The sequence below is a fragment of the Verrucomicrobiota bacterium genome (assembly GCA_019247695.1).
Classification (GTDB): domain Bacteria; phylum Verrucomicrobiota; class Verrucomicrobiia; order Chthoniobacterales; family JAFAMB01; genus JAFBAP01.
In genome coordinates, this window is record JAFBAP010000053.1 from 1 (window position 1) to 57,671 (window position 57,671).

The 57,671-nt window shown below is 61.0% G+C and carries 50 protein-coding genes and 1 rRNA gene (1 of these 51 running past the window's edge); 27 read left to right on the top strand and 24 right to left on the bottom strand.

The genetic code is table 11. From position 1 onward, the window contains the following. Positions 1 to 87: 87 nt before the first annotated feature. A 5S ribosomal RNA gene (gene rrf / locus JO015_05535) occupies positions 88 to 203 on the top strand. A gap of 596 nt (positions 204 to 799) precedes the next feature. On the opposite strand, the gene JO015_05540 is transcribed toward rrf, so the two are convergent. Together JO015_05540 and JO015_05545 are read right to left on the bottom strand one after the other, a co-directional pair. After that, the gene (locus JO015_05540; GenBank protein MBV9998560.1) at positions 800 to 4,576 is read right to left on the bottom strand and encodes a response regulator; all 3,777 of its coding nucleotides are present in this window, start codon (positions 4,574 to 4,576) and stop codon (positions 800 to 802) included. 624 nt (positions 4,577 to 5,200) lie between these two features. Continuing rightward, positions 5,201 to 7,609, bottom strand: a complete 2,409-nt coding sequence (locus JO015_05545) for a mechanosensitive ion channel (GenBank protein ID MBV9998561.1) — start codon at positions 7,607 to 7,609, stop codon at positions 5,201 to 5,203. A gap of 137 nt (positions 7,610 to 7,746) precedes the next feature. On the opposite strand from JO015_05545, the gene JO015_05550 reads away from it, so the two are divergent. The 6 genes from JO015_05550 (at position 7,747) to JO015_05575 (ending at position 12,977) form a co-directional block, all read left to right on the top strand. Then, positions 7,747 to 8,430 (top strand): GNAT family N-acetyltransferase, encoded by a 684-nt coding sequence (locus JO015_05550; GenBank protein ID MBV9998562.1) that lies wholly within the window; start codon positions 7,747 to 7,749, stop codon positions 8,428 to 8,430. 463 nt (positions 8,431 to 8,893) lie between these two features. Continuing rightward, positions 8,894 to 10,714, top strand: a complete 1,821-nt coding sequence (locus JO015_05555) for a sodium:solute symporter family protein (GenBank protein ID MBV9998563.1) — start codon at positions 8,894 to 8,896, stop codon at positions 10,712 to 10,714. 30 nt (positions 10,715 to 10,744) lie between these two features. Beyond that, positions 10,745 to 11,005 carry a hypothetical protein gene (locus JO015_05560; GenBank protein MBV9998564.1) on the top strand — a complete coding sequence of 87 codons (261 nt, stop codon included), beginning with the start codon at positions 10,745 to 10,747 and terminating at the stop codon, positions 11,003 to 11,005. A 120-nt stretch (positions 11,006 to 11,125) separates the two neighbouring features. Continuing rightward, the gene (locus JO015_05565; protein ID MBV9998565.1) at positions 11,126 to 12,118 is read left to right on the top strand and encodes an aldo/keto reductase; all 993 of its coding nucleotides are present in this window, start codon (positions 11,126 to 11,128) and stop codon (positions 12,116 to 12,118) included. Positions 12,119 to 12,129: 11 nt separating this feature from the next. Next, positions 12,130 to 12,381, top strand: coding sequence for a hypothetical protein (locus tag JO015_05570; GenBank protein ID MBV9998566.1), 252 nt, complete (start codon positions 12,130 to 12,132; stop codon positions 12,379 to 12,381). 71 nt (positions 12,382 to 12,452) lie between these two features. After that, complete coding sequence (locus JO015_05575; protein ID MBV9998567.1) at positions 12,453 to 12,977, top strand: hypothetical protein; 525 nt, start codon at positions 12,453 to 12,455, stop codon at positions 12,975 to 12,977. Positions 12,978 to 13,034: 57 nt separating this feature from the next. Here the strand turns inward: JO015_05575 and JO015_05580 are convergent, their stop codons facing one another. From JO015_05580 to JO015_05590, 3 genes are read right to left on the bottom strand one after another with little or no spacing between them, the layout of a single operon-like run. Continuing rightward, positions 13,035 to 13,316 (bottom strand): heavy-metal-associated domain-containing protein, encoded by a 282-nt coding sequence (locus JO015_05580; protein MBV9998568.1) that lies wholly within the window; start codon positions 13,314 to 13,316, stop codon positions 13,035 to 13,037. Positions 13,317 to 13,343: 27 nt separating this feature from the next. Beyond that, a complete protein-coding gene (locus JO015_05585; GenBank protein ID MBV9998569.1) occupies positions 13,344 to 13,874 on the bottom strand; it encodes a peroxiredoxin in 531 nt (176 codons plus the stop codon). A 57-nt stretch (positions 13,875 to 13,931) separates the two neighbouring features. Then, on the bottom strand, positions 13,932 to 14,096 hold the full coding sequence (locus JO015_05590) for a DUF3096 domain-containing protein (GenBank protein MBV9998570.1): 165 nt from the start codon (positions 14,094 to 14,096) through the stop codon (positions 13,932 to 13,934). Positions 14,097 to 14,288: 192 nt separating this feature from the next. Between JO015_05590 and JO015_05595 the strand changes: the two genes are divergently transcribed. Then, positions 14,289 to 15,563 carry an MFS transporter gene (locus JO015_05595; GenBank protein MBV9998571.1) on the top strand — a complete coding sequence of 425 codons (1,275 nt, stop codon included), beginning with the start codon at positions 14,289 to 14,291 and terminating at the stop codon, positions 15,561 to 15,563. Between the two features lie 169 nt (positions 15,564 to 15,732). Then, positions 15,733 to 16,431 (top strand): hypothetical protein, encoded by a 699-nt coding sequence (locus JO015_05600; protein ID MBV9998572.1) that lies wholly within the window; start codon positions 15,733 to 15,735, stop codon positions 16,429 to 16,431. Positions 16,432 to 16,651: 220 nt separating this feature from the next. On the opposite strand, the gene JO015_05605 is transcribed toward JO015_05600, so the two are convergent. After that, positions 16,652 to 18,067 carry a PQQ-dependent sugar dehydrogenase gene (locus tag JO015_05605; protein MBV9998573.1) on the bottom strand — a complete coding sequence of 472 codons (1,416 nt, stop codon included), beginning with the start codon at positions 18,065 to 18,067 and terminating at the stop codon, positions 16,652 to 16,654. Here JO015_05605 and JO015_05610 point away from each other — a divergent pair. After that, complete coding sequence (locus JO015_05610) at positions 18,054 to 19,289, top strand: glycosyltransferase (GenBank protein ID MBV9998574.1); 1,236 nt, start codon at positions 18,054 to 18,056, stop codon at positions 19,287 to 19,289. The two genes, JO015_05605 and JO015_05610, sit on opposite strands and share 14 nt — an antisense overlap. Positions 19,290 to 19,511: 222 nt before the next feature. Here JO015_05610 and JO015_05615 read toward each other — a convergent pair whose 3' ends face one another. After that, a complete protein-coding gene (locus JO015_05615; protein ID MBV9998575.1) occupies positions 19,512 to 19,973 on the bottom strand; it encodes a DUF2147 domain-containing protein in 462 nt (153 codons plus the stop codon). A 188-nt stretch (positions 19,974 to 20,161) separates the two neighbouring features. Between JO015_05615 and JO015_05620 the strand changes: the two genes are divergently transcribed. Next, complete coding sequence (locus tag JO015_05620; GenBank protein ID MBV9998576.1) at positions 20,162 to 20,881, top strand: hypothetical protein; 720 nt, start codon at positions 20,162 to 20,164, stop codon at positions 20,879 to 20,881. Between the two features lie 72 nt (positions 20,882 to 20,953). On the opposite strand, the gene JO015_05625 is transcribed toward JO015_05620, so the two are convergent. Then, a complete protein-coding gene (locus JO015_05625) occupies positions 20,954 to 21,166 on the bottom strand; it encodes a hypothetical protein (protein MBV9998577.1) in 213 nt (70 codons plus the stop codon). A gap of 562 nt (positions 21,167 to 21,728) precedes the next feature. Here JO015_05625 and ligA point away from each other — a divergent pair. The 10 genes from ligA (at position 21,729) to JO015_05675 (ending at position 31,665) form a co-directional block, all read left to right on the top strand. Beyond that, complete coding sequence (ligA, locus tag JO015_05630; protein ID MBV9998578.1) at positions 21,729 to 23,735, top strand: NAD-dependent DNA ligase LigA; 2,007 nt, start codon at positions 21,729 to 21,731, stop codon at positions 23,733 to 23,735. Between the two features lie 46 nt (positions 23,736 to 23,781). After that, positions 23,782 to 24,525 carry a UMP kinase gene (locus JO015_05635; protein ID MBV9998579.1) on the top strand — a complete coding sequence of 248 codons (744 nt, stop codon included), beginning with the start codon at positions 23,782 to 23,784 and terminating at the stop codon, positions 24,523 to 24,525. A 105-nt stretch (positions 24,526 to 24,630) separates the two neighbouring features. Then, positions 24,631 to 25,191: a ribosome recycling factor gene (gene frr / locus JO015_05640; protein ID MBV9998580.1), complete on the top strand. Its 561-nt coding sequence runs from the start codon at positions 24,631 to 24,633 to the stop codon at positions 25,189 to 25,191. After that, a complete protein-coding gene (locus tag JO015_05645) occupies positions 25,188 to 25,718 on the top strand; it encodes a redoxin domain-containing protein (protein ID MBV9998581.1) in 531 nt (176 codons plus the stop codon). Before frr ends, JO015_05645 begins: the two co-directional genes overlap by 4 nt. 176 nt (positions 25,719 to 25,894) lie before the next feature. Continuing rightward, the gene (locus JO015_05650) at positions 25,895 to 26,842 is read left to right on the top strand and encodes a diacylglycerol kinase family lipid kinase (protein MBV9998582.1); all 948 of its coding nucleotides are present in this window, start codon (positions 25,895 to 25,897) and stop codon (positions 26,840 to 26,842) included. Positions 26,843 to 26,960: 118 nt separating this feature from the next. Next, positions 26,961 to 28,331, top strand: coding sequence for a 3-isopropylmalate dehydratase (locus JO015_05655; GenBank protein ID MBV9998583.1), 1,371 nt, complete (start codon positions 26,961 to 26,963; stop codon positions 28,329 to 28,331). Between the two features lie 2 nt (positions 28,332 to 28,333). Further along, positions 28,334 to 29,011 (top strand): hypothetical protein, encoded by a 678-nt coding sequence (locus tag JO015_05660; protein MBV9998584.1) that lies wholly within the window; start codon positions 28,334 to 28,336, stop codon positions 29,009 to 29,011. A gap of 8 nt (positions 29,012 to 29,019) precedes the next feature. Continuing rightward, complete coding sequence (locus JO015_05665) at positions 29,020 to 29,562, top strand: 3-isopropylmalate dehydratase (protein MBV9998585.1); 543 nt, start codon at positions 29,020 to 29,022, stop codon at positions 29,560 to 29,562. Between the two features lie 20 nt (positions 29,563 to 29,582). Next, positions 29,583 to 30,518: a glycosyltransferase gene (locus JO015_05670; protein MBV9998586.1), complete on the top strand. Its 936-nt coding sequence runs from the start codon at positions 29,583 to 29,585 to the stop codon at positions 30,516 to 30,518. Then, the gene (locus JO015_05675; GenBank protein ID MBV9998587.1) at positions 30,505 to 31,665 is read left to right on the top strand and encodes a glycosyltransferase; all 1,161 of its coding nucleotides are present in this window, start codon (positions 30,505 to 30,507) and stop codon (positions 31,663 to 31,665) included. The genes JO015_05670 and JO015_05675 overlap by 14 nt, the downstream gene beginning before the upstream one ends. 340 nt (positions 31,666 to 32,005) lie before the next feature. Here JO015_05675 and JO015_05680 read toward each other — a convergent pair whose 3' ends face one another. The 13 genes from JO015_05680 to JO015_05740 form a co-directional block, all read right to left on the bottom strand. After that, on the bottom strand, positions 32,006 to 32,680 hold the full coding sequence (locus JO015_05680; protein ID MBV9998588.1) for a UDP-N-acetylglucosamine diphosphorylase: 675 nt from the start codon (positions 32,678 to 32,680) through the stop codon (positions 32,006 to 32,008). 88 nt (positions 32,681 to 32,768) lie between these two features. Further along, positions 32,769 to 34,181 carry a cysteine--tRNA ligase gene (locus JO015_05685; GenBank protein MBV9998589.1) on the bottom strand — a complete coding sequence of 471 codons (1,413 nt, stop codon included), beginning with the start codon at positions 34,179 to 34,181 and terminating at the stop codon, positions 32,769 to 32,771. Between the two features lie 130 nt (positions 34,182 to 34,311). Continuing rightward, on the bottom strand, positions 34,312 to 34,824 hold the full coding sequence (locus JO015_05690) for a 2-C-methyl-D-erythritol 2,4-cyclodiphosphate synthase (GenBank protein ID MBV9998590.1): 513 nt from the start codon (positions 34,822 to 34,824) through the stop codon (positions 34,312 to 34,314). Position 34,825: 1 nt separating this feature from the next. Next, positions 34,826 to 35,593 (bottom strand): inositol monophosphatase, encoded by a 768-nt coding sequence (locus JO015_05695; GenBank protein MBV9998591.1) that lies wholly within the window; start codon positions 35,591 to 35,593, stop codon positions 34,826 to 34,828. 679 nt (positions 35,594 to 36,272) lie between these two features. Beyond that, the gene (locus tag JO015_05700; protein ID MBV9998592.1) at positions 36,273 to 36,815 is read right to left on the bottom strand and encodes a phosphopantothenoylcysteine decarboxylase; all 543 of its coding nucleotides are present in this window, start codon (positions 36,813 to 36,815) and stop codon (positions 36,273 to 36,275) included. A gap of 103 nt (positions 36,816 to 36,918) precedes the next feature. Beyond that, entirely contained in the window at positions 36,919 to 37,791 is an 873-nt protein-coding gene (locus tag JO015_05705) for a YicC family protein (protein MBV9998593.1), read from the bottom strand. Beyond that, on the bottom strand, positions 37,784 to 41,014 hold the full coding sequence (carB, locus tag JO015_05710; GenBank protein MBV9998594.1) for a carbamoyl-phosphate synthase large subunit: 3,231 nt from the start codon (positions 41,012 to 41,014) through the stop codon (positions 37,784 to 37,786). The genes JO015_05705 and carB overlap by 8 nt, the downstream gene beginning before the upstream one ends. 137 nt (positions 41,015 to 41,151) lie before the next feature. Further along, positions 41,152 to 41,382 carry a PUR family DNA/RNA-binding protein gene (locus JO015_05715; GenBank protein ID MBV9998595.1) on the bottom strand — a complete coding sequence of 77 codons (231 nt, stop codon included), beginning with the start codon at positions 41,380 to 41,382 and terminating at the stop codon, positions 41,152 to 41,154. Positions 41,383 to 41,454: 72 nt separating this feature from the next. Next, positions 41,455 to 42,426 (bottom strand): tryptophan--tRNA ligase, encoded by a 972-nt coding sequence (gene trpS, locus JO015_05720; protein ID MBV9998596.1) that lies wholly within the window; start codon positions 42,424 to 42,426, stop codon positions 41,455 to 41,457. Between the two features lie 244 nt (positions 42,427 to 42,670). Beyond that, positions 42,671 to 43,936, bottom strand: a complete 1,266-nt coding sequence (locus tag JO015_05725) for a hypothetical protein (GenBank protein ID MBV9998597.1) — start codon at positions 43,934 to 43,936, stop codon at positions 42,671 to 42,673. An 88-nt stretch (positions 43,937 to 44,024) separates the two neighbouring features. Further along, positions 44,025 to 44,558 carry a ribonuclease H-like domain-containing protein gene (locus JO015_05730; protein ID MBV9998598.1) on the bottom strand — a complete coding sequence of 178 codons (534 nt, stop codon included), beginning with the start codon at positions 44,556 to 44,558 and terminating at the stop codon, positions 44,025 to 44,027. Positions 44,559 to 44,653: 95 nt separating this feature from the next. Next, on the bottom strand, positions 44,654 to 46,195 hold the full coding sequence (locus JO015_05735; protein ID MBV9998599.1) for a hypothetical protein: 1,542 nt from the start codon (positions 46,193 to 46,195) through the stop codon (positions 44,654 to 44,656). Positions 46,196 to 46,214: 19 nt separating this feature from the next. After that, positions 46,215 to 47,822, bottom strand: a complete 1,608-nt coding sequence (locus JO015_05740; protein MBV9998600.1) for a DUF1957 domain-containing protein — start codon at positions 47,820 to 47,822, stop codon at positions 46,215 to 46,217. Between the two features lie 167 nt (positions 47,823 to 47,989). Here JO015_05740 and JO015_05745 point away from each other — a divergent pair, with 167 nt between their 5' ends. The 6 genes from JO015_05745 to JO015_05770 all read left to right on the top strand — a co-directional run bounded on the left by JO015_05745 (position 47,990) and on the right by JO015_05770 (position 55,101). Next, positions 47,990 to 48,952 carry an alpha/beta hydrolase gene (locus tag JO015_05745; GenBank protein MBV9998601.1) on the top strand — a complete coding sequence of 321 codons (963 nt, stop codon included), beginning with the start codon at positions 47,990 to 47,992 and terminating at the stop codon, positions 48,950 to 48,952. Between the two features lie 351 nt (positions 48,953 to 49,303). Then, a complete protein-coding gene (locus JO015_05750) occupies positions 49,304 to 50,059 on the top strand; it encodes a hypothetical protein (GenBank protein MBV9998602.1) in 756 nt (251 codons plus the stop codon). Positions 50,060 to 50,094: 35 nt separating this feature from the next. Then, positions 50,095 to 51,030 carry a biotin synthase BioB gene (bioB, locus tag JO015_05755; GenBank protein MBV9998603.1) on the top strand — a complete coding sequence of 312 codons (936 nt, stop codon included), beginning with the start codon at positions 50,095 to 50,097 and terminating at the stop codon, positions 51,028 to 51,030. A gap of 61 nt (positions 51,031 to 51,091) precedes the next feature. Beyond that, complete coding sequence (locus JO015_05760) at positions 51,092 to 53,617, top strand: DEAD/DEAH box helicase (GenBank protein MBV9998604.1); 2,526 nt, start codon at positions 51,092 to 51,094, stop codon at positions 53,615 to 53,617. Between the two features lie 217 nt (positions 53,618 to 53,834). Next, a complete protein-coding gene (locus JO015_05765) occupies positions 53,835 to 54,242 on the top strand; it encodes a hypothetical protein (protein ID MBV9998605.1) in 408 nt (135 codons plus the stop codon). 19 nt (positions 54,243 to 54,261) lie between these two features. Next, a complete protein-coding gene (locus JO015_05770; GenBank protein ID MBV9998606.1) occupies positions 54,262 to 55,101 on the top strand; it encodes an MOSC N-terminal beta barrel domain-containing protein in 840 nt (279 codons plus the stop codon). On the opposite strand, the gene JO015_05775 is transcribed toward JO015_05770, so the two are convergent. The 3 genes from JO015_05775 to lgt all read right to left on the bottom strand — a co-directional run. Continuing rightward, a complete protein-coding gene (locus JO015_05775; GenBank protein ID MBV9998607.1) occupies positions 55,102 to 56,430 on the bottom strand; it encodes a glycosyltransferase in 1,329 nt (442 codons plus the stop codon). It abuts the gene before it with no gap. Positions 56,431 to 56,435: 5 nt separating this feature from the next. After that, complete coding sequence (locus JO015_05780) at positions 56,436 to 57,431, bottom strand: NAD-dependent epimerase/dehydratase family protein (GenBank protein MBV9998608.1); 996 nt, start codon at positions 57,429 to 57,431, stop codon at positions 56,436 to 56,438. A 106-nt stretch (positions 57,432 to 57,537) separates the two neighbouring features. Beyond that, positions 57,538 to 57,671: the final stretch of a prolipoprotein diacylglyceryl transferase gene (gene lgt / locus JO015_05785; GenBank protein MBV9998609.1), read on the bottom strand. The gene runs 832 nt beyond the window's last position; only the last 134 of its 966 coding nucleotides appear in the window; its start codon lies off the right edge, out of view; its stop codon occupies positions 57,538 to 57,540.

Sequence of the window (57,671 nt, forward strand, 5' to 3'; positions counted from 1 at the left end):
CAGAGTTTCTGGCGAAGTTGAGGCAAGAAGAAGTGTAGAGAAGCCCCCCCACTAGCCCCCCGGGCCTGGCTTCAGCTTCGCCAGCCCTCTGGTGACCCGAGCGCGGTGGCCCCACCCGTTTCCATTCCGAACACGGCCGTGAAACGCCGCAGCCCCGATGGTAGTGCCGCGTGAGGCGGTGCGAGAGTAGGCCGTTGCCAGAACTGATGGGCCCCGGGTTCCTCAAAAAGGACCCCGGGGCTCTTTTTTTTCACACGGCGCCACGGCGACCACGGCGGGAGGAGAGGAATCACCCGCAGAAGAACGCAGAAAAGAAAAAACATCCACAGATTACACAGATTGACACAGATTAAGGTGACACGGCGGCCGAAGCGGGTGTGGCGGGCACAACGTAAGAGTCCACACGGCGACCACGGCTGGAAGAGGAAAGAGTTCGGCGTTCAAAACGGCATCCTAAGGGTCCCCTGTTGGCGTCAAGCTCGGGGCCTCAGCCTGAACCTTCCCGGCCATCCCCTTAATCTGTGTAATCTGTGAATGTTTTTTTCTTTTCTGCGTTCTTCTGCGTGTTCTGCGGATGATTCCTCTCTTTCCGCCGTGGTCGCCGTGGTTCGCCGTGTGAACTCTTACGTTGTGCCCGCCAAACCGCTTGCCCGCCGTGTGACCCGGCACCCGGAAAAACTCCGAAATTTAACTAAGGGCGGCACCGCAACCTCCGATAATCTTGATTGGAGGTGGGGCGAAGAAGTAGGGACCTCCAGCCGTAGTAAGCACCGGGCGCAGGCTGACCGCTGGTAAAGGGTCAGCCTGCTTCCCCGAGGCCGGCCGCTTTCGTGCACGGCTGCTCCCGGACCGGGTTCTGCGATCCCTCCGACCCGCCGATGTCTTCAGCGGAGGGATCCGCGCCGGCCATTTTCTCCAAAAACTCTTCGATGGAATGCATGCGGAACTCCCGCAGGAGCGTCTCCAAGCGGCTGTAGATCAGGTGATGCTGCGGCAGCTGATCTTTCAACCGCTTGAGACTGCCTGACACCGCCGTCACGTCGCCCACCTGCGCAGCCTTCAGCAGTGCAAGGAGTTCCGTGCGCGGCAGTGAAGATCCGTCCTCCCCGGCTACCGGTGCGTGCGCGGCAGGACGCTCAGTCCCCTCGACAGATTGCTCGTACACCCATTTAAGATCCAACCGGCGCCCGAGCAACTCGACAAGTTCATCCTCTCGCACCGGTTTCGGCAAGAACTCGTCAAAGCCATGCCGGATCGCCTCCGCTTTGTCCTCCTCATAGACACTGGCCGAGGTCGCGACCTTGAGCATCGTGGCAGAATCTCCGAGATCGCCAAGCTGGCTGATCACCGCAAACCCGTCCTCGCCCGGCACCCGCAAATCGCTGATTAACACGTCGAACCGGTCCGGAGAACTCAACAATTTCACCGCCCCGGACGGGCTGTTCATACAAAGCGCATCGAACCCCAACGCTTCCAGCAATTCACAAAGCATCGATCGATCTTGCGGGTCATCATCGATCACCAGGACACGACGCTTTCGACCTTCGTAGCCTACGATCTTCCGGAGCGGTCGGGCAAGGGCATGCGGCTCGCTCCAATGGTTCACCGGAAGCACGACCCGAAACGTGCTGCCCTGACCCAGGAAACTTTCAACCGTGATCTCGCCATTAAGTACCTCAACCAGACGACGACAGATATGCAGCCCTAACCCGACACCGTGCTGGTGCTCCGTATGATTGGATGCCTGGAAAAACGGCTCGAACACGCGGGTGACTTCGCCCGAGGGGATACCCAATCCCGTGTCCCGCACCTCGAATACGATCCGATCCCCCTCACGCCGCGCGCATAAAGCCACCGAACCGGCTCTGGTGAATTTGAAAGCGTTATTCAACAGATTGGTCAAGACCTGCCGCACCCTCAAAGGATCGGTCAGGGTCCAGACCGGCCCCTCAAAAGCCAGCTCCGTTTCGAACTTCACCGGGCCAGGCTCCGCCTTCAGCTCGAATTCGTCGGCCAAATCGGTCACGAAAGCCTTAAGCTCGACCGGAGCCATGTTCACCGTGACAGACCCCGCCTCAATCCGCGAGACATCCAGCAGCTCATTGATCATCTGAAGCAGGTGTTCGCCGCTCGTGTACACGCTCGATAACCGGCGCTTCTGCGGCTCCGGCAAGGCCGGATCTCGAAGCGCGAGCCGTGAGAACCCGATAATGCTGTTCAGCGGCGTCCGCAGCTCGTGACTCATGTTCGCCAGAAATCTTGACTTCGCCAGGTTCGCCGCTTCCGCCGTTTCCTTCGCTTCTTCCAGCCGCAGTTGGCTTTCCCGCAAGGCGCGGGTCCGCTGCTCGACGACCGCCATAAGGGCCTTCTCACGTCGCTGCAACTGATAAACGCGCAGCCTCACCAGCAGGGCGATGGACAAGGCGCAAAGCGCGCCATAGGTCAGACATGCCCACCAGGTACGAAACCACGGAGGCCGCACGATGAAAGCGAGTCGAAACGGCCTGCTTTGCACGCCGTCACTGTCCACCGCGACCACATGCAGCTGGTAGTTGCCTTCATTTAATGCTCCCGCATGCCAGATCGGCTCATCGGAAATCGGGGTTAAATGGGAAGCGGACGGCCCATCCAGACGAGCCTGGAACCGCAGTGCCTCACCCTGCCCGAATCGATCCGTGCCGAAACGCACCTGGAAGTCCCGCTCGCCGAATGGAACAATCAGAGCTCTCGGGAATCCGGGCAGAGCCATGGGACGCCCATCCTCCGCCATGGCTTCCTCGGGATAAATGTCGAAACTCGACGGGCGCGTTCCCACCTCCGTTGCCAGGTCGACCCGCACGACCCCATAGGTTCCGCTGATCCAGGCCACCGGCCCCTCAGGGCGTTCTTCCTCCCGGATCGATTTCACTTCCCCCACAAACCGTACCACCGACCCAGGCAACGCCTCCCTGTTGCCGTCCGGAGCAACCCGCCAGATCTTCTCGACGCCTGATCCCTCACCGTCGTTTTCAACCGGCGCGCTTACGAGCCAAAGCCGAGGCGGCAAACCGCTTCCCGCAACGATCAACTGTATCGTCTCGTGTTCGGACTTCGGGGTGAGTCCAAATTCGCTGAACCGTCGACTTTCCGGATCGAACCGGTACAGCTCCGGCCCAAGCCCGAAAAGGTAGCCCTGGCCCCAGGCCACGATGTGAGCTTCCTGCTTCGAGCTGCCCAGACTGCCGGGAAGCGCAATCCTCTCGCCGCGCGCGCGCCCGGCGCGCAACGCCTCCAGACTCTCTGCATGAACTCTGAAAAGCCCGGAACCGAGCGTACCGACCAGGAGGTCGCCCGCAGGCGTTTCCGCCAGCGACCGGACATCCTCGCCGAAACCGCTCAGGCGCTCTCCGGGCACGATCGTACCCTCATGATCCTCCAGGATCGCCAAGCCGTCCTGCATCCCCACAAAGACCACCCCGTGCAAACGCGCAGACACAAGCATGGAGGTCACGCTTCGCTGGCGGGACGTCAGCAGTTTCACCCCGTTTCCCTGAAGGTAGTAGATGCCTTCCCAGGCGCCGGCCAGGAATCCCTGGGAAACCTCTTCGAGCAGCCAAATGTCGGAACTCACGTTTTGCACCCGGCGAAACCGCGACGGAAGTCCACCTCCGTTCGGTTCCAACCTAAACAGCCCATCCTTGGCCGCTGCGTAGATGGCTCCCCGGTACCGCCGCACATCGTTAACCTTTCCGCGTCCGAGCCCGTTCAAACTGTCGAAGAACTGGTAGTTAGGTTTCAGGACCACCCTGGTCAATCCGGTTTCGCCGCAGACCCAGAGTCCTCCGTCCCGATCCGTGACCAGGTTCAGCATCGCAGTATCGGGGAACCCGTTCTCTTCCAGAAAAGTGCTCACCAGCCGGCCGGAAAGGTCGATAAACACCAAGCCGCGGCCCCGAACCGCCAACGCGAGCTTGTCCGGGGCCACCAAAATCCCGGCCATCAACCGGCCGCTCCGGCAAATTGAATCCGCCTCCGTCGGGAAAGGTTCTATCTCGGACCCCCGCAAGCGGAAGATGCCGCGATCAGGCGTCAGCAGCAGGGTGTCACCGTCCGGCAGATCGATGGCTCGGCTGACCTTCGTTTCCCGCAACGGCCCGCTGTCCGCCGCCACCAGAAACTCGCCTTTGACGAGTTCATAAAGGGGCTGTCCCCGCGCGTGTGCAAACAGATGTTTTGGCGTGCCGGATACAAACCAGGAATCTTCCGCCTGGGCCGGCCACGAAATCGCCCCAAACTGCCCTTCATGCCAGACCAGAAGCCCTGTATCAACCGCGAAGTAAACGGTGTCACCGTCGGAAAACACGTCCCAGACGGCCCGGAAAGGTTTGTAGTTCGCCGGAATCTGCTCGGTTAATGATCGGAACTGGTAACTCCCGTTTTGCAGCTCCAACGTTCCAATCACGTCCAGGCCGGCCGCCCAGATCTGACCCCTTTGGTCGATGGCCAGGCCACGTACAAACTGCGCGTCCGGAATTACCGTCCGGCGCCAGCGCAAGCCATCGAATGATAGTACGCAGCCGTTGCTGCCAAAAAGCATTAAACCACGTCCGTCCTGAAGGCCGACCCAAACCTGATCCGGCCCTTGAAAGTCGCGGGTCGTGTAATACCGGAAGAGTGGGCGACCAATCTCCGGCGGACCCTCGCCGAAGCTGACCGAAGCCAACGGCCAACCAACATGCACAATCAGCAGGATTGCGCGAACTATCCGAAACACAGGCGTCATGCGCGTCCGAGCCACCTCCCCGCCGACAAACGGGCGCTCCTCTTAACCGGGAACTTTAATCACGCCGGGGCCGGGCCGTAAAGAATGACTTTGGTCAGTACGCCGTGACGGCGCCGGCCACAACCGCGCAGGATTTGTAAAAACAATAATGATTGACTTAAAAAATAAATGAAATAATCTTAAGAGCAGGATGCAGTCCGGTTCGAGCACGCTAAGAAACCAGAAACTTGCCCCGGCAGGCGTAGCGCACCCGCGGGTCCGAACCGGCGCGCCTCGTTGTTCGTTATCCCTGGAAACCCTTGTTCAGCTCCAAATTTGGCGTCGCGGAGGTCAGCCCTGTAAAGGATTGGTTTAGGTAATGTGGATCATGGATGGTCCCTCGCCCGCACCGCATTCCTAACCCTGACCCCGCGTTCGCCTTTGCTGGGCCGGTTCCCGTCACGCCAGCGGGATGTTCTCGTGCGTCAGGCGTTGATTGATCGCCCCGATCAGGTCACTCCGGATCTGAAACCAGTCTTCATAGCTATCGGTCCAGGCCCTCAGCTCAAGGGTAAGTGAGCCTGCGCTCAGCGTCGACACGTATGCCTGGGGGGCTGGATGCTTCGCCACGTGCGGATGATCCTGGGCCACCTGCTTCAACAGTTGCGCTGCATGCGCCGGATCCACCCCACGGGCGACGTTGACCTGGATCACGATGACGCGCTGCCGGTCTGAGAATGTCCAATTAATCACCTGATTGGAAATCAGTGTTCCGTTCGGGATGATCACTTCGGAGCCATCCATGGTGCGAACGACGCTCGCCCGGATTCCGATCCGTTCGACGGAGCCGGTTGCGGTATCGACCTGGATCACATCGCCGACCTTGATCGGGCGTTCGAACAGCAGGATCAGCCCGGAGACAAAATTGTTGATGATATTCTGCAGCCCGAAGCCGATCCCGACGCTGAACGCGCCGGCCAGGATCGTGAACTTGGTCATGTCGAACCCGAGCGCGGCCAAGCCGACAAAAAAACCGGCCACGAGCACCAGGTAATGAAGCAGCGTGGAAACGGCGTACGGAAGGCCCCGGGGCAGGTTGAAGCGCTCATAGACGTCTTCTTCCAGCAGAAAACGCAGGAATCGCGAAACCAGGAACGAGGCCCAGACCGCGATGGCGAATGCCAGGACATGGCCCAGGGAAAGCTGGAGTGAGCCGATCGTGAGGGTGGCGTCGAGGACGGCTTTACTCCAGCCCAGCAGAGGCGCGCGCAGCTGCAGCAGCTCCAGGAAGGTGTGCAACCAAAACAGGAAACCGACCGCCTGAAACACCCGAATGGTGCGATCCCGCAGCAGGGCGCGATGGTTGCGCACCATACGCAGGTAGGTAAGCGGACGTGTCTCGAAGGCGACGGCCGTCAAACCTTCGAGCACCCGCACGCCGCCGTAAAGCACGATCGCGACGTATGACCCACGCAGGACGCCGGCGGCCAGAAGGTTAGCCAGGCTCACGTACCCAAAGACGTTTGCGACCAGCGCCGCCGACAGGCCCGCCGCGGCCATGCGCGCGTAGAGTCCGATTGGCTGCAGGGGATGCAGCACCCGTTTTTCCTTGAGAGCCGCTGATGCGCGCCGTTCGCTTTTCAGGAGCCAGATCGAAAACAGCAGGCCTCCCAGCGTTTCGATCAACAGGAGCCCGCGCGCGACGGCCGGCAGCGACGCGGTTACGAGGCGCAGTTCGTTGAGCAGCCAGAAGCTGATGCAGGCGTAGAGAATTGGAAAATGCCTGGGCTCGACCAACCGCCGCAGCAGGAGGACGGTCGGGATCAGGACCACCGCACCCAGGCTGGCCCGCATCACTCGCGGCGCCTGCGGGTAAATCACCCCGATCAGGAGCGCTGAAAGGGCGATCGCGGCTGAGATCGGCATTTCAAAAACCGGGGTCGACCGGTGCAAGGCGGGATTTTGTTCGATCCAACGCCGGATACCGCGCCGTGCCCAGCAAAGCGCGAAAACCAGCAGCGCAACGATGCTGGCGTGGAAAAGGAGTTCTCCCGGTTGCCGTTGCAGATAACTCCAAAGGGCGCTGGCCTGGGCGGAGAAGGTCGTTTCGCTCGCCTGCGCCAGGTTGCTGCCCGGTTCTCCGGAATTCCCGAGCCGCCAAAGGGGCGCACTGTCGCGCTCCCAGAGCCGGCCGGTGGCTTGTTCCCGTGCCTGGCGGATCAAACCCTCGGCGGTGTCGATCCTGGTTTCCCGGGCCGCAAGCCGGGACTGGAGGCTCAGGATTTCCGCCCTGCGGCCCTCCAGATCATTACGGCTTTGCTGGATAGACCCTACGAAGGAGTTAATCTGGTCCGAGGTTTCCGGCGGCAGATTGGCGGCCTTCGCACTCGCAGCGGTTATGCGCCAGGTGTCGGCCATCTGCGCAAGCCGCGCCAGTCGCGCGTCAAGTTCGGTCGCTCGCCGCACCAGGTCCCGGCTCAAGCCCTGGGCAGTGTCGCGGAGGCTCTGCCATTCTCTTTCCAGCTCTGCCAGCATTTCCAACGACGGGCTGCCGGAGAGAATCTGGCTGGTCTCGGTCGTGCGCGCGTCGATATCGCGAGCGAGGGCGGGCAGTTCATCGAGGATTTTGGTTCTGGCCTCGTCAGAGGTGAGGCCCGTGCTGATGTCACGAAGCGTGTTTGCCGCGTTGTTGGCTTCGGCTACCACGTCCGGCAAGGGAATCGGGCTCGGGCTTGGGGTGGATGAGGCCGCCGGCGACGCCGCAGGGCTGGTGGATGCGGCCGGCGCGGCAGCCGCCTGCGCCCTTGAATCGCCGATGCACAATGCCGCGCAGGTGAGCGTGATAAAAATTCGCAAGTTGTGAGTCATCGTTGCAACGCCACAAATGGCACGAATGAAAAAGTGTCACAAACGCGATGAGGCTCCTCTACCTGGCCGCATGCTTGGGCCTGCGCCGCCGAGGTGTTTGGCCCAGCCGCCGGAACGCAATAAGTCGCGGACTCCGTTTGTCGCACTTTTTCGATCGTGCCATTTGTGGCCTTGTCCCGGTCGTGGCACTGGTGGCCATGGGCTTGGCGCATGACTATCGTTCCCTCATCTTATTGGCCGGGGACCGTTACCGGCTCGTGCCGCTCGACTTGAGTTTTGACCAAATCTTTTTCGATCTAGTGGCGTCTTCGCGCCAGGAACTCAGCCATTCGTTCACGTGGTGCACTCCCGGCTACACGGTCGAGACTGCCAGAGCCTGGCTGCAAAGCCGGGAACGGGCCCGAGCGGAAGATCGAGCCTACGATTTCGTGATCACCCGGGCCGACAACGGAGAATTGGTCGGCGCGTGCGGGATTAACCAGATTCAGACCGAGCACCGGCTCGGCAATTTGTATTACTGGGTAGCCGCGGCCGAACAGGGACGAGGTGCGGCCACCGCGGGCGTTTCCAGCCTGGTCGAGTTCGGGCTTAAAGGTCTCGGTTTGATCCGTCTTGAGATGCTGGTGCCGGAACGCAATTTTAGCGCGGAACGGGTAGCTGAAAAGGTCGGTGCGACTCGTGAGGTGCTGCTGCGCAACCGGTTGATCCTGCAAGCGCGGGTCCAGCATGCCTACCTGTTTTCAGTTCTCGGTTCACCCGAAGCGCTCCTTTCCCCACCCGATCCCCGGTGGGAAAAGATCACGGTAACGGGTAACGGGTAACGGGTGTCGGTCACACGGCGGGCACGGCGGGTGTGGCGGGCACGACGTAAGAGTTCACACGGTCACACCACGGGCACCACGTAAGAGTTCACACGGCGAACACGGCGGGCCACGGCGACCACGGCGGGAAGAGGAAAGAGTTCGGAGTTCGGAGTTCGGAGTTCGGAGTTCGGAGTTCGGAGTTCGGAGTTCGGAGTTCGGAGTTCGGAGTTCGGAGCGGCAGGATGGGGGGTGGGTGCGAGTGTCAACCTTAGAGTTGCCGCCGGGTCCCCTTAATCTGTGTCAATCTGTGTAATCTGTGGATGTTTTCTCTTTTCTGCGTTCTTCTGCGCGTTCTGCGGATGATTTAATCTTTCCGCCGTGGCGCCGTGTGAGTCTTTTGCGCCGTGCCCGCGGTGTGACTGGGGAATTAAAACCATAACCGGACGGCAGACGAACATAGAGCGCTAAAGTCCCCCCCTTTATGAATACTTCCCACGAGCTGCAATGGATCGACTACCTGATCATGATCATTTATTTCGGCTTCGTCCTAGGTATCGGCGTTGTGCTGAAGCGATACATGCGGACCAGTTCCGAGTTTTTGTCGGCAGGCCGCTCGATCCCCGCCTGGGTAGCCGGCTTGGCGTTCCTGTCGGCGAACCTGGGCGCCCAGGAAGTGATCGGCATGGCGGCATCCGGCGCCAAGTACGGCATTGCGACCAGCCATTTTTATTGGTTAGGGGCCATTCCGGCCATGGTGTTCGTCGGCATTTTCATGATGCCGTTCTATTATGGCTCGCGGGCGCGCTCGGTACCCGACTACCTGTCGCTGCGGTTCGATGAAAAGACCCGTGGTCTGAACGCGATCACCTTCGCCGTCATGACGGTCATGTCGTCGGGGATTTCAATGTACGCGATGGCCCTGTTGATTCAGACCCTGCACATCTTTGACACGCCCTTTCGCGTGCTGCACCTGCCCGAGAGCTGGGTTTTCCACGTCAGCATCGTGCTGTCGGCCATAATCGTGCTGGGTTACATTTTTCTGGGCGGCTTAACCAGCGCCATCTACAACGAGGTTTTACAATTTTTTCTGATCGTGGCCGGCTTTGCACCTTTGGTGTTCCTGGGGCTTAAAAACGTGGGCGGCTGGGGGGGCCTGAAGGCCAACTTGCCGCCGGCCTTTGTCCACGCCTGGCGCGGCATGGATAACCCGCACAACAACCCGTTGGGCGTCGAGTGGTTCAGCCTGGTTATGGGGTTGGGCTTTGTCCTGTCATTTGGTTACTGGTGCACCGACTTCCTGGTAGTGCAGCGGGCCATGGCGGCCGATTCGATGAACGCGGCCCGCCGCACCCCCCTGATCGCAGCGGTACCGAAAATGTTGTTCCCGTTCCTGGTAATCTTGCCGGGCTTGATTGCTCTGGCATTGACCCGGCCCGCCCAAAACCCGGCGGTAGCGAGCGCGCACGGTTCAGCGCCGCAGAGTGCAGAGGTGGCCAGCGCACAGGAACCGTTGATTCCGCCTCAGCTCAGCGCCAAGACCGGCGAGGTGGTGCGCGACAAGGACGGCAACGAGGTGCTGGACTACAACCTGGTCATCCCGCAAATGCTCCTGCACTACTTCCCCAGCGGGATGCTGGGTATCGGTCTTACGGCCCTGCTGGCCAGTTTCATGTCGGGCATGGCGGGAAACGTGACGGCCTTCAATACGGTCTGGACCTACGACATCTACCAGGCCTACATACATAAAGGCGACAGTGATGAGCATTACTTGCAGATGGCACATTTCGCCACGGTCTTCGGAGTGCTCTTGTCGATAGGAGCGGCTTATTTTGCCGCCACGTTTAACAACATCATGGACATCCTGCAGTTGGTGTTCGCTTTTGTGAACGCGCCGCTGTTTGCAACCTTTCTGTTAGGCATGTTCTGGAGGCGGGCGACGGGACATGGCGCCTTTGTGGGGCTGCTGGCCGGGATTGCCGGAGCGGCCCTGCACCAGGGTCTGACGCTGCCGGAAGGCGCCGTGCCCGGGATTAAAGGTGGCTGGATCGCGGTGTTAAACACCTACTCGAGCGAGATGGCGCAAAACTTCTGGACCGCGATCTGGGCCTGGACGACCTGTTTTATTGTGACGATCATCGTCAGCCTGGCGACCAAGCCGCGGCCGGAAAGTGAGCTGCGCGGCTTGGTTTATGCCCTGACGGACAAGGCGCACGACGCCGGCGGCGCATGGTATACCCGGCCCGTGCCGGTGGGCCTGATCGTGCTGGCGCTGACCTTGTTGCTCAACGTACTTTTCTTTTAGGAGGAAACTAACAAATTAGACGGAGATTATATGGGCTTCGATATTCGACTGCCGATTGGTTATCTGTTCACCATCCTGGGTCTGTTGCTGGCCCTGTATGGGCTAATGTCCGCCAACAGCGCAGCCTACCAGCGCTCGCTTGGGATCAACGTCAATCTTACGTGGGGAGTGGTGTTATTGATTTTCGGCTTGATCATGGCCTACTTCGCCAAACGGTCACAGTCCCGCGTACGGCGCGAGGCGCCGGATGCTGCCCCGCAAGGCGCTGCGCCGCGGCACCACATGCACTGATAAAACACAAAAGTTGAAACGACTCGTACGGGTCGCGGGTTGAGTGGCCGGGTTACCCCCGGCGGGCTCGCAGTTCGTTCAATCCGCGATCCGTACCGATTAAGGTGATTAAAGGTGGCAATCGAATACAAACGTTTAGGAAAACATGGGGTTCTGGTCAGCAACATCTGCCTGGGCACCATGAACTTCGGCTGGCATACCGGCCCGGAAGAAAGCTTCAAGATCATGGACCGGGCCCTGGAGCTCGGCGTCAATTTCTTCGACACTGCCGACGTTTACGGCCGGGGCGGCGAGCAGGGCGACACGGAAGAGATCCTGGGGCGCTGGTTCGCTCAGGGCGGGAGCCGCCGCGAAGCGGTGGTCCTGGCCACGAAGGTCTTTAATCCCGTTCAGCGTAAGGCCAACCGGGCTGAACCTAATACGGACGGCCGAAGTCTTTCCGCCTATAAAATCCGCAAGCACTGCGAGGGAAGCCTGAAACGGCTCCAGACCGACCACATCGACCTTTACCAGATGCACCACGTGGACCGGGATTGCCCCTGGGACGAGATCTGGCAGGCCTTCGGACAGTTGAGCCACCAGGGCAAGGTGGTCTACGTGGGATCCAGCAACTTTGCGGGGTGGGACATCGCCACCGCTTGCCAGGAGGCGTCCAAGCGCGGCTTGATGGGGCTCTCCAGTGAGCAAAGCATCTATCACCTGAATAATCGGGTGGTGGAACTGGAAGTTATTCCCGCCTGCCGGTACTACGGCCTGGGACTCATCCCGTGGAGCCCCTTGGCCGGCGGTCTCCTGGGCGGAGCGCTGGAAAAACTGGAAAGCGGCCGGCGTACCAGCGAGGAAGCCCGGAAGGAAATCAACGACAACCGGCCCAAGCTCGAACAGTACGAAGCCTTGTGCAAAAAACTGGGCGAACCCCCGGCCGCGGTGGCCCTGGCCTGGCTTTTGCACAATCCCATCGTGACGGCGCCCATCATCGGCCCTCGAACCATCGAGCAACTTGAGTCCACCCTGCGCGCAACCGAAATCAGGTTGGATGGGGAAATCCTGCGAAGGCTCGATGAGATTTTTCCGGGTCCTGGCGGCGAAGCGCCTCAAGCCTATGCTTGGTAAATGACAGCGAGATGAGCCCGGCGAAGAAACAGCTTGCCCGTTTCATGGCGCTCGCCGGCACGCTTCTGCCGGCTTTACTGGGCTGCGCGCAGTCTGGCCGGGTAACCACGGTCGGTTTCCCGAGCGCCCCTCAAGACCGGTTTCCTGCCCGGGCAGGCACTTACGATCTTCGCGAAGAAGTGGACGACTCGCCCGATTTTTACCACGGTAACTTCGAGCCGTACCGGGAGACGCCGGTGCCGTCCGGGGATGAGTTTCGATGATGGACGCCGCGGCGGCATGCCGGCCCGCGGCAGGTCAACAACCTGGGCCAAAGATGCCACGATCCAAAAGGGTGAAACAACCGCGTTGCGGGGTTTACCTGAACTTGTTTATTGCGCTAAACGTCGCGGTCTGCCTGACGCTCGGCGGCTGCGCGCATCGCGCAAGCGGGCGTTCGACCGCCGCGCAGACGCCAACCTACCCGCCGATCTCGCCGGCTTCGGTTCAGATTATTAATCGCCGGCCGCCGGTCGCCTATGACGAACTCGGCAGGGTAACGGTTCAGACGGAAAGCGTTCAGCCCCGTGCCCGGAGCATGCAAGAGGTACGGGAAATGGCCGCGCAGGCCGGCGCCAATGCCGCTGTTCTGCTGGATGAGAGGACTTTCCGGCAGCACAACAGCGTTACGCGACGAAGCACGAACATGCGCCGGCTGATCGCCCTGTTGATCCGCCGTAAGGACGTCTGGACGCCACCGTTGGAGAATCCGTACCAGGTACCGGCGGCGCCTTCGCCCTCCCCGAGCCCACGCAGCGAACGCGGCGCGCCGCCCCCGCCGGCGCCTCAGGGGGCCCCGCCTGGAGCAACGGGCACCTGAAGAATAGGATGCCACGAATAAAGGGCTTTCATCTGCGGCATTCCCTTTCAGCTGCTTTCAGCTGTTGTCGGCTTGCGCCGTCGGATGATAGCCCGTCCCCAAAATAGCGTCGTGCAGCGAGGGGGCGTGGACTTTGCGGGCATCAAACGTCACCCGGACTTCGGCCCGGTCCAGGTCGGCGACTGCACTCTCAACACCATCCAGGTCGCGCAGGGCAGCTTCAATCTGGGCCGCGCGATGCTGATCGTCGAGCCCTTCGACCGCGATAATGGCGTTTTCCAGAACCGGTTGATCGGTAGGGATCGGGGCGTGTGGGTCGGCGGGGTCTTGCTGTGACATAAGTGATCTGGTTTTGAAAGGTTCGCATTACGACGGGGATTTCTCCACCACGGCGAGCACATCCTGCGCCTGCTTGTCCGTAGCAGCGTGCGTATCGAACCAGACCAGCCTGCCGTCCTTGAACAGGTAAGCCTGCCTGGCCGCCGCGACCTCCATGATGATGGGCACGCCGAACGCGCTCGTCACCTTACGATCGGTGTCGGCGATCAGCGGAAAAGGAAGGTGTTCCTTTTCCTGGAACCGTTTCTGATCGGCTACCGAATCAAGGCTGACCCCGACCACCCGCACGTTGTGGTGCACCAGGTCGGCATACGCGTCCCGCAGACTGCAGGCCTGCGCGGTGCAGCCGGGCGTCATCGCTTTCGGGTAAAAGTAAACGAGCAGGTATCCGTGCGCTCCCGTGCTGGGAAGGTCCAGCACCTGGCTATCCTGAGTCATTCCGGCAACGCTGGGAATAGGATCGCCCAACTTCAATTTTGGGTTTGCGGCCACAACCTTCAACGCCAGAAGGCCACCCAGGGTGGCCACAACCGCTCCAAGCAGAATTTTCCTCATCATATGAACAATATTGAACAATTCGTCTCCACGCCTGCGCCGGGCGCCCGGGAATTCGTCTCACATGTGGAGCAACCCGAGCAGGCCGATCACAATCAGATAAATCGCCACGATAAAGCTAAGCAACCGGGGCACAATCAGGATCAAAATCCCGGCGATCAGAGAGACCAAAGGTGAGAGCGTAACAGCAATCAGGGCCACAATTGGGGAGAAGGCGAGGGTCATGGTGGAATGGATAAAGATTGTCTTTAAGTCACAACGGACCGGTATCCGGGTCAAGCCGGACGCCGCAGAATGGCTTTGCTCAGCATGGCGTGATAGACATTGCCCAGCCCTGAGGGTCAGGGCCTTCCGGCCCATTCCCGTTGACGACATCCCATGATTGCTATCTCGGCAAACGTCGGATAGGCAAGGTCGGTGCCTGCCCTTAATTACGCTTCAGCCCCTGCAAAAACGCGGCTGCTCCTGGTTTACGGCCTGGGCGGTTTTGCCATGAACCTGACGAATCTGGTCATGTCGCAGTGGCTTTACGAGCGGTACGTCGTCGAGGGCGTACTCGCAGCTTCCACCTTTGCAATCCTTCTTCTCGCCGGGCGCTTGACCGACGCATTTTCCGATCCCCTCATCGCTTTCTGGACGGATAACCTGAGGACCCGGTACGGCCGCCGGCTTCCCTTTCTGCGTTGGGGCACCGGCCCGTTTGCCCTGGCCTGCGTGTTGCTCTGGACGCCGCCCGTAACCCTCGATCCTGCCGGGCGCACCCTCTACGCGTTCGTTGTTACCCAGTTTTATTTTCTCATGTACGGGCTGGTGATTACCCCCTACCTGGCGCTTCTGCCAGAACTTTTGGTGGATCAGCGTGACCGCCTTAATCTGACCACCGCACAATCGACCGCGGCCCTGGCCGGCACCCTCTCTTTCGCCTTGACCGGCGCGGTCCTGCAGGCTGGCGGCTACGGGGCGATAGCCTTGATGCTCGCCGCCGGCGTGGTCATCTCTTTCTTGCCCGCAGCTTTTACTCTGCGCGAATCGGAGGCACGCACCAGCACGGCGCCCGCCGGTCTGAGAGAGTTTCCCCGCTGGTTAGGGCAAGGACTCAGGAATACGGATTTCCACCCGCTCCTGGCCGCCACGTCTCTTTTCTGGTTCGGCCTGAACCTGATCCTGATGCTTGTCCCACGGCTGGTTCAGGAGCAGTTGCACGCACCCCCGGGCGCCGTAACCCTGGTGATGCTGCCCTTTATCGGGGTGAACCTGATCGGGTTTTTCATCTGCAACGGGCTGGCCAAGCGCATCGGACCGCACCGCTGTTTCACGGGCGCCCTTCTGCTGGCCGGCTTGGAGTTTCCGCTCTTTGGGGTGTGCGGTCGGCTTCTGCCCGGCTTGGCCAGCGCACAAATCGTGGCCGCGCTGGCCGCGCTGCCGGCCGCCGGGTTTGCCGTACTCCCGTTTGCCTTGCTCGCCGAGGTTATTGACCGCGATGCCAAACGATCCGGCTACCACCGGGAGGCGCTTTATTTCGGTGTGCAGGCGATCTTTCAGAAGAGTGCCATCGGGTTGTCGGTGGTTGCGTTTGCGTGGATTCAGGCCAACCATTACGGGCTTGTCCTGGTAAGTTTGCTGGCCGGCGTGGCCTGTGGCCTCGCCGGGGGCATTTATGGCTGGGCAACGTTGCGCCGTGCCCGCCTTTGACGGCGATGCGATTGAGCGGTGCGGTTTGGAAGACTCGTCTTGATTGGCGCCGGATCCGTGATTCAGTGTCGGGCGTGCACTGGACCAAGGGCACCAACGCGCCTGAGGTCCACGCGACTAAATACGGACGTACTGTGTCATGCATTGCCGAGTTCGATTTCCGAAAAGGATGAAGTGTTCAACCCGGATCAGCCGGCTGCCCCGATGGGTAGGAATCGCAGGTGTGACTTTCCTGTCTGCGGTCCCCTGGTTTTGTCAGGCTTCGGAAGGCGATTGGCGGGAGGTGAGTCGAACTGCCGGCCTCGCCATCTCGGTCCGGGACCGCGGCGGTAACCCCATCAAGGAACTCCGGGCGGTGGGGACGATTGATGCGCCGACCTGGGTCGTGAAAAACGTCCTCGACGACGTCGACAGCTACCCCAGCTTCATGCCGTACACGGTTGAGGCCAGGCTCCTGAACAGGGACACCGCCAAGCGAACCGCCACCGTCTACATGAAGCTTGACCCGCCGCTGGTCGGACCCCGGGACGTCACCATCCGCATCCAGGAGCAGGTATCGAAAGCTCCTGACGGCAACATAATCTACAATTCTCACTGGGAAGCGGACAACGCTACCGGGCCGGCCGTTCAGGCCGGCGTGACCCGGATGAACCTCGACGAAGGTTCCTGGACGCTTGAACCCACCGCGGACGGCAAATCGACGCGAGCCATCTATTCGCTGTTGACGGACGCGGGCGGCAACCTGCCGCCGTTTGTCGTCAACATGGCCAATAAGCGCAGCATCGCCGATTTGTTCGAAGCGGTGCGCAAACAGACCCAAAACGGCAAATACCGCCAGAGTCAACTGGCCACCGATTCCAGTTCTTAGTCCCACGGTCACACGGCGGACACAGCGGATTTGGCGGGCACGACGTAAGAGTTCACACGGCGAACACGGCAAGCCACGGCGACCACGGCGGTGGATTCGCAGAACACGCAGAACACGCAGAAAAGAGAAAACATCCACAGGTTACACAGATTAGGGGCACACGACGGGCGCGGCCGCTCCGAACTCCGAACTCCGAACTCCAAACGCCGAGCTCCGAACTCTACCTGGCGCGGGCGAGCCGGTAGACGGTTCCGCTGTCGTCGTCGGAAATGTAGAGTGCCCCATCCTTGCCCGGTTTGACGTCTACCGGCCGTCCCCAGACGTCCTGCGTGGCGTCGTCCAGCCACCCGGTTACCAAGTCAACCTGTGAGCCCGGCCGGCCATCGTGCGTCCAGGGAAAGTACGCGACCTTGTAACCGGTCTTCCGGGTCCGATCCCACGAGCCATGGTAGGCCGTCACCAGTCCATGCCGTACCTGTTCGGGAACATTGCTTGATTGCAGAAAGGCCATTCCGAGCGGGGCGGAATGCGCCTGGATGCCTTTATCCACCCGTGTAAAGGTCGATTCGGGAAAACGGCGCCAATCCGGATTGTTATCGTAGTCCGGGTCAAAGGGCATGTTATCCAAGCCGGAAGGGGTATCGGGATCGGGATTTGCAAAGGGCCAACCGTAGTTGGCGCCGTCTTTGACGTGGATCAGCTCATCCGGCGGGTGATCGTCAACGTAGGAACTCAGGCGTTTGCCGTAGTCGTCGCCGTCACCCTGGCGCCAGGGCCGGTGGAAGGGGAACCGGATCTCGTCTCGCTCGTTGACGACGGCCCACAACTCGCCCGTACCGGGTAAAAAATCCAGGCCTTCGGCGTTCCGGATGCCGCGAGCGAAAATCCGCCCGTGGCTACCGTCAAGATCATATTGGTAGATCGCGGAACGTACCGGGTTGCTGGTGGTGTCGGACGGGCTCGCGTTGGTGGCTGAAGCGACATCGACGTACAGCTTGTTGTCGGGCCCGATCGCCAGGTTCTTGAGTTCGTGCCCGTAAGCGCCGCCCAGTCCCGCACTGCTGGCATCCGGCAGGTTAGGTACGATCACTTCCCGGTTCGAGACCCTTTCGGAAGCCGGATCGTAGCGGAAACGCACAATCTCATTGCATTCACCGACGTAAAGGTAAGTGGCGCCGTCGATGTTCTTAAAGGCCATGCCTTGAGGCAGCCGGAGCCCGCTGGCGAGCAGTTGCACCGAGCGATCTCCGTCAAGCCGCACCAGCCAGATCTTGCCGTGCGCCGGTTGGGAAACCAAAAGGTTCCCAGCCGGGGTGCCCATCAGAAAGCGGGCACGGGCGATTCGAGCAACCACCTCGATGATGAAGCCTTTGGGTACCCGCAGCCTTCGTTCCCGATCGAACGTACCCTCACGGAGTTCGGAAGGCACCTGCACCGGCACCGTTTCGAACGACAGCGGGTCGGCAGCCCTGGCGGGCAAGGTAACGGCCGGCAGCGCCATCGTTACCGCCCAGGTTACGCCAAACCAGTTCACAAAGCATCGCGGGAGAAGAGACGAAAGGGGTCGCAACAGCATGGCCGATTCCAGGCAGGTAAGCTGGTCGCACCCGCCCGGGGTTGCAATGGCGATTTGCATCCGCTTCTATCCTTCGGTGATTTGCGTTTGGGTAAACAAGCGCGACTGGCGCCAACCGGGGCCGATCGTGAACGTCGGTCTGCGCAATGCGTACGCCCTTGCGGCGCTGGGGAAAGAAACTCACTTTTTTGTCGGTGCAGGACCGGCTTCCGAGACCGCCGGTGACCTGAAGGAATTCTATGGTCTGGATGCCAACCCGAACCTTCATATCCATCGGGTCGCGCGTACGGCGCTGCTCGCCCGGTGGGGGTTGCGCCCTGGTGAGACCAGCAGCGGCCCGATCTTTCGCCAGGCCGCCCGGTTTATCCGCACGTCAGTGAGCAACAATGCGGTGGTCGCGGTGATTACCCGGGAAGCTTCGTTCTTGCCGTACCTGGTTTGGCTCAAGGCATGGTGCGGCTCGCGCCTGCTTGGTTTCTATGAAGCTCATGATTTTCATGGCGACCTTGCCTGGCGCCGCGCCCAGCGCTTGCCGGTCAGGAGCCAGGATGTACGCCAAAGCTGGCTGGAACGGTTATTTTTACCGTGGTTAGACGGCGTGATCTGCATCACCGGCGCGCAACGGGACCTGTTTGCCGCCAGACAGAGCCGGTTGGCCATTTGCACGTTGCCGCTAGGCACCGACCCCGTTGATGCGCCGCCTGTCGACCCCGAAACGCGCCGTGTCTTGCGACGGGCCGTCTACATCGGGCGCCTCTCCCGCGGCAAGGGCCGCGATCTGCTGCTGGCCGCGGCCCCGCAACTGGCGCGGGCCGGGATCAGACTGGCTTTCTGGGGCGGCAATTCCGAGCAGGCCGCCGCCCTGCAACGCCAGGCGGCCGATCAGGGCGTGGGCGCGTGGGTCGAAGTCATAAGTTCACGCCCGCCGGATGCGCTCGGCCGGGATCTGAGCGCGCGTGCCAGCGTCGGGCTGGCTCCGTTGGCCGATGACGCATACAACCGTTACCTGACCTGCCCGGTGAAAGCGCTCGATTACCTGTCGCACAGTCTCCCGGTGGTCGCCAGCGACCTGCCTTCGACGCGAGAAGTGCTAGGTGATCAGGGCGCCGGCCGTTTCGTTCCGCCCGGCGATGCCGATACGCTCGCACGATCCATCATCGAACTGCTCGATGATGCCGCCGCCTACGCGGCCGCAACGCGCGCTGCGCACGCACGTGCCTGTGCGCTGGCCTGGCCCAAGCGCGGAGAACGACTGCTGGCCTTTATAGAATGCCAAAGATAAAATGCCACAAATGACGGACTCCTACCTGCGGCATTCCCGGCCCCTTCGGCTCGTAGCGTCAGGGCAACGCTGCAAATGACGGAAGTAGGAGAGCACGCCACCGGCTGGCTTCTCTTCCATCTATGGCGTTCTTCCGCTTATAACATCTGCGGCATCCTAGACGTCCGTCATTTGTGGCATTTTTTTCACTTGTGGCATTTGTGGCATTTTATCTTTGGCATTTTATAGGTCACCTCGGGTCCAGATCTCCGTGCGTCCGATGACGGAGAGAAGGACGTAACCGCGCACCTCCAAGGTGTTGGCTCCCGTCAACTCCATGGTGCAGGAATAAGTCTTGCCGGATTTCGGATCGTAGATGGTTCCATGGTCCCATTTCCCGGCGCCAGCGGGGGTGAATCCGGTCATGAAGACCATACCGATGATGGGGCGGCTGCGTTTGGCGGCGTCCGGGTTGTGGATATCCGTTTTGACCCTGCCGTCAGGGGCGAGCGGTTCGCGCAGCGCCACGATTTTCGCGTTCAGTTTTCCGGATTCTTCATAGATTTCGAATGCGCCGTCCTGGTTATGCCACCGGCCGGCGACGTCGGCCGTCCGGGTAGATTCGGACGCACCTGCGATGATGGGTAGTCCGGCGAAACCGCACGCAAACGCCGCAAACAAAAGGCTGACGTAAAGACGGATCATACTACGAGGTCGTGGCGACCTCGCCAAAAGTTACGTTTCAGTTCTGACCTATGGACGTTCGCTTTTTGAGCCGGTTGAGCAGAACGCAGCAAAAAAGATTGGCAGCGTCACGGGACCATCGTACGTACGGGGGGTGCGAATCTTCTCGCTAAACCGTTTACCTTAATCCGGATCTCTTCCTTTCCCGCATGAGCAGCGACCGTCCTGAGCCTAAAACAAACTGGCGTAACCTTTGTCCGAAAATAATTCTCGAAGGAACCCGGATGACCTATAAAACGGAGATTGCGTTCGGTCTGAACGAGCATCCCCGGTTTGTGGGGCCGCGCAAGTACCGTTACCATTCCCCAATCATCTCCGCGGAATGGGGGGGATTCCTGAACGCGCCCTGGGGTGAATGCCTTATCACCTTCAGCCCGGAACGTGAAACGCTCGCCCTTGAGACGTACGAGCTGTGGTTGCAGCTTTTCGAGCATCAACCCTACCTTTCCTACATTGTCGACCGTTTCCATCTCTCGACCCAGGTCTACCAGTGGCTCTACCGGCACCGGAAATACGACTTCACGGAATTGGAAGAACGCCTTTACCAGCTTGGGTTCCGCCTGGTCTTCTGCCATCGCGACCCGGATACCTTTGTTGAGGCGCGGCGCGAGCGCCTCAAGGTCTCGGGCAACCCGAGCCAGTATGATGACCTAACCCTGATCATGCGCGAACAGGAGCTCCTGGCGAGTTACGCGGAGAAGAGCATCCTGCCGAAGTTTTACGTCGACATCACTGATGGCGACCTTCGATCCAAGATGGAAGCGATCGTGGGCTGGTATGAAGCGACCGGAGGCCTCACCGTGGATTGCGACCGGGTACGTCCGGTCGTGAACGAAAAGCTGCCCTCGGTCGTCGAGTCGGCGGCTTGAAACCGAACCGCACGGGTTCGGCGGAGACAGGCCTGCCTGCGTGGCCGGCTGGCTGGTCGTGTGCGCTGGTGTTTACTCGATCAGGAGCGTCTGCGTTGCAGGCCGTATTGCGGGGTAAGCATAGCGCCAGGCGTCCCAAAGACGAATCGGTGGCTCGTCGGTCGAGCCGGCAAAGCCGGTCTGATTACGCGCGGTTCCCAGATGCACGGCGATCCGGAATGGATCCTGGAAGGGTGCTGCGTTCTTACCCGCATTGCGCACGTGCGCAGGCGCTCTTTTCCTCATGCTTGACTTCCCTTGAAACCGTTGCAATGCATGCCCGGGAAAAAGCAGGAGCCGATCCCGCCTGACCCCAGCACAGGTACGCGGGTGGCGACGGCTCGATTGGTTTTTCCCTGGTTGAGCGTCGCCTTCCCCCCTTGACGACGGCAACTGCATCCTTCACCAATCGAGCCGCGCTCTTCTTACTGATCCCCGTTCGTTGGCTGAACGCCTTTTAGTAGAGCAACCCTTGTGCCAGGTGCGCTGAGCATCCGCTTTCAGGGGCGGTGCGGGACCTGAGTGCCCGGGAGGAGCGGCAGGTTGGCCGGCCCTCCCGCGGATTCTCCGAGGCCAGCGACGCATCCGTCCTGTTGCCGTGCCGGTACCTACCACACCGTAACCGCACCCAGCCCTCTGCAAAAAAAAACGCCAAGGTGGACGTAATGCCTGCCGTTCTGCAGCCACCTTTGGTTTTTCCTGATGGGCGGTTTTATGCAGTGTCAGCGTCGCCCAAGGTTTTTGATTTTCTGCGTTGCTTCCGGGCATTTAATCGTAAGACACAAGAGCGTCTGCGATAAAAATAAACATGCCAAACCCGGGACAGGTCGAAGCTGAAATCCGGCGACTGCGCCGCGAGATCGAGGAGCATGATCGCCTTTATTACCAGGAAGCTGCGCCGAAGATAAGCGATCAGGCTTACGACCAGCTGATGAGGGTTTTGCGGGACCTGGAGGTTGCCCACCCGGAGTTCGTGACGGCAGATTCGCCGACTCAGCGGGTGAGCGGCCGGCCGCTGGACGCTTTCCGGCAAATTACGCACCGCTCACCGATGCTGAGCCTGGAGAATACCTATTCCGAAGGGGAAGTGGCTGAGTTCTTTCGCCGGATTGAACGGCACCTCGCCGGAGAACGAACTTTAGCGATCATCGAGCCGAAGGTCGATGGGGTGGCGCTCTCGCTGTTTTACCAAAGTGGCAAGCTGGTGTACGCCGCCACGCGGGGCAACGGGGTGGCGGGTGACGACGTGACCGCCAATGTGCGCACCATCCGTTCCGTGCCGCTTCGTCTGCACCCGCCGTACCCGGAGGAGGCGGAGGTCCGGGGAGAGGTCTTTATGCCGAAACGGGTTTTCGCCGCGTTGAATGAAAGTCGTGAACAGGCCGGGGAACCGCTTTTTGCCAACCCGCGAAACGCCGCCGCCGGCAGCTTGAAACAGCTTGATGCCCGGATTGTGGCTGAACGCAAGCTGGACGCCGTGTTCTATGGCTGGGGCTATGTCTCCGGGAGCAGCGTCCGGTCACATCAGGCGGCCCTGGCCGGGATCGCCGGGTGGGGGTTGCGCACGCCGGCCCGGACCTGGATGGCCGAGACCGTGGAAGGCGTGCTTGCGGCGATCAAGGAACTTGACGTCATGCGGCACGGCTTCCCTTACGAAACGGATGGGGCGGTGGTGAAGGTGGACGACTTCGGCCAGCGCGAGCGCCTGGGTTACACTTCCAAGGCGCCGCGATGGGCGATGGCGTTCAAGTACCAGGCGGAACGGGCTGAAACCCGTTTGCTGTCGATCGACGTCCAGGTGGGACGTTCCGGTAAGCTGACTCCGGTGGCAAACCTTGAGCCCGTCCAGCTTAGCGGCACCGTGGTGGCGCGCGCAACGCTGCACAACGGAGAGGAGATCAAGCGCAAAGACATCCGGGTGGGTGACGTGGTGCGCATCGAAAAGTCAGGGGAAATCATCCCGGCCGTCGTTGAAGTGGTGGCCGCGCGCCGCACCGGTACGGAGCAAATTTTCGTCATGCCGGACCATTGCCCAAGCTGCGGCCGGCCGGTGGTCCACATGGCCGGCCAGGTGGATCTCCGCTGCGTGAACGTCGAATGCCCGGACCAGGTTAAACGGCGCCTTGAACACTTCGCTCACAAAGGCGCGCTCGACATTGAAGGGCTCGGCGAAGCGATGGTCACCCAGTTGGTCGATGCGGGGCTCGTCCGGCGGATCGATCATGTCTATGACCTAACGGCCGAGCAGCTGGGCGGGTTGGAGCGGATGGGAACCAAGAGCATCAGCAATCTCTTGAACGCCATTCAAGCCAGTAAAAGCCAGCCGCTCTGGCGCCTGATCTTCGGGCTCGGCATCCTGCACGTGGGGGCGACCGCCTCGCGCGAGCTCGCGTCTTATTTTGGAACGCTGGACGCCTTGAAATCCGCCGGGGTCGAGGAGTTAACCCGCGCGCATAACACCGGTTCCGTCATGGCGCAGAGCATTTACGATTGGTTCCGCCACCCGGATAATGCGGCGCTGATTGAAGCTTTGCGAAGACACGGGTTGAACTTCGGCCACCAGGGCGAGGTTGAAACCTTGAGCGCCAAGTTGGCCGGTACCAGCTGGGTGATCACCGGCACGCTCAGCCGGCCACGAGACGCGTTTGAGGACTTGATCCGCCGGCACGGCGGCCGGATTACCAGCAGCGTAAGCAAGAAAACGAATTATCTGCTCGCCGGAGAAGAGGCCGGCGGCAAACTGCAGAAAGCACGCCAGCTCGGGGTGCAAGTGATCGGCGAAGATCAGCTTGCAACGCTGTTGGCTGCACCCTGAACTTGACTTAGGGGGTGCAGTCTTTTATGGCGTTATAAATTTTTTCATGTCCAATCTCAAAACGGCTCCCGGGCAGCCTAAATACCGCCGGATTGTTTTGAAAGTAAGCGGAGAAGCCCTTCGAGAACCGGGCAGTCACGAGACGATTTCCCCTGCCATCGTCAGCGACATCGCTCGTCAGATACAGGAAGTGCGCGATCTCGGTGTTGAAGTGGCCGTCGTGATCGGGGGCGGCAACATCTGGCGCGGCCTTGCCGCGAGTCATCGCGGGATGGACCGCACCACCGCCGACTACATGGGGATGCTGGCTACCGTGATCAACGGCATGGCGCTCCAGAGCGCCCTCGAACAACTCGGGGTCGTCACGCGGCTGCAAACGGCGATTGAAATGGCTAACGTCGCCGAACCCTTTATCCTGCGGCGGGCCATCCGCCACCTCGAATTGGGGCGCGTGGTCATCTTCGGCGCCGGCACCGGCAACCCGTTCTTCTCAACCGATACCACGGCGGCGTTGCGGGCCAGCGAGATTCGGGCTGAGGTGATCCTCAAGGCGACCAAAGTCGACGGAATCTACGACAGCGATCCGAAGCTGAATCCCAATGCCCAGCGCTACGAGTGGGTTACCTACAGCGAAGCGCTCACCAAACGGCTCAAGGTCATGGATTCCACCGCGTTCAGCCTTTGCATGGACAACCGGGTGCCGATCATTGTGTTCGACATGGCCGTGCCCCATAATATCAGGCGCGTGGTTTGCGGCGAAAAAGTTGGGACCCTGGTAACCTCGGAATAAGCGCCCGAAGGGATCGGATCGGAAACGCTCCGAACGTGCGGTGGCCCGTTGACGAGCCATTCGGCGTGCAGGTACCCTTGAGACAAGTTTGTGGAGGCAGCAGTTATGACTGGAGACGATATTTTGTTGGACACGGAGGAAGCGATGGAAAAGAGCACGGAGTACCTGCTTCACGAATTCGCTTCCTTGCGGACGGGGAAGGCCTCACCGGGGTTGGTGGAGAACCTTGACGTGTCTGCTTATGGCACGACGATGAAGCTGAAACAGTTGGCGCTGATCACCACGCCGGAACCACGCCTGCTTGTGATCCAGCCGTTTGATGCGAGCGTCACGCGCGACATCGAAAAGGCGATCAGCGAATCGAAGCTGGGCATCAACCCGGCCGTTGAAGGTAAACTTATTCGCCTGCGAATTCCGGAGCTTTCCGAGGAGCGCCGGAAGGATCTGGTCAAAGCTGCCCGCCACATGGCGGAAGAGGCCCGGGTTCGGGTCCGCGGCAGCCGGCGAGGCGCCATCGACCAGGTGAAGAAGCTGGAGAAAGATGGAAAGATCACTGAGGACGACCGGCGTCACCTTGAGCAGGAAATTCAAGAACTGACCGACAAGTACGTCAAGCAGATCGACTCTCACCTGGAAACGAAGGAAGTCGACATTATGAAGGTATGAAACTGGTCCCCTGCGCGGTCATTGCAGCCGCTTTGATCGTTGGCCCCGTAATTTTCGCCGCGCCACGGCCGGCCCCGGGACCGGCCAGGCAGGTTCCCCCCAGCAGCGTCGTCCGGCCCGCCCCGGAATTCGCCTGGAGCAGCGTGGCGGGTAAGGTCCGTCGCCTGCGCGACCTCCGGGGGCAACCGGTGGTCCTGGTTTTTGCAACCGGCCCGGCGGCAAAGGATTTCGCCCGGCAAGTCAAGCAGATCACCCGTCAGTATCGGCTTCTGGCGGCGCGTAACGCCGTGTTTTTTGTAGCCTTTACGAAAGAGACGGGGGTGATTACCCGCTCGGACGTGCCGTTTATCGTGTTGCCGGATCCCGAGTCAATCGCAGACGAATACCAGGTGGGCGACTTTGGCATCGCCATTATCGGCCCGGACGGCAACCTGGATTACGCAACGGACCGCGTCATTCCGGGCCAGCGAATTCTGGACGTCATCAATAATTCTTTTCAGGTCCAGGCTCAGCAGCGGCGAGGCTGAGGCTGATAAGGCAAGGCAGGCCCTCAACGCCGTCACGACGCGGCGCCGGGTCATGGTCAACCGGTCAACCCTTAGGTCCTCGCCGTTGTTGACCCTGGCGGGGAAGGCTTCGATGGTTTCACGGCCAATCCGGCCAGAGTATGGATACGCAGCATTACGCACGAATCAGTTTTTTCGTGAATCCAGCAAGCGGCAACGTCGGACCGGAAAACCGGGCCCTGGTGGAAGGGCGGCTTCGTGCGCTGACGGACTCGCTTGAGGTGCATGAAGTTACGCCGGCGTCGAAGCTGGTGGCGGAAGCCAGAGCTGCGGCCGAGGGAGGCGCGGAGTTGGTGGTGGTGGCGGGCGGTGACGGTACCATCCGGGAGGTTGCCTCCGGGATGGTAAACACCGGGGTGGCGCTCGGCATCCTGCCGCTTGGCACCTTCAACAACCTTGCCCTGAGCCTCGGTATTCCGCGTGAAATCGATCGCGCCTGCGAGATTCTCGAGCGCGGGCACCCTCGCAAGATCGATGTCGGCCTGGCCAATGAGAAACATTTCTTTTTCGAAGCCGCCGGGGTGGGGGTTGACGCGGAACTTTTTCCGATTGGGGAACTGGTCAAGCAAGGCCGGTTCACCATGATCTTTCGAGCTATCCGCCTGGCTTTGAGGTACCGCCAGGCGGCGGTTTTGTTACGTTTTGACCGGTCTGTGAGCGAAGCTTACCAATCCTCGCGCCGCGGCTTGTCGCCCGTGCGCCACCGGCGCCGCCGGTTTCGCTCAAAAAGCCGTAACCGCATCCGGTTAAGGTGTTCGTTCCTGGCGGTTGCGAACGGCCCTTACTATGGCACGAATTTCGCCATCTGCCCTACCGCCAAGCTTGATGACGGGCTCTTTACCATTGGGGTATTTCGAGACTTCAGCAAACGGGAGCTTGCCACCCACCTCTGGTCGATCAGCCGCGGCCGTTACCATTTCCATCCGAAGATGGAGATCTTCGAGGTGGAATCGTTCGAGGTGAATGCCCGACGGGCCTTGTTCGTCCATGTCGACGGCCTGCCGATCGGCACCACACCCGTCCGTTTTCGAGTATTGCGCGAGGCCCTGACGGTGATGGTGAAGGAGGGACCGAGCGTCGCATGAATTCCTCAAAACAAAGGTCGCAGGCCGTTCTAAACCAAGGCCGCAGGCGGTTCTGCGGGCACGCGCGCCCAATTCGCACTTGATTTGATGCCCCGCCCGTCGAACATTGCCTGCTGCGATGACTCTGACGGAGAAGATTTTAGCACGTGCAAGCGGGAAGGATCGCGTTGAGGCAGGCGATAACATTTGGGTTAACGTCGATATCCTTCTTACCCACGATGTTTGCGGTCCGGGCAGCATCGGTGTCTTTCAGCGCGAGTTCGGAAAGAACGCCAAGGTTTGGGATCCCAAAAAGATCGTCATTATTCCGGATCACTACATCTTTACCGCGGACCGGCTTTCCAACCGCAACGTGGACATCCTTCGGGAGTTCGCCAAGCAACAGGGACTACCCTATTTTTACGACGTCATCGATGACCCGAACGGCCAGTGGAAGTTTGATCCTGCGCGGGGCCAGGTCCGGCGCCAGTACGGTTCGCGTTACCAAGGCGTTTGCCACACGGCGCTGCCGCGGTTAGGCCATGCCCGGCCCGGTGAAGTGCTGTTCGGCACCGACTCACATACCTGCATGGCCGGGGCGTTCGGCGAATTTGCGACCGGTATCGGCAACACCGACGCGGGTTTCATCCTTGGCACGGGCAAGCTGCTCGTCAAGGTGCCCGACACGATGCGCTTCTACCTGGAAGGCGAGTTGCCGCCGGGCGTGATGGCCAAGGATGTGATTCTTAACGTGATCGGCGACATCGGTTTTGACGGGGCCACTTACCGGGCGATGCAATGGGAAGGACCCGGCGCATCGGCGTTGACCATGGATGACCGGATGACGATTGCGAATATGGCCATCGAAGCCGGAGGTAAAAACGGCATCTTTCCGGCAGACGAGAAAACCTTTGCCTACGTCAACGAGCGGCTTCGTGCCAACGGCACCAAAGCGGATTATGACCCGGCGGAGCTTGACCGTGACCAGAAGTTTATCTTCGACAAGGTTTACGACCTGTCCAAGCTGGAGCCCACGGTGGCGATGCACCCGAATCCGGGTAATCGCGCCCTGGCGAAAGAACTGGGTCAAGTCCGGTTGGACCGGGCTTACATCGGCTCCTGCACCGGCGGAAAGACGAGCGATTTCGTGGCGTTCGCCGAAGTGGTGCGGGGCAGGCACGTCAAGATCGACACGTTCGGGGTGCCGGCTACCTCGGATGTGGTCCACGAGTTGAAGACGCTCCGGATGGATTCGGCTTCAGTCTGGGATGTATTGGTCGATGCAGGTGTTATGATGACGGAGAACGCCTCCTGCGCTGCCTGTCTGGGTGGCCCGTCTGATACCTTCGGCCGGCTGAATGCGCCTCTGACCTGCATCAGCGCCACCAACCGGAATTTCCCGGGCCGTATGGGCAGCAAGGAATCGAAGGTGTTTCTGGCCAGCCCGTATACGGTGGCCGCTTCGGCGCTGACCGGGCACGTTACCGATCCGCGCGAGTTTCTGAATTGAACATGTTGTGGACGCCGATGTTGAAATGGCTTTTCCTCGGCGTCCTGTTGTTGGGTTTGGCCGGATTTGGTTGTGTTCACCGCCGGCCGCCTGATCCGCTGAAGGCGGCTGCCGCCGCGGCCGGCCCGGCGTTAGGTGACGATTTCAGGGCCACCAGACGCGGCGACGTTCCTCTGTACCGTTCGGGTCCTCGGCAAATGGCGATACCCGATACGCTGCTGCCCAAGGACACGCTGGTGCGGGTCGTGCGCACGCAGTTCGGTTACACCCTGGTGCAAACGGAGTCCGGGCTGCTCGGCTGGGTTGCCTCCGAGGATCTGGGCGCGCCGCCCGTCCTTCCGGCGGTTGCCGCCAGTGACGCAATGCCGCCATTGCCGGCCGGCGGGCCGGCGTCGGCCGTTAACCGGATCGACGCCCTCAATGCGAGGGCATCGGGGCAGGATACGCTTCCGGTCGGAGGCGCAGCCGGTGCCGGTTCGTCCCATCCGGAGACAAACGGCGACAGCGCGATCGTGGCGCGCTACCGCATTGACGCTCCTCCGGCGGCGGGGAACACCAACAAAGCGACGCACGCCGCCACACCTGCGGCTGCCGAGGCTACTAACAACCCGGCACCTTCGCCGGCAACGTCCGAGGCTGCCGGATCGGCATCCTCTCCCACTCCTGAACCTTCGCCTTAGTTCTTTCTATGCCGAACGTGATCATCAGCCCGGTTTTTGTGCTGGGCGATAACATTGATACCGATCAGATCATACCCGCCCATTACCTTACCCTCGTTCCTACCATCCCGGAGGAGTACGAAAAACTGGGTTCGTATGCGATGGCGGGATTACCCGAGGAACTTTACCCGACTCCGTTCATCGAGGAAGGCACGGCAAAAACGCATTATAAAATCGTAGTTGCCGGTAAAAATTTCGGCTGCGGCAGTTCCCGCGAGCACGCCCCGATCGCCATGGGTGCGGCCGGAGTGGAACTGGTCGTGGCGGAGTCTTACGCCCGGATCTTTTTCCGAAACGCGGTGGCTACGGGTGAGCTCTACCCTTTTGAAGCGCGGGAACGTTTGGTGGATAAAATCAAAACCGGCGACATCGCCACGCTCGATCTTGACTCCGATACGTTCGAGTTCGGCGGCCAGACTTACGTCCTCAAACCCATGGGCGACGTGCGGCCGGTGATTGAGGCCGGGGGTCTCTTCAACTACGCCCGTCAAACGGGGATGATCAGTTCCTGACGCGCAGCGCGTAACGGAGGGTGAAATTTTCGGTCATCACGCCGTGTTATAACCGGCGCGATTACATCGCCGAGGCCGTCGACAGCGTCCTTGCCCAAGGTTATGCGGATTTCGAACATTGGATCATTGACGCCGGATCGAACGACGGCACCCTGGAGGTGCTCGGACGCTATCCCCACCTGAAAGTGGTGTCAGAGCCGGACCGCGGGGTGTACGACGGCATGAACAAGGGCCTCTGCCGTGCGAGCGGGGATGTCGTGGTGCTGCTGAATTCTGATGACATCCTGACCCCCGGGGCGTTTCATTTGGCGGCCGGGCTCCTCGGCAGCACCGTCGGTACCATGCTGGTCTCCGGAGGTTGCGAAATTTTCCGGACGACCGCGGCGGGACGTGAAGTGGTCATGCACCGGTACCTGAACCCGCGGCACTACCAGCTTTCACTGAAAAATGTGACGGTAGGGCACCCGTTAATCAACGCGCGTTTTTTCCGTCGCAAAGTTTTCGAGCAGATCGGGCTTTTTGACCTGCGGTACCCGATTGCGGCCGACCGCGATTTTCTGATCCGGGCGGCGCTTCGCGGTCTGCCTGACGCGCCGGTCACGCGCCTGCTTTACCGTTATCGTTGGCACGCAGGTTCACTTACGATGAACGCGGGAAATGCTTCGCTCCTGCAAGGGATGCAGGATGGGCTGGAGATCGCACGGCACTACCTTTCGGCAGGCCGGTTGGCGCCCGCGGACGCCGCGCACTTCAAACAATGGCGCCGTGAATCGCTTGCGAACGAGGTCATGATCCATGCCGTCAATGGTGCGTTGCCTACCGCCGTGACGACCGCGATGCGGAGCGTCGCCCGGGAGCCGCTGACGGCCGTGACGTTGGCACGCCTCGGGACGCTCGCCGTCTACCGGCGTCTCCGTACCTGGAACCGGCTTCGGCAGGCGCATGATGAAGCGTAAAATCCGCGTTCTGCATTTGATCGACAGCCTGGACCTCGGGGGTGCCCAGACGTTGTTACTGGAGTGCCTGCCGCGCTTCGATCAGGACGCCTATGATTTTACCCTCGCGACGTTTCATGCCAACCGGCGCACGGTTTTTCTCAAACGTGCCTGCCAGGCCGGGATCCACGTCACGGCGCTCTCCCCTTACCGAATCCTCCCGTTGTACGCGGTGACGTTGCCGGCCCTGCTGCTCAGCGGTGCTTTCGATATAGTCCACTGCCATCTGTATGCCTCAAACTGGTTGGGCAGACCGCTCGCACGCCTGCTGGGCGTTCCGGTCGTGGTCGGCCATGACCACTGCTTCGATGCGTTCCGGTTTCGCTTTCCCTGGCGACGGATGGACGCCTGGAGCGCCCGTTTTGCCGACGTTAATTTTGTGATCTCCTCATCCATCATACAACGGTTGGTGGAAGACGAGGGCCTCGAGCCAGCGCGGCTGGCGTTGCTGCCAAACGGGTTCGCCGCGTCGCCCGTCGCCCCTCGATCGAGCCGGTCCGGCGTAAACCGCGGCGAGCGGCGTGGGGCCCGCGCCGATTTCCGGTGGATAGGAGCAGCCGGACGTCTGGTCGGCTGGAAACGGTTCGACCGCTTTCTGGCCCTGGCGCAGGCGCTGTCGACCATCGATGACCGGTACCGGTTCGTCCTCGCCGGCGACGGACCGGCCGCAGCGCGACTGCACGCCATGGCAAAGCGGCTTGGTCTGGATGAACGCGTGGTGTGGCCCGGCGCGGTGCCGGCCTTGGACGGGCTGTTTGCCAACGTGGACGCCTTTGTCCTGACGTCAGATCTGGAAGACGTGCCGATGGTTTTGCTGGAGGCGTTTGCGCAGCGGGTCCCGACCGCAACGATGGCCGTGAATGCGGAACGCCGAAAACTTTTTTGCGAAACGTTGTTGCTTGAGCCGGAGGCAACCCCCGAACGATGGGCACAAGACTTGGATGCGCTTTTGCAGGACGCACCGCGACTCCGCCGGATGACCGACGAGGCGCACCGATCGTTAGCCGGCCGGTTCTCCCTTGATCGACAGGTGTCGGTGATTGATGCCCATTACCGGCGCCTCATCACCACACGGCGGCCGCAGCGAGAGAAAGCGGGCACGACGTAAAAGTTCACACGGTCACACGGCGGCCGCAGCGAACTGGCGGGCACAACGACAGAGTTCACACGGCGAACACGGCGAGCCACGGCGACCACGGCGGGAAGACAAATGCCATAAATGAGGGCCGCCGGTTAGGCACGCCGGGAACCTATGCCGTCTTTGGCCCGGGGCGGCGGTTGGCAGTAACCGGGGACTTTAGTGAGCATTAATCTCGCCGCCCCGGGCCAAAGACGGCGTAATCCTTGCCGAGGTGCCGGGTAATTTTGTCTTTCCGCCGTGTTCGCCGTGGCTCGCCGTGTGAACTCTGTCGTTGTGCCCGCCTTTTCGCTGTGCCCGCCGTGTGACGTTAGGCCCGGGGTATCGGCTGCACCTCCTGGCGACTCTTCAGAATCGTGTTGCCCGGCAGGACGCCGCTGAAACGGCTGAGCGGATAGACCATGCTGTCGCGGCCCAGAATCGATCCGGGATTGATGACGGCATTGGAGCCGATCTCGGTGCGATCGCCGATGATGGCGCCAAACTTTCGCAGCCCGGTGGCGATCACCTGTGAACCGGCTCGAACAAAAATTTCCGTCCCGTCCAGCTTCACGTTCGAGAGGATTACGCCTGCACCGAGGTGCGCTTTATAGCCCAGGATGGAGTCACCCACGTAACTGAAATGCGGGATCTGGGCCGCGTTGAACACGATGCAGTTTTTGAATTCGCATGAGTTTCCCATAACCACGTTATCTCCGACGATAACGTTTTCACGGACGTAACAGCCGCTCCGGATCTCGCAGTTGTTGCCGATCCAGGCCGGCCCCTTCAACGTCGCGCCGTTTTCAATCACCGTGCCTTCACCGACGAACACTGCCGGACCGACGTAAGGTTGGCCCAACAGGCGTCCGTGCATGCCCGGCCTGAGGCGGAACTGCAGGTAACTGCCGATTTGTTTGAGGGCATCCCAGATTTGCGTGCTGTTATCGAACAGCGTCCGGTGTTCGATCTGATTAAGGTCCAGATAATCCGTAACAGAGAACATGGAGCGTATGGTAGCCGGTAGCTGGCGGATTGTAACGTGCAACCCGCACCGGCAGGAGTTGATGGTCGGGCTGCACGGTTCGCACCCCTTAGGTGGCGCCGGACACGCGGGTGAGTTTCTGGCCTTCTTTCGTGTCTTTGACCATCCAGCCGAGGCTTGCGATCTTGTCCCGCAGCGCGTCGCTTTCAGGCCAGTTTTTTGCGCGCCGCGCGGCTGCGCGTGCATCCAGCAGGGTCTGGACTTCGGGTGCGATCTGGGCGTCGTCGTCCTGCAACTGCAGGACCTGGTTCATCGTTTCCCATTCACGAAGGAGTGCCGCGGCCTGTGCCGGACCTAACTCTTTCTGGTCGATGGCCCGATTGGTGGCACGGATCTGTTCGAACAATTCCGCCAGCGCCGCCGAAATGTTTAGGTCATCGTCCAGCGCGGCCAGGAAACGTTCGGCGCTATCCGGCGCGTAGCGAGGATCCGGACCGGCCGAGCCGGCCAGATCGGCCAGGCGCTGGCGCCATTCGTCGATCCGCAAAAGGGATTGGCGCGCTTCGACGAGGCTGTCCTGCGTGAAATTAAGCGGCAACCGATAATTTACCCGCAGCAGGGCATAACGAACCTGGCGGCCGGTGAAACCCTGGTTCAGCAGGTCGCGCAACGTATAAAAGTTACCGAGCGACTTCGACATTTTCTGGCCTTCAACCAGCAAGTGCGCGCAGTGCAGCCAGTACCGGACAAACCGCTTACCGGTGCAGCACTCGGACTGCGCGATCTCGGCTTCGTGATGGGGAAAGATGTTGTCGACGCCGCCGCAATGGATGTCGAGTTCAGCACCAAGCAGGCGCGTCGCCATCGCGCTGCACTCGATGTGCCAGCCGGGCCGGCCACGTCCCCAAGGGCTTTCCCACCAGACGTCGCCGTCTTTTTCGTCCCATGCTTTCCAGAGAGCGAAGTCGCCGATTGACTCCTTGTCATAGTCGTCCTGCTGAATGCGTCCGGAAGGCCTGAGTTCGTCGAGGTTCAGGTGCGCCAGTTTGCCGTAGTCCGGATCCCGATTGATCCGGAAATAGATTGAGCGGTCTTCAGCCTGATAGGCGATGTCCTTGTCCATGAGCACCTGGATCATCTCGATCATGCGCTGAATATTTTCCGGCGCGGTTGCTGCCGGGTAATCGTCAGCCCGTTTGATCCGGAGCACCTCGCAATCGACAAAAAAGGCGTCGATGTATTTTTTGGTGAATTCGTGAAGCGGCACGCCGGCCTCGCGGCTGTTGCGGATGGTCTTATCGTCGACGTCGGTCAGGTTCATCACGCGGTGCACCCGAAAGCCGCGCGCCTCCAGGTGGCGCTGCAGCAGGTCCTCAAAGAGGTAAGCGCGAAAATTGCCGATGTGCGCGAAGGAATAGACGGTCGGCCCGCACGTGTAGATCTTTACGACCTTACCGGCCGGATCAAGCGGATTGAAGGTCTCGAGTTCGCGCGTGTAAGTGTTATACAACTGGATCGCCATAGCGATGTTGGTTTATGCCCTGTCCTCAGGTCGCCCTCCATTTACGGGCCGGGCCGGCCGGTAATTAGGACGTGAAACAAGAGCCAGATTTCGCAAACGCGCAACTCCAACCGATCTTTGCCGTGTCATGTCACGCCACGTGTCGCGGCGCATCGGGCGACACGCTCGGTTCGACCCGTTCAACGCCGGCCACCGCAAAGGCGGCGATGCCTTCGCCGCGGCCGAGGGCACCCAGGCCTTCGTTGGTCGTTGCCTTGATGCCGATAGCGTCCGCCGGCAAATACAGCGTTCGCGCCAGCCGCGCCCGCATCGTTGACAGGTGCGGCCCGATCTTCGGTTCTTCCGCCACGATGGTGGAGTCGATGTTGACGATGGCAAAACGTTTTGCGGCAAGGATCGCCTGCACGCGTTGCAGGATTTCCTGGCTATCCATCCCTTTGATCGCAGCGTCCGTGTTGGGAAAATGATAACCGATGTCGCGCTCGCCGATTGCGCCCAGCAAAGCGTCCGCGATCGCATGGCTCAGCACATCCGCATCAGAATGGCCTTCCAGGCCGCGCGGATGCGGGATCTCCACCCCGCCGAGCACCAGCTTTCTTCCGGTCACAAGCCGGTGGATGTCGTAACCGAAACCGACGCGCATATCACTCTACCTCCGGCAGACTGATCTTTCCGTTGGTGGCGACGACCGCCAGCTTGCCGTCGTGGACCTTGCTCGGCTCGATGGCGATCCTGCCGCCCGCCCGCTCGACCAGCAGAACCCCCGCCGCCACATCCCACCAGTTCACGCTTCGTTCGATGTAGGCATCGTAACGGCCGCACGCCACGTAAGCGAGGTCGAGCGCCGCACTGCCCATCATGCGGCATTTGCGCGCTCGCAGGATCAGCGTCTTGAATGTCTGCAGGCCCGCTTCGATGCCCAGGCCGGTTTTGGAAAACCCGACCGACACGATCGACTGGCTTACATCGCCGTGATTGCTCACCGTCACGACCCGGCCATTCAGAAGCGTGTCGCTTTCGCACGTCGCCTGCCAGAGTTCATCCCGCATCGGATCATAAATGACGCCGACCAGGATTTTCGACTTTTCTCGCAACGCGATCGAGATGCAGAAGTGCGGGATGCCGTAAAAGAAATTCACGGTCCCGTCAATCGGATCGATGACCCACTCATGGTCGCTGCCCGTGGCCGCGGAAGAGCCTTCTTCACCCAGCACGGAATGCGTCGGGAACCGGCTTAGCAGGGATTGAGTGATGAGATCCTGCGAGCGTTCATCCAGTTCAAGTTTGATATCGTGCGCTTCTTCCGCATTGACGACCAGCTGCTTGCCGAAGTGCGTGCGGATGAGGTCGCCGGCTTGCCGGGCAGCCTCGGTCGCTGCTTTCAAGAAATCATTCATAGCGTCCCTATGCATAGCGCGGGATCGCGGCGAGAAAAGCAAAGAGGTGCGAAAGATCACCCGGCAGAAACAAACGAGCGATGCATCCCGTCCGGTTCAACCCGCCGCCCCCAGCCTTTTTGATTTTGTGAAACCGCCGGGTGCATTCGCATCGAAACCGCAATAGCTGACGCGCGTTTTGTCCCTACCTCACGAAATTCGCGTTAGGCAAAAATATAACTTCACTACATTTTCTGGTTGACGATAGAAACGGAGTCGGTTAGTCAACATTTTTGTAATGAGTGTCAACTCTCCGCTACTGCGGACGGAAAGGGGGGATAACTGATGCCCGCAAAGAAAGCCCCGGCGAAGAAAACCGCGGCGTCTCCCGCGACCAGCAAGACTACGAGTTCGAATGCAAAGAAGGCTCCGGCCAAGAAAGTCGCGAAGAAAGCTGCTGCGCCCGCAACCGCCGCGAAGAAAAAGCCCGCCGCCAAATCTTAAACCGGTTGTACGCGTACTCTTTTGGGATAGGAGGAGAGATGATCTCTCCTCCTATTTTTTTCACGCGCTTGAGCCGTGTCGATGAGTATGGGGCGGCGTGGGTGGGACCCGCAACGGCCGGGACGCAACGTCGAAAGGGCCGCCGGTCGCGCGGGTTCGCGGCGGGCCGGAGGCATGCGCTCGTGCGAAAACAGGTGCCGGGTGCGTGCTGCTAACCGGGCACGCGTTTCCGGTACTTGAGCGCCTGGGCAACGATATCATCCACCGGCCAAAGGCGTCCGATGCCTTCGTAGCCGCACGCGAGCAGACCTTCTTCGGGGCCGATAAAGCGTGCGTCCCGGCTCCGGAGCGTCGCGACATTTTGCTCGGTTGCCGGGTGCAGCCACATCTTGCCGTTCATGGCCGGTGCGATCAGCAGGGGCGCGCGCGTGGCGAGCGCGATCGAGGTCAGCGCGTCGTCCGCGAAACCGTGCGCAAGCTTGGCGATGACGTCCGCTGTGGCCGGCGCGATGAGCAGCAGTTCGGCATTATCGGCAAGTTCGATGTGACCGGGATGCCAATCAGCTTTCTCGTCGAAAATGTCGACCGTCACGGGATGGCGGGAAAGCGTCTGCAGGGTAAGCGGCGTGATGAACTGCGTTGCCCCTCGGGTCATGACGACGTGAACCGAGCAGCCCTGTTTGGTAAGTTTGCTCGCCAGATCGGCCGCTTTGTAAGCCGCAATGGAAGCGGTAACGCCAAGAACCACGTTCATGGTTAGATCATCCATCAGAGACAGGCCGATCGCCGGTCAGCCCATCCGGTCCATGGTCCCGTTTAGCAGGCCTTTCACCCCTGCCCGGACGGGTGACCGGCAATTACTCAACATTTTGAATTTGTTCGCGAATCTTGTCGAGTTCGGCCTTGGCCTGAACGACCAGCTGCGAAATCTCCACGTCGTTCGCCTTTGCGCTCAGCGTGTTGAGTTCGCGTCCGATCTCCTGGCCGATGAATTCCAGGGTGCGTCCGATCGCATCCGGCTGCCGGCAGGTCACCTGGAACTGGTCGAGATGCGATTCCAGGCGCGTCACCTCTTCAGAAAAGTCTGATCGCTCGGCAAAAAACGCCACCTCTTTAGCCAGGCGCTCGTCGTCCATGTTCACGTGGATTTCCAGTTTCTGGATGCGATCCCGGAGGTTAGACCGGTAGCGCGCAACTGCTTGCGGGCGCAAACGTTTGACCTTGGTTAAAATCGAGTGCACCAACCGGGCGCGTTTCAGCAAGTCGCGCTGCAGGTGAGCGCCTTCCTTCGCCCGCATGGCCATCAACTGATCCAGCGCTGATTCGATTGCGCCGGTCAGCGCGGTTTTCAGCGCCGGACTGACTCGGGCTTCGTTGGCCCCTTCGATCACACCCGGCAACCGCACCAGGGTGTCGAGGCTGACTTCGCCGGTTAAACCAAGTGAAGCCTGCAAACCTTTAAACGCCTTCAAATACGCGTGGGCCAAGGGCTCATTTATCTTCACAACCGGCCCGGCGGCGCCCGGGTCGGCCACGACCGAGACCGTGAGCCGTCCGCGGTGCACCCGCCGCGTCACCGCCGCGCGCACGTCAGCTTCCGAGGCCGCCAGGGCGGAAGGCAGATTGATGGCCAGATCGATCTGCCGCTTGTTTACCGATTGGATCTCGACCGCAAGCTTGACGCCGGCGCACGTCGAGTGGCCGCGGCCATAACCGGTCATGCTATGCATGTGGGGCGTGGTCGTGGTATTCCTGCAGCGCTTTCACGCCGATACCTTTCTTTTGGACCGAGTAAATGGCGCGGATACTCGCCTCAACGGCGCTGACCGTGGTCAGGATCGGAATGCGGCGTGCCACCGCCAGGCTGCGGATGCGCACCTCGTCCTGGCGCGGCACTTTGCCGCTTGGCGTGTTGATGATGAGATCGATTTCATCGTTCTTGATCATGTCGAGAACGTGAGGCCGTCCCTCCGATAGCTTGAACAGGCGAGTAACCGGCAACCCGGCATTGCTCAGCGCCCGTGCGGTGCCGCTCGTCGCGTATAGTTTGAAGCTGAGTGCGACCAGTTCGCGGGCGAGGGTTAGCATCGGTGCTTTGTCGCTATCCTTTACGCTGACAAAAATATTTCCGCTGCGGGGCAGAGGCGGCTGCGCCGCCATCTGCGACTTGGCGTACGCCAACCCGAGATCGCCGTCGATGCCCATGACTTCGCCGGTCGATTTCATTTCCGGACCAAGCGCGATGTCGATGCCGGGAAACCGGATAAACGGAAACACGGCTTCCTTCACCGAGTAATGCGGGGGCACCAATTCCTCGGTGAAACTGAGTTCCCGAAGCGTCTTTCCGGCCATCACCTTGGCGGCGAGCTTTGCTAAGGGCACGCCGATGGCTTTACTGACGAACGGGACGGTGCGGGACGCGCGCGGGTTAACTTCAAGCACGTACACCGCATCTTCCTTGATCGCGAACTGTACGTTCATCAGCCCGCGTACTTCCAAGGCATGGGCCATCGCTTTGGTGGCGCGCACGATTTCATCGTGGATGGCCGGGCTGAGTGAAAAAGCCGGAATCACGCAAGCGCTGTCGCCGCTGTGGATCCCGGCTTGTTCAATGTGCTGCATCACCGCCCCGATCACGGCCGTTTCGCCGTCGGCGATACAGTCCACGTCAACCTCGATGGCATCTTCGAGAAAACGATCGACGAGCACCGGCCGTTGCGGGCTGGCTTCGACCGCCGTACGAATGTAGCGGCGCAGGTCTTCTTCCTGGTAAACAATTTCCATCGCCCGTCCCCCCAGCACGAAAGAAGGACGCACCAGAACGGGGAAACCGATTTTCCTGGCGACCGCGACGGCCTCCTCTGCGTCGATGGCGCTGCCGTTAGGGGGCTGGTTGAGTTGCAAGCGCTGCAACAGGGCCGCGAAATCTTTCCGGTCTTCAGCGATTTCGATGCTGCGCGGCTGGGTGCCGATAATGTTCACGCCGTTAGCCTGTAATGCGGCCGCCAGATTCAACGGCGTCTGGCCGCCAAACTGGACGATCGCGGCCCAACATTTCTCCTGTTGGTAGATATTAAGGACGTCTTCCAGGGTCAGCGGCTCGAAATACAGCTTATCGCTGGTGTCGTAATCGGTCGACACGGTCTCCGGATTGGAGTTCACCATGATGGTTTCAAAACCTTCCTCCTTCAGGGCGAAGGCCGCATGCACGCAGCAATAATCGAACTCGATGCCCTGCCCGATCCGGTTGGGGCCGCCACCCAGAATCATGACCTTCCTGCGGTCCCCGGTGCGCGTCTCATTTTCTTCGCCGTACGTGGAATAGTAGTAAGGCGTGTAGGCCTCAAACTCGGCGGCGCAGGTGTCGACAAGCCGGTAAGTGGGAACGATGCCGGCTGCGATTCGTTCCTGGCGGACTTCGTTCTCACTGCGTCCGGTCAGGTGCGCAATCTGGCGGTCGGAAAAACCAAACAACTTCGCGTGGCGCAGGTTAAAATCTCCGCGCCGGATGTTTTCCTCTTCCTGCACGATCTGCCGGATGTTCTGAAGGAACCAGGGATCGATGCCGGTGATCTCGTGCAGGCGCTCGACCGAAAGGCCGGCCTGCATCCCGTACCGGAGGTAAAAGATGCGATCCCACGACGGGTTCACCAGCTTGCGCTCGATCTCGTCCAGGGCCCATGCACCATCCGGCAGGCGAGGTTCGCGATCTTTCCCGTCTCCGCCTAACCCGGCCCGACCGATCTCAAGCGAGCGCAATGCTTTCTGTAATGCTTCCTTGAAGGTGCGCCCGATCGCCATGGCCTCGCCGACGCTCTTCATCTGGGTGGTTAAGGTCGGGTCAGCCTGTGGGAATTTCTCAAAGGTGAACCGCGGCACTTTCACCACGCAGTAATCGATCACGGGTTCGAAACTCGCCGGGGTCTCGCGGGTGATGTCGTTGCGGATTTCGTCGAGGGTGTAGCCGACCGCTAACTTGGCGGCGATCTTGGCGATGGGAAATCCCGTGGCTTTGGAAGCCAGGGCCGAGGATCGCGAAACTCGCGGGTTCATTTCGATCACGGCCATCCGCCCGTTTTTCGGGTTCAGAGCAAACTGAATGTTTGAACCGCCCGTCTCGACGCCGATCTCCCGGATGACTGCGAAAGAGGCGTCACGCATGAGTTGGTACTCGCGGTCGGTCAGGGTCTGGACCGGAGCAACCGTAATGGAGTCGCCGGTGTGAACCCCCATCGCATCGAAGTTCTCGATGGAGCAGATCACGACGCAGTTGTCCGCGCGGTCGCGCATCACCTCCATTTCGAATTCTTTCCAGCCGAGCAGCGATTCTTCGATGAGGACCTCGGAGACCGGCGATAAGCTGAGCCCGCGCGCGACGATTTCCTCGAACTCCTGGCGGTTGTAAGCGATGCCCCCGCCTGAGCCGCCTAAAGTGAAGGCCGGCCGGATGATCAAGGGGAACGTGCCGACCTCGAGCGCGACCCGGCGCGCCTCGTCAAGGTTATGGGCCGTACCGGACCTGGGCACATCCAAACCGATGCGCAGCATCGCCTCCTTGAACAGTTGCCGGTTTTCCCCTTTATCGATCGCCTCGGCGTTGGCGCCGATCAAACGTACGCCGTACTTCTTGAGCGCGCCGCTTCGGAAGAGGTCCATGGCGGTGTTGAGAGCGGTCTGGCCGCCAAGCGTGGGAAGCAACGCGTCCGGCTTTTCACGTTCGATGATTTTTTCAACGACTTCCGGCGTGATCGGTTCGATGTAGGTGCGAGCCGCAAACTCCGGGTCGGTCATGATCGTGGCAGGGTTTGAGTTGACCAGGACGACCTCATACCCTTCTTCCTTAAGCGCTTTGCAAGCCTGCACGCCCGAATAGTCGAACTCGCAGCCTTGCCCGATAACGATCGGTCCCGATCCGATCAGCAATATTTTGTGGAGGTCGGTGTCTTTGGGCATCGAGGTTGCAGATTAGCCCGAAGGCAAGTGGGCGCAAGCGCAGCGTCACCTAAGGGGTCCGGCCTGCCGCGGTCCGATGCTGCCCGGCAGGCTGATACACAGGCATTGCTTTTACGACGGCCCTGCTTTGTGCCGGGCTAAAGCTGCTGCTCGAACTCTACAATCCGGTGCAGCGCTTCGACGAAAGATTGCAGGCCGCTCGCCGGCAGCATGATCGTGTCTCTGCGACCGCTTACGTCTTCCGTGATCTTCAGGAAACGTCCCCGCTGATTTTCTTTCAAATCGAGGAAGAACACCTTCCGATCCACCTGAATTTTCTCAGAAACGAGGGCATCATCAGACCGATGTGATTCGTCACTGTTATTCATATAACCTGTCTGCCTGCTGCTTCCATATTTGTGGGCCGCAACTGCTTAGAACGTTATTCGTCTCCATCGCCGTTACGGATCAAACAAGCCGACGGCGGCACGAACTTTGTGCATGGTTTCCTCGGCTACCGCTCGCGCTTGCGTTGCCCCTTGCGCTAAAACGCTCTCGACGTAACCCGGGTCGGCCTCCAGCCGGGCCCGGCGTTCGCGCATGGGCCGGAACGTTTCCCAGAACTTTTCAAACAGGCGTTTCTTGAATTCGCCGTAGCCCACCCCGCCCTCACGGAATTGTCTTTCCATGAGCTGCACCTCATCGGGCGGCGCAAACAACCGGTAGAGCTGGTAAATGGTTGACCGGGACGGATCTTTGGGCGCTTCCACCGGGGTCGAGTCGGTGACGACGCTCATCACCTTTTTACGGAGTGCCTTTTCCGGCCCGAATACTTCAAGGGTATTACCGTAACTCTTACTCATCTTCTGGCCGTCCAGCCCCGGTACCGTGGCGACCTCGTCACGGATGTAGGGTTCGGGCAGGTGCAGAATTTCGCCGTAAGTCTCATTAAACTTGATGGCAAGATCCCGCGTAATCTCGAGGTGCTGCTTTTGATCTTTGCCGACCGGCACGACGTCCGACCGGTAAATCAGGATGTCTGCAGCCATCAGCACCGGGTACGCGAAAAGACCGTGTGAGGCCGGTAAGCCGCGCGCAATCTTGTCTTTATAAGAGGTGCAGCGTTCAAGCAGACCCATCGGGGTGACCGTGCTCAAAATCCACGCCAGCTCCGCCACGGCAGGGACGTCCGACTGCCGGAAAAAGCAGGCCTTGGCCGGGTCCAGCCCGCACGCCAGCAAATCGAGCGCGAGATTATGCGTGTATTCGCGCAGCGTCGGGCCGTGTTGGGTGCTGGTCAGGGCGTGGTAGCTGGCGATGAAGTAAAAGGCTTCGCCCCGGTCCTGCAGTTCCACCGCGGGACGCACCGCCCCGAAGTAGTTTCCGATGTGTAAGGCGCCGCTTGGCTGCAGCCCGGTGATGTAACGAAGCATGGCGACTCCTAGCACAGGCAGTGGCGAGTGGCGAGTGGCGAGCGCCGGGCGCCGATCGGAGCTCGGCGTTCGGCGTTCGGCGTTCGGCGTTCGGCGTTCGGAGTGGCATCCTGAGGATCGGGTGTGAGTGTCAAGTTCCGGGTTGGTGGGTCGCTCTCTGCTCTGCCTTTGTGATCCGCAGAATGATTGAGCCCGGTTCTACGACGTCTCCGAACGCCGAACGCCGGACTCCGAACTTTACCCGTCACCATTTCCAGCTTGCGATGAGGCGCTGTTCCTCCGCCGTGAGGGCGTCCCAGAGTTTGCGGTGGTCCGGCTCATAGCGATGATCCTGAAAAGCCGCCATCCTGGCACGCAACTCGTAGAGTTGCTCCAGCCGCGGCAGGGACCCGATATAGCATTCCCGCAGGAACCGGGTTGCGGCCGGGTTCTGTTCCCAGATGCCGCCGAATGAATCCAGGAAATCCAGCGCGAACTGGACGTCACCCCGGTCATTGTGTTGCCACAAATCGGGCGATGGTTCCGGCAAGTCCAGCAGCAAGGGGGCGAGGTAAAAGTTTTGCAACAGGCCCCGGCGATATTTCCTGAGGGCCTCTTTGTCGTCATCGGACTCGAACAAAGTGTAGGCCCAGCCGAACATGAGTCCGGGATCTTCCAGATCGGCGGGATAGGTTTGCTGGTACCAGGCAAAATATTCCTGCGCTTGCTCCAGCTGGCCCGCTGCCAGGTGAAGCAGGGGCAGCAGAAAGCGAAAGCCGGAGTAATCCGTCGGGTTCTCGACGAGGGTATTCTCGCCGATGCCGATGGCGTGTTGAAGGTCGCCCTGCTGCCAGGCTGCGAGCATTTGGCCGTGGCACGCTTTAAGGTAAGGACCCGGCTGGTCCTTTACGTGGAGCGGTTCCGCCGCCGCCGCCGCTTGCGCAAAATGTTCGGTTGCGACCTCAAACTGCCCTTCCTGCAACTCGATGTCGCCGGCCTCCAGCAGCGCTTCCGGCAAATTCGGGGCGAGTTCCAGCGCCTTTTTCAGAAGAACGCGCTTCTTTTCCTTGCTCCGGGTCTGCCGGACCGCTCGCACCAAACCCTGCGCCACGGAACCCGGTCCTTGGGTTTCGAGCAGGTTCTCCGCCGAACCCGTCGCGAGTTTGCTGAGCTGCAGTTCGACCTTGGCTTCGGTCCCACCATGATGGGTCCGATCACGATCGACAAGGTTGATCTGGCAGTGAAACTCCCGGGACAGGTGTTGCCAGGTGCCCTCGTCCCATTCCTCAAAATCGGGGATCTGGAGTTCGTCCGGAACCCCCCGCTCTTCGAAGAGCCGGTGCAAAAACAACTCGGCCCGGCGCTGTTCGAGTTCGCGCACGAACTCGTGGCCGACCAGCACGCCCGAGAAGCGGTGCACGACGTACAGGCAGGTCGGCAGGACAAACATCGACCCGAACTGGATCGGCACGTCCAAATCGAACCAGTCAAAACTCCAGACCTCTCGAGTCGTGCGCAACGGTTGGATCATAGGAGGCAAATTAGGGGGCGATACCCGACATTCAACCTCAACGCTCGCCTCGTTGCAGCCGGGGCGACGCGGGAGCGATTGCGATTGATTACCAGGCGACTTCGACCCGTTGTTTTCGGCTGAATTTATCCGTGTAGAACAGTTCCCCGTTCTGTTTGCCGTACTCGTGCACGAGCTTGGTCACCTTGACGTCGTAACAGCAGTACTCGGCGATTTCGAGCATCCTGCGTTCCCGCCACCATTTGATGGCGTCGATACCGTCAGCGGTCTTGCCGACGCCGAGCGTGGTTTGCGCGATGTTGTCCAGTTTCGGCTTGCTGCCGATGCGCTGCTCGATATCAACCAGCAGGTCCAGCGTCCGGACGTAGTGCGGCAGGTCGAGCACCGTATAACCCATCAACACCTCATAATCGAAGTTGATCACGTTGAAACCGACTACCAAATCGGCTTTCAGGAGTTGTTGTACCAGTTCATCCACCCGCGCTTCGCCGTAGATGCGGTACTCTTCGAGCCCCGTACTGTAAGTGACCCCAAGCGACATGCCCATGTCGCGTTTCCGATCCCATCCGCCCACGTCATTGGCGGTTCGCTGGGTTTCGAGGTCAAAGTAGACGATGTTCATTCAGAATCCTTGAAAGGCAAGAAAGCGATTACCGATGAGTCAAGTCTTTACGTACCACGCACTTCAAAGGAGAGGGGTTTTGCTTTTCAAGGCTTCTAATCGAAAGAACCGGCATCGAAACGGTACAGGTTTTCCAGGCCGGTCACGTGGTACTCCTCGACCACCCGGCCGTCCGATGCAAAAACCCGCATCCCGTTTTTCCCGTCGGGGATCCATTTGACCTGTTTGACGCCTTTCGTGGTGGACACCTGGCAGATCGGCAGGCCGTCGCTGTTGACCAGCCAGGTACCCGAGCTGTCGGCAGAAACGGTAAGCTGAAAAACCTGCTGCCGGGCGTTCTCCAATGGGTTATCGGCCGCCCTGACCGAGACGGGTGACGACTCGCCCGGATCGTTCACCGGCATCACCTGACCGTTCTTCAGGCTGAAACCGGGGAAATTCTCTCGGGCCCGGTCGAACCATTTTTCCCAGATTGACTGTTGCGCGCGGGCCTGCTGGTACCGCAGGCCGACCACGCGTTCCCGGTCGTTGGCTTTGATCAGAAGCAGCAGAACGTCCCTGTCTCGGGCTGCACTGATCCGGGTGGCCCCGCGCAAGTCCGGCGGCAGCTCCAGGTCGCGGACTTCGAGGCTGCGCACGTTGAGTTGCCTGACGAGGGCCCGGTCACCTTCCTTGACCAGCAGCCAGGCCGTGTCCTCACGGCCGGCCGCGACATCGAGCAACGGTTTGGGGTCACCGGTTTCCAGCGGAAGAGCCTGCGGGCCGTCGAGACGCCAAAGCTTTCCGGCCTCGGTCCCGACGAGGATGGTGGATTGAAGCACGGCGGCGTACGCCAGGTCGCGAGCCGGCGGCTCGAGCGACTGCCGGTTTTGCCCGTTAAGCAGCACGGGTCCTTGATCCCGAAGCAGCAGCGTCCGGGTGCCGTCACTATCGACGTCGCGCAAGCCCTCGCCCTTCTCCCGCCAGACAACGGTCTGGGTTTTCGGGTCCAGTACTTCAACGCGATCCTGGCCGAGCAGCAACAGGCCAGGGCCGGCTGCCTTCAGCCGCAGCCGGCCCGGCAGATCGACCGGTACGTGCTGCGGCTCGGCCGTCTTGGCGTCAACGATCAGCACCTCAGGTTTATCCGCCGTGACCAGGACCGCCGCCTGTTCTTTGGCGTAGAACGCCGCGTCCACCACTTCGGACGGGCGCGGTGCATCCGTGTTATCGGCGAAGTCGTTGAAGTAAAAGGCTTCCCCCGAAACGTCGACGTCTTCGCCTGCGACGATACCGCGCGCGTAATACTTGCCGCCGGGTACAGGTTTGCCCTCGGCATCGTTGCCGTCCCAATCCGCCACCAGCCCATTGAGCCCCGCCTTGAAGCTCTCGACCGGGGCGGCCCGGGCCAGCACCCGCACCAGTTTGCCCCGAGCGTCGTACACGCCGAGGCTGATCACACCTTCCACGGGCGGCGGCACAAACATGAGCTGATGCGGATTGGCCGTTTGTTCCTCTTGCGCCTGCAAGCCGGGTACGAAAGGCGAAGCCGGTCCGACGACACCCCAGGCGCACGCCGCGGCAAATCCGACCATGACGCCCAGCGCTTTTGCGCGCCTCGGATCCGTGAACAGGGAAACCGGTTGCAGAGAAATCAAGGTTTTCGGGTTCGGTGCCTCAGGGGGTTTGGCTGTTCACGGGTTCTGCATAGTACCGCCAATCCAGGTTCGGGAACAGTTTGTCGCGCCACTCGCAATTTTCCAGGAAGGCTTCATCGACGGTGCCGCCTTTGAGCTGATCGTAAAGCCGGGTGAACCGAAGCAGGTGGTCGCGCGTCTCCTTGGTCGCGAATTCGCGGGCCGTACCCGTCTTCATCAGGAACGCCCAATCGCTGGCCTGGGCCAGCAGGAGTTCCCGTGCCATCTGCTGCAGTACACGGTCTTTCCATTTAGCCGGTTTTTGTTCCGCCGTCCGCGCGCACTCGATCATCCGGCGAGCCGCAGCGTGCAGGTGCGGGTAGATCCAGGCGTTGTCTTCGCTCAGCCAGACCTCCCAGAAACCCTTGTGGCCCCAGCTTGACGGGCTCGGGTTCACCACCTGCAGCGTGTCGTGCCGTTCAAGGTAGGCGCTCGGGGTGGTCAGCTGGTACACATTCTGGTCATAGACCGTTTTACGAATGAAAAGGTCCAGAAACCTGGGGCCTTCGTACCACCAGTGGCCGAACAACTCGGCGTCGAAGGGGCTCACGACGACCGGCTCGATGTGGGTGACGTCGAGAATCTTCTGGATCTGCCGGGCCCGGCTGTTCATGAAGTCGCCGGCGTGCCAATCCGCTGCGCCCTGCGCCCAGCCGGGCACATAGACTTCTTTCGGCACCCCGCGCCCGGTGATCCGGTGATACTTGATCCCGGTGAACTTGCGGTGACCGTCCGGCGGCAGGTAGGGCCGCAGGTATTCCAGGTCGAGCTCAAAACCGATGTCCCGGTAAAAGTCGCGGTAGGCCGGATCACCGGGGTAACCTTCCCGCGCGCTCCAGACCTGCCGGCTCGATTCGCGGTCGCGCGCGAACACCGCGGGGCCGCCCGGGGTAAAGGCCGGCGCGAAAATGGCGTAACGGGGTCTGGGGTTCCCAAACATGAGCCCGTGCGCGTCGAGGATAAACCAGCGGATTTCCGCCTCCGCGAGAAAGCTTTCCAGGCCTCGAAAATACGCGCACTCGGGAATCCAGATGCCCCGGGGCGATCGCCCGAACTCGCGCACGTAATCGTCGCGCGCGATCAGTATCTGCGCGCGCACCGCCTCGGGCGTCTGCTCCATCAAGGGCAGAAAACCATGGGTGGCCGCGCAGGTGATGATCTCCAGAAAACCACGATCCTGGAAGCGGCGAAACCCTTTGACCAGGTCGCACTGCAGCCGGTCGACGTAAATTTCTTTAATCTCCTGGAACCGCGAGTGATACAACCGCGCCAGGTGATTGAAATCCGGCTGGTTTTGCGTGCGCTCGATCTCCCGCTCGGACAAGGCAATCGCACGGTCTAAATATTTAAGATAGCGTTCGCGCAACAGTTCGTCATCGAGCATGGCGCACAGCGGCGGCGTGAGCGACATCGTCAGCTTGAAAGGAACACCGTCGCGAGCCAGACCCTCGAAAACTTGCCAAAGGGGAACGTACGTTTCAGAAATCGCCTCAAAGAGCCAATCCTCTTCGAGGAACTCCGGATATTCCGGGTGTCGCACAAAGGGCAGGTGTGCGTGCAGGACCAGAGCCAAGAAACCTTTCCGCATTCACCCAAGACTTAACTGTAGACTCCTACAGCCATGCAAAGAGCTTTTTCGGATTTCTGGCGTCGACTTGACGCCCCGCCCGGCTTGCACCGTAAATAGCCCCCGTGAAATTCTCCTACAGGCTCTGGTCGCTGCTTGCTGGTTTGCTGTTGGCCGGCGGCGCCTCAATGGCCCAGCCGCAAAAACCTTTGCCTGAGCGGTACGACAACCCGCTCGGGATCGCGTTTGAGGAACTTAAATACCCGTTCCCGACGGCCTTTCTGAACCTCTATGTGGAAGGTCAGGACGTCCGGATGTGTTTCATGGACGTGCCCCCGGCCAAAAACCCGAACGGGCGCACCGTGATCCTGCTCCATGGGAAAAACTTCTGGGGCGCATACTGGGCTGAGACGATCCGTTTCCTGGCCGACCGCGGTTACCGCGTGGTTGTGCCTGACCAGATCGGGTTCGGCAAATCCACCAAGCCCGACATCCATTACAGTTTTGACTTTCTAGCCGAAAACACGGCCGGTCTCCTGGATCTGCTGCAGATCCAGAAAGCTGCCGTCGTGGGGCACTCGATGGGAGGCATGGTTGCAGCCCGCTTCGCCCGGCTTTATCCGGGGCGTACCGACGCACTCGTGCTCGAGGATCCGATCGGGCTGGAGGACTACCGCCTGACGGTGCCGCCGGCGCCGCTCGAACAGCTTTACCAGCAGGAACTGAATACCAGCCTCGAGGATTACCGAAAATACGTGCAGAGCTATTTCGTGACCTACCCCCCGGAAAAGGCGGAAGCGTTTGTTGAGCCGCGCATCCGGGTGAGCCTGAGCGGGGAGTTTCCCCGGTGGGCACGCGCCGCGGCCCTCACGACGATGATGATCTACCAGCAGCCGGTCTGTTACGAGTTACCGGACATCAAAGTGCCTACGCTCGTGATCGTGGGGCAGGAGGACCACACGGCCGTGGGCCGCGACCGCGCGCCGATCGATTTGCGCCGCAACCTCGGCCACGTCGCTGAGTTGGCCCGGAAAGCCGTGGGCCAGATTCCCGGGGCCCGCCTGGTTGAAATCCCGAGCGTCGGTCACGTGCCGCACCTTGAGGCGCCGGACCCGTTTAACCATGCCGTGGAGGACTTTTTGAAGCGCTGACAAAAATGCCGCAAATGGAAGAGAGTGGCGGGTAACGGGTAACGGGTAACGGGTAACGGGTGTCGGGTGCCGGGCGTCGGGTCGAGTAAATGCCGCGGAGGGGTGACTTCGACGGCTCGTGCGCATGGCGTGGATTCCATAACTGGCGCTGAAGGACGGGCGGGCGGCGTCGAGGCCTCCAATCCTTCCCGGCATTTCTTCCTGGGCTGACGCGCGGCGCTCTCCACCGGGTACAACGTCGCCTTCTTCCACCCGACACCCGACACCCGTTACCCGTTACCCGCCACTCTCTTCCGCTTGCGGCATTTTTCCGCTTGTGGCATTTGTGGCATTTTCTTTAAGGATTTCCGAATGGCGCGCTATTTTTTCTTGGCTTGTTGGTTAGGTCTGCTCGCCGGAGTGGCCGGGGCGCAGACGGCGGCTTCTTCCGGGCTAAGCCCGGTTCAGGCGGTCCCCCTGGCGCCGGATCGCGGCGAACACATCGTTGTGACCGGGGGTGTCTCGCTGTGGGAATGGGAGAAGTACAAATTAGAGCCGCACGACCATTGGTGGCTTAACTTCGTCCGGGCGAGCCGTCTGCGGATCGAACAGCTGCGCCAGGAGTACGGTCCGTCCGCCAGGATCACCTGGTTCGTGTTTGAGCCGGCTTACCGGCGCCGCCAAAGGCAGGAGATTGAAAATCTATTCAGCGTGATCAACTCGGTGCGCGATAAGTACGGCGTCCGCCTCGTGTATTTCCAGCGGGCCGACCAGCTCTGCGACTACTTGAATCGCGGTCAGGATCGCAGCCGTTTCAAGATCGCGTCCTTTGACTATTTCGGGCACTCGAACCGCGCGTGTTTCATGTTTGACTACAGCAACCAGATCGGCAGCGCATCCAAGGCCTGGCTGCACGAAACCGAACTGAAAAACAAACTGCGTCGCGGCGTTTTCGTCAGGAACGCCGAGGTTAAAGCCTGGGGTTGCTATACCGGCGAAGAAATGTCTCGTTACTGGTACGATGCGACCGGGGCCCGGATGCTCGGAGCGGTGGGCAAGACTCAATACATGACAAACGAGTTGCCGGTCTTGAGCTCGCCTGCGGGCCGGTGGACGTATGGGCTGTGAAGTCGCACCGTTGATGATCGATACAGCCGACTTCTATGCAGCTTCCTGACCTTGAACGGGTTTACCGCACCCCATTTTTTGACCTTATTTCCCGCGCCCGGGCAGTTTATCTTAAGCATTGGTCAGGGCAGGGAGTTCAGCTTTGCACGCTGTTAAGTATCAAGACGGGCGGCTGCAGCGAGGATTGCGCCTACTGCGCCCAGAGCGCCCGGCACTCAACGGGTTTGAAACGTGAAAATCTGCTGGGCAAGGAAGAAGTCGTGACCGTGGCCCGGCGTGCCAGGGCGAATGGAGCCACGCGGTTCTGCATGGGGGCCGCCTGGAAGGGGGTGCGTAACGGCGATACGCGGTTCGAGCAGGTGCTTGAAATCGTGCGCGAGGTCAGCGCGTTGGGAATGGAAGTGTGCGTGACGCTCGGCCAGCTTTCACAAGTGGAGGCGGAACGGTTGCGTGAGGCCGGCGTGACCGCCTACAACCATAACATCGACACCTCCGAGGAATTTTACCCGCAGATCGTGAGCACACACACGTTCCAGGACCGGTTAACCACGATCCGTGCCGTGCAAGGGGCTAACCTGGCCTTGTGCTGCGGCGGCATTATCGGGATGGGTGAAAGCGAACTCGACCGCTTGAAGATGCTGGAGGTGTTATCCGAGCTGAGTCCGGCGCCCGAAAGCGTGCCGATCAATTGCCTGGTGCCGATCCCGGGCACGCCTCTGGCCGAGCAGGCGCCCGTTGACCCATTCGAGCTTGTCCGTCTGATCGCCACGACCCGGATCGCTCTGCCCCGGGCGAGGGTGCGGCTCTCGGCCGGGCGGACCAGCTTGTCGCGCGAGGCCCAAGCGCTCTGCTTTTTTGCCGGCGCCAACTCGATTTTTTACGGCGATAAGCTTCTGACCACCGGGAATCCGGGGGTGGATGCGGATCGGGCCTTACTCCAGGCTCTTGGGTTGCACCCTTCGACCGCTTAGGGATTTCTCAGGGACCGGGGGATTTGCGTTTCGATCGGGCCGCATCGACACTGGCCTGAAGATGGTCAGTTTGATCATCCCGGACAAGTGGCAGCAGGATGCAGTCAACTACCTGCGTGAGGGTTGTGACGTGGTCCTGCATGCGCCGACGGGGGCGGGAAAGACATACGTATTTGAGTTGCTGTACGACTCCCTGAGGGGTCAGGCGGTCTACACCGTGCCTACGCGCGCCCTGGCCAATGACAAGCTGGCGGAATGGCGGAACCGGGGTTGGGACGTCGGAATTTCCACCGGTGACATTGCCGAGAACCTTAACGCCCGAGTCATTGTCGCGACGCTGGAGACCCAGAAGACCCGGATCTTACAGGGCAACGGCCCGAAGCTGCTCGTTGTGGACGAGTACCAGCTGATGGCAGATCCCGTCCGGGGCGTCAACTACGAGCTTGTCCTGGCGCTGGCGCCGCCCGAGACGCAACTGCTGCTGATGAGCGGAAGCGTGGGGAACCCGCAGGACGTGGTGACGTGGTTGCAGCGGATCGGGCGCAAGGCGCAGTTGGTGCAGCATCCGGAACGTCCGGTTCGCCTGGATGAGGTTATGCTGAACGACCTGCCGGCGCAGGCGCCGGGTTCGGTCCGCGGCTACTGGCCGCGGCTGATTGCGCGCGCGCTGTTCGCCGGCCTCGGGCCGATCCTGATCTTTGCTCCGCGCCGCAATTATGCCGAGGAGCTCGCCCGGACGCTGGCCGCAGCCGTGCCGCTGGATGATCCGCTGTCCATCAGCCAGGAACAAGCGACGCTCGCCAGCGAGCCGCTCTCCAGACTGCTTCGGAGCCGGATTGCGTTTCATCACAGCGGACTCTCTTATGCGGTGCGCGCCGGCATTATCGAACCGCTGGCCAAGCGGGGCCAGTTACGCGTCGTGGTCGCCACGATGGGCCTGGCCGCGGGAATCAACTTTTCCATGCGTTCCGTGCTGATCACGGGCACGACTTACCAGGCCGGTAACCTGCAGCTGCAGGTGCGTCCGGATGAGTTGTTGCAGATGTTCGGACGGGCCGGACGTCGCGGGCTCGACGAGGCGGGGTACGCTCTGGTTACACCGGATACGCCGCGGTTGCACGAGGCGCACCCCTTGAGGCTGCGGCGGGCGGAATCGATTGATTGGCCGTCGATGCTGGCCGTCATGGAAGGGGCACGCCGCCATGGCCGGGACCCGTTTCGCCAAGCGATGGAGTTGTCACGCCGCCTCTACTCACCCCGCCGGCTGCCGTTGGGCGTTGAAGTGGCCTATGGCGATCCGGGATTGCCCGGCCCGGCCGGTGCCGGTGCCGGTGCGGGTGAACCATCCCAGTCCGGAGCCGGTTCCAACGGTGCCGAGGGTGAACCGAAACCGTTCCGGCCATGCGGATTGCTGGTCGACGGCGAGCGGGGCCGCTTTGTCCGCCGCAACGAACCGGAAATGCGGAATTCACGGGGCGAATGGGAACGCCAGCCTCCGCCGCAACGCAGTACCCTGGCCGACCTTTGGTTCGAGGTGGCTCCAGGCCGGTGGCGGCCTGCCCTGACCGTGGCTTCCGCCGTCGCTAAACGCGGGTTCGGTAACCTCTGCAAGATTCGTTTGGACGAGCGCCGGTTTCAGTACGGGCGCGAGGTTCCGGTCGCGGTCGCGGCAGCCAATGGTTGGGCGCCGGTCAAGTGGCTTCGTAAAATCCTGCAGTCCCAGTACCCGGTCCTGGCGATTCAAAAAAGCTGGCCGCAGGGCGAATTTCTGCGCCTGGTGATGCCGGTGGCAGCCAAGACCCTGGACGGCGCACTGGTCGACTGGCGCTTGCAGGGGCGTACCGTCATCGCGCGGTTCGGGTACGGGCACCACGAGGTGGATGGTTTTCTCGACCGGCATGGCCGGTTGCTGCATGAGCCGGCAACCCGCCGGCAATACCCGGAGATTTGCGTTCCGTGTCCGTTTCGCCCGCAGTGCGAGTCGCTGGATCTGGCGGTGACGCCGTCGCTGGCTTGGCGCCAGCTTGGACTTATCGATCCCCAGGGTTACCCGACCCGCCGGGGGATGATGTTCAGCTTCTTTAACCACGGCGAAGGACTGGCGATTTCCGCCGCTTTGGAACAGCCGGAATATGCCATCGAAGACATCATCTTCGACCTCGGCAACCTGCGTGCCGGGCACCGCTTCTCCATGGATGAGTCGCGAATCGGCGGACGGCTCGGCTGGATCTGCCAGCAAACCTACCAGCGCGCAGACTTTACCGGCTACCTCGAGATGGGGGTCCCTCCCGCTTACGGCAACGGCGCCTCCGAGGTCATCCGGAACGTCGTGGAACTCTCGGTGCCGCGATACAAACTGCTTAACGAAATGATCCGGTACGGCGACATCGAACGGGTGCTGACGGAATGGCGCAGTTTGCTTCGCCAGATTGCGCAGGCGCCGGAGGTGGACTGGGATCGCTGGTGCGAGTTGCGTGCCGCGGCGGCCCGGTTCGTCACCGCGACCCAAAGCCCGGCCCTTCAGCCTCTGCCTGCCCTGCTGCCGGCCCAGATGCGGCGTTACCAGCCGCGAATGGCTTTGATCTGAGCAGGTCATCCGCAGAACACGCAGACAACGCAGAAAAGGACAAAACGTCCACAGATTACACAGATTGACACAGATCAAGAGGACCCCGGCGGCCCCCCCATACTTGGCAGCAACTCTGAAGTTGACACGGGCCTGTCGCACCCATGCTGCCGGGCCGAACGCCGAACCCCGAACTTTACTCGTTACCCGTTACGCGCTACGCGTTACGCGTTACTCCATGAGCCTGCCCGTCGATGATCGTCTTCCTGGCCAGCGCTGGGCGCAAGGCCTGATGGCCGGCTTCGTTATCCTCTTCGCGGGCATCGCCGGGCTGGTGGCCTGGGAACGCCAGCACCGGTCAGAACTCGAATTGGTGCGCCAGCCGACGGCGGTCGGCGATCCGGTGACGCTGCGGTACGATCCGAAGCAAAACCCCGCAGCCGAGATCCTGAAGTGGCACGGCCAACCCTACTACCTCCAGTCCAATGCAATGCTGAGAATCCCGGATTACGACGTGACTAAACTTGCCCGCGACGACAGCGGCCGGATACAGCTTTACCGTGCCAACGGCAACGATGAGAACGATGGCCGGCTCGTGCTGGTCAAGGTTGATCACGATGCGTTCCTGCGATTGACCAGCCGGTAGGCCCACGCCAGTTCGTCCCATGATCGTATCCGCGATTTACATCTACCCGGTCAAGTCCTGCCGCGGTATTTCCGTGCAGGAAGCGGAGGTAACACCGGCAGGCTTTCGGCGCGACCGTGAATTTCTGGTGGTCGATAAGGACGGCGGCTTCCTTACCCAGCGCACCACACCCGCACTGGCCTTGGTAGAGGTCGAGCTGGCCGGCGACGGCCTGCGGCTGCGTGTTCCGGAGGCAGGCTCCCTCCGGCTCCCGTGGCCGTCCGGCGAACCTGCGCATCCGATGGCCGTGAAGATATGGCGTGATACGGTCACGGCCTGGGATGCCGGCGACGAGGCGGCCGCGTGGTTCAGCGAGTACCTGGGCCGGCCTTGTCGTGTGGTCCGAAGGGGAAACGGGTTCCGGCGCGAGATTCCACCGGCGAAGGTCCCGGAGGTTCACCGCGAGGCCTTGCCCGACCCGTTGGTTTCGTTTGCGGATGCCTTTCCCTACCTGATCGCCTCGGAATCTTCCTTGCAGGACCTGAACTCCAGGCTGGATCGACCCGTTCCGATGGACCGGTTCCGCCCGAACATCGTTATTCGAGGTTGCGATTGCCCGTACGTTGAGGACCGGTGGCAGGTGATTCGGATCGGCGCCACCACGTTCCGGCACGGCGGTCCGTGTGTACGTTGTGTGGTGACGACGACCGACCAGCGTACGCTTGAGCGCAGCCCGGAGCCGCTGCGTACCCTGGCGACTTATCGCCGGGTGCCGGAAGGCGGCGTTATCTTTGCGGTGAATTTCTTCAGTGACCGGCATGACGGCGCCGTACGGGTGGGAATGCCCGTGGAGGTGGTGGCTTCCGGGATCGCAGGTTAGTTAGGTCGGCGGTGCAGCCCGCGCCCGCCTCGTGGTGATAACCCGCAACGCGCTCGCCAGGGTGCGCCGCGACGCGGCCGCAAGGCGCACGCTGGCGGCGGAGCCGGCCGTACCGAGGCCGGGCGGGTGCCTGCGGGTCCGGATTTCCCGCACGACGCCTCCCGATCGTACCTCAATTTCCTGGCTGCCCCAGCGGATCCGGCGCGAGAACCAGCTGGCCAGCCACGCCGTAAACTCGGTAAAAACCAGTACCGGGCTCAAGGCAAGCACCAGGCCGGGCGGGACCTCGATCTTCAGGCTCCGATTGAAATGCATTTGCACCGCGACCCGCATTAACAGAACGGCGGGCACGACCAGCCAGGTGATTCTTCCGCAGATCAGGCCCAGGGAAATCAGGAGCGGCAGCGTGAAAACGACACCCGCACCGGCAAATCCCGCCGGCTTGCTGACGCGGTAGGTCACCGCCGCCCGCCGTTGATGAGCCCAGAATTCCGGCCAGTCGAGCGCATCGGCCCGCAGCAGGACCGGCCTTCGGCACAGGTACAAGCCGAAGCCGCGCTCCCGCAAAGCACGGCCGATCTGAAAATCATCAGCCAGATCGTGGGCGAATCGTTCCCAGCCGGCCAGAGCTTCCCACATGTGCCGCGTAAGGCCCAGGCACGCCCCGAAAACCGCCGTCGGCCGGCCTGCCAGCCGCGACCATGCGTCGCCCATGAGCAAAAATGTCAGTGTGCCCATTGCGTCTGCCAACTGGGGAAGCGTATCAAGATCACCGAAGCGGTAAGCGGCCATGACGGCCGTGGCCCCGTCCAGCTGCGTACGGACCTCTCGCAGGAGCGCCGGGCCGGGCACGGCCTCCGAGTCGAACAGGACCCACCGGTCACGGCCGGCATAAGGGGTCATTTGCACGAGTTTCGACACCTTGCGATTAGGTAATCCGGATGCCCGGCAGTGAATAACCTTTACTCGGGGGTCGCGTGCCGCGACGGCCAAAAGGGAGGGCGTCAAAACCGTTTCGATATCTTCCACGCCGAAGATCACTTCGTCATCCGGTTGCAGCTGTTCAACAAATCGCAGCAGGTCACCAAGGCGGGGTGCGTCAAACGTTTTCAAGGGGCGGAAAAAGGTAACGGCGCCGCCGGCAGCCGCAGCGTTGCCGGGCCCGGGTTTGCCTGGACGGTGAGAGGTTACGGCACGATCTGCCTTGCGGTGACCGGGCCGCCAACGCCGCCGGACCAGCCGGGCGCCGCCGCACCAGAAAAGCAATTGTGCACCGGCCCAAATCCAGATCCAGATCCAGATCCAGAGCCATTGCCACCAGGACTCCATGGCGTTTATGCAGGGATCAGGGCGTGTTCGCGGAAGTAAGTCACCGCATCCCGAATCGCCTCATCAATGCCGCGCGGCGCATAACCGAGCTCGGCGATGGCTTTGCTCGAATCGAAAAACAGGCAGTACCGGCTGGTGCGCACCGCCTCGATCGCCGCCGCCGGTTCACGCCGATAATGATGGCTGGCTCGCTCGCTGATCTCGGCCACGAGCCGGCACGCCCAGTACGGCGCCACCACCTTTGGAGCCCGGTACCGGCCGTAAGGTTCGACCTTCTGCAGGAACTGGCGGAGCCAGAGATTCTGGCATCCCAGCAGGTAACGTTGGCCGGAGATGCCCCGGTGCAGCGCCAGGAGGTGTCCGAGGGCTACATCGCGAACGTCCACAAAATTCAGCCCGGTGTGCGAAACAACCGGGAATCTACCGGATAAAAAATCGACCAGGATCCGGCCGGTCGGGGTTGGCCGCTGATCGCCGGGTCCGATCACGGCCGTCGGCAGCACGCTGACGATGGGCCAGCCGTGACGACAACGCTGTTGCACCTCATGGTACGCCAGGAGCTTGGAACGTTTATATGGCCCCGGCGCCTGGTCGGCGGTCATCAGTTCAGCCTCGTTCTGTTCACCTTGCTTGCGCGGAGCAAGAATGCCGCAGGTGCTGGTGTAGACGACTTTCTCCACGCCGGCCCGGCACGCTGCCTCCAGCACGTTAACCGTGCCTTGCACGTTGTTCCGGTAAATCTCGTCAGTTTCGGTGGACCAGAACCGGTAATCGCCCGCCACGTGAAATACGTAACGGCAATCCCGCAAAGGTTCGGCCAAAGTGTCGGGTCGGGTGATGTCTGCCTCAAACCAACAGATCCCAGGATCTTTCTCCGGCAACGGCGCACCCAGCGAGCGGGTCACACCGCGCACTTTGCACCCGGCGCGCAGCAACTCCCTGGCCACATGCCAGCCCAGAAAGCCCCGTGCCCCGGTCACCAGGACCTCACAATTGGTCATGCTCTCATTCTTTCGGTTTGAACGTTTCCTTTATTTGGCAGCCGCGTGCAGAGAATGCCACCGAGGTGTGCGGGTGGCAATGGCTCGCCTGCTCGCCGGGCAGCCGTTAAGGTGCAGGCCGTATTTGCCGGGCCCGCAGATAGGCGTGAACCCAAAATCCGATCCCCACAAGGATCATGAATAACGAAAGGAATTGGCCCCGGCTGAACGGGCCGGTGAGCGGCGCATCCGGTTCCCGGA

Bases quoted from the DNA above. Each gene is read 5' to 3' on its own strand.
- carB (MBV9998594.1), bottom strand. From the start codon at position 41,014: ATGCCCAAAGACACCGACCTCCACAAAATATTGCTGATCGGATCGGGA.
- JO015_05675 (MBV9998587.1), top strand. From the start codon at position 30,505: ATGATGAAGCGTAAAATCCGCGTTCTGCATTTGATCGACAGCCTGGAC.
- JO015_05685 (MBV9998589.1), bottom strand. From the start codon at position 34,181: ATGGCGATCCAGTTGTATAACACTTACACGCGCGAACTCGAGACCTTC.
- JO015_05610 (MBV9998574.1), top strand. From the start codon at position 18,054: ATGGCGATTTGCATCCGCTTCTATCCTTCGGTGATTTGCGTTTGGGTA.
- JO015_05725 (MBV9998597.1), bottom strand. From the start codon at position 43,936: ATGATCCAACCGTTGCGCACGACTCGAGAGGTCTGGAGTTTTGACTGG.
- JO015_05645 (MBV9998581.1), top strand. From the start codon at position 25,188: ATGAAACTGGTCCCCTGCGCGGTCATTGCAGCCGCTTTGATCGTTGGC.
- JO015_05570 (MBV9998566.1), top strand. From the start codon at position 12,130: ATGAGCCCGGCGAAGAAACAGCTTGCCCGTTTCATGGCGCTCGCCGGC.
- frr (MBV9998580.1), top strand. From the start codon at position 24,631: ATGACTGGAGACGATATTTTGTTGGACACGGAGGAAGCGATGGAAAAG.
- JO015_05695 (MBV9998591.1), bottom strand. From the start codon at position 35,593: ATGCATAGGGACGCTATGAATGATTTCTTGAAAGCAGCGACCGAGGCT.
- JO015_05690 (MBV9998590.1), bottom strand. From the start codon at position 34,824: ATGCGCGTCGGTTTCGGTTACGACATCCACCGGCTTGTGACCGGAAGA.
- JO015_05760 (MBV9998604.1), top strand. From the start codon at position 51,092: ATGGTCAGTTTGATCATCCCGGACAAGTGGCAGCAGGATGCAGTCAAC.
- JO015_05585 (MBV9998569.1), bottom strand. From the start codon at position 13,874: ATGATGAGGAAAATTCTGCTTGGAGCGGTTGTGGCCACCCTGGGTGGC.
- JO015_05555 (MBV9998563.1), top strand. From the start codon at position 8,894: ATGAATACTTCCCACGAGCTGCAATGGATCGACTACCTGATCATGATC.
- JO015_05745 (MBV9998601.1), top strand. From the start codon at position 47,990: ATGGCCCAGCCGCAAAAACCTTTGCCTGAGCGGTACGACAACCCGCTC.
- JO015_05545 (MBV9998561.1), bottom strand. From the start codon at position 7,609: ATGACTCACAACTTGCGAATTTTTATCACGCTCACCTGCGCGGCATTG.
- JO015_05680 (MBV9998588.1), bottom strand. From the start codon at position 32,680: ATGTTCTCTGTTACGGATTATCTGGACCTTAATCAGATCGAACACCGG.
- JO015_05665 (MBV9998585.1), top strand. From the start codon at position 29,020: ATGCCGAACGTGATCATCAGCCCGGTTTTTGTGCTGGGCGATAACATT.
- JO015_05580 (MBV9998568.1), bottom strand. From the start codon at position 13,316: ATGTCACAGCAAGACCCCGCCGACCCACACGCCCCGATCCCTACCGAT.
- JO015_05655 (MBV9998583.1), top strand. From the start codon at position 26,961: ATGACTCTGACGGAGAAGATTTTAGCACGTGCAAGCGGGAAGGATCGC.
- JO015_05765 (MBV9998605.1), top strand. From the start codon at position 53,835: ATGAGCCTGCCCGTCGATGATCGTCTTCCTGGCCAGCGCTGGGCGCAA.
- JO015_05730 (MBV9998598.1), bottom strand. From the start codon at position 44,558: ATGAACATCGTCTACTTTGACCTCGAAACCCAGCGAACCGCCAATGAC.
- JO015_05780 (MBV9998608.1), bottom strand. From the start codon at position 57,431: ATGACCAATTGTGAGGTCCTGGTGACCGGGGCACGGGGCTTTCTGGGC.
- JO015_05590 (MBV9998570.1), bottom strand. From the start codon at position 14,096: ATGACCCTCGCCTTCTCCCCAATTGTGGCCCTGATTGCTGTTACGCTC.
- JO015_05705 (MBV9998593.1), bottom strand. From the start codon at position 37,791: ATGCATAGCATGACCGGTTATGGCCGCGGCCACTCGACGTGCGCCGGC.
- JO015_05775 (MBV9998607.1), bottom strand. From the start codon at position 56,430: ATGGAGTCCTGGTGGCAATGGCTCTGGATCTGGATCTGGATCTGGATT.
- JO015_05625 (MBV9998577.1), bottom strand. From the start codon at position 21,166: ATGAGGAAAAGAGCGCCTGCGCACGTGCGCAATGCGGGTAAGAACGCA.
- JO015_05750 (MBV9998602.1), top strand. From the start codon at position 49,304: ATGGCGCGCTATTTTTTCTTGGCTTGTTGGTTAGGTCTGCTCGCCGGA.
- JO015_05560 (MBV9998564.1), top strand. From the start codon at position 10,745: ATGGGCTTCGATATTCGACTGCCGATTGGTTATCTGTTCACCATCCTG.
- JO015_05605 (MBV9998573.1), bottom strand. From the start codon at position 18,067: ATGCAAATCGCCATTGCAACCCCGGGCGGGTGCGACCAGCTTACCTGC.
- ligA (MBV9998578.1), top strand. From the start codon at position 21,729: ATGCCAAACCCGGGACAGGTCGAAGCTGAAATCCGGCGACTGCGCCGC.
- JO015_05600 (MBV9998572.1), top strand. From the start codon at position 15,733: ATGAAGTGTTCAACCCGGATCAGCCGGCTGCCCCGATGGGTAGGAATC.
- JO015_05615 (MBV9998575.1), bottom strand. From the start codon at position 19,973: ATGATCCGTCTTTACGTCAGCCTTTTGTTTGCGGCGTTTGCGTGCGGT.
- trpS (MBV9998596.1), bottom strand. From the start codon at position 42,426: ATGCTTCGTTACATCACCGGGCTGCAGCCAAGCGGCGCCTTACACATC.
- JO015_05620 (MBV9998576.1), top strand. From the start codon at position 20,162: ATGAGCAGCGACCGTCCTGAGCCTAAAACAAACTGGCGTAACCTTTGT.
- bioB (MBV9998603.1), top strand. From the start codon at position 50,095: ATGCAGCTTCCTGACCTTGAACGGGTTTACCGCACCCCATTTTTTGAC.
- JO015_05700 (MBV9998592.1), bottom strand. From the start codon at position 36,815: ATGAACGTGGTTCTTGGCGTTACCGCTTCCATTGCGGCTTACAAAGCG.
- JO015_05540 (MBV9998560.1), bottom strand. From the start codon at position 4,576: ATGCTTTTTGGCAGCAACGGCTGCGTACTATCATTCGATGGCTTGCGC.
- JO015_05660 (MBV9998584.1), top strand. From the start codon at position 28,334: ATGTTGTGGACGCCGATGTTGAAATGGCTTTTCCTCGGCGTCCTGTTG.
- JO015_05635 (MBV9998579.1), top strand. From the start codon at position 23,782: ATGTCCAATCTCAAAACGGCTCCCGGGCAGCCTAAATACCGCCGGATT.
- JO015_05740 (MBV9998600.1), bottom strand. From the start codon at position 47,822: ATGCGGAAAGGTTTCTTGGCTCTGGTCCTGCACGCACACCTGCCCTTT.
- JO015_05715 (MBV9998595.1), bottom strand. From the start codon at position 41,382: ATGAATAACAGTGACGAATCACATCGGTCTGATGATGCCCTCGTTTCT.
- JO015_05770 (MBV9998606.1), top strand. From the start codon at position 54,262: ATGATCGTATCCGCGATTTACATCTACCCGGTCAAGTCCTGCCGCGGT.